The following is a 56173-nucleotide window of genomic DNA, read 5'->3' on the forward strand; positions in this document are numbered from 1 at the left end:
GCCGTCATCCGGTCTGTCGTGCACCGTGCCGTCGCCGACCACGGCGACGAGGTCATCGGTTTCCGCGACGGCTGGAAGGGCCTCCTGGAGTGCGACTACCTCAAGCTCGACCTCGACGCGGTCGGCGGCATCCTTTCCCGCGGCGGCACCATCCTCGGCTCCTCCCGGGTCCGCCCGGAGCATCTGCGGGGCGGCGTGGAGCGGGCCAAGGGCCATGTCCAGGACCTGGGACTGGATGCGATCATCCCGATCGGCGGCGAGGGCACCCTGAAGGCGGCCCGGCTGCTGTCGGACGCCGGCCTGCCGATCGTCGGTGTGCCCAAGACCATCGACAACGACATCGCCGCCACGGACGTCACCTTCGGCTTCGACACGGCCGTGACCGTCGCCACCGAGGCCCTGGACCGGCTGAAGACCACCGCCGAGTCGCACCAGCGGGTGCTGATCGTGGAGGTCATGGGCCGGCACACCGGCTGGATCGCGCTGCAGTCCGGGATGGCGGCCGGCGCGCACGCCGTGGTGGTGCCGGAGTGGCCCTTCGACATCGAGGAGCTGACGCGGAAGGTCGGCGAGCGGTTCGCGGCGGGCAAGCGGTTCGCCATCGTGGTGGCCGCCGAGGGTGCCAAGCCCAAGCCCGGCACGATGGACTTCGACGAGGGCGGCACGGACATCTACGGCCACGAGCGGTTCGCCGGTGTCGCCCGACAGCTCGCCGTGGAGCTGGAGCGGCGCCTGGGCAAGGAGGCGCGTCCGGTCATCCTCGGACACGTCCAGCGCGGCGGCACCCCGACGGCCTACGACCGGGTGCTGGCCACCCGTTTCGGCTGGCACGCCGTCGAGGCGGTGCACCGCGGCGAGTTCGGCCGGATGACGGCGCTGCGCGGCACCCACATCGTCACGGTGCCGCTGGCCGAGGCCGTTCAGACCCTCAAGACGGTGCCGGCAAAGCGCTACGCCGAAGCGGACTGCGTGCTGTAGGACACCCCGCGCCTCATCCCGCCCCCGGTCGCGGTCGCGGCCGGGGGCGCCTCTAATCTGGGTGCGGACGGACAGCTGCGGATGCCTCCAGCTGTGGTCGGAGAGCACATACCCCCACGAATCAGGAGCCGGCGGATGGATCACAGCGGGCACGGCATGATGGCGGATCTGCCGCCGTTCACGCTGGGACGTGGACTGCAGTGGTCCGCGGACCCGTTCTTCCTGGTGGCCTGCGTGCTCGCGCTCGTGCTGTACGGCTGGGGCGTGGTGCGGCTGCGGCGGCGCGGCGACGCCTGGCCGGTGGGCCGGACGGTGTCCTTCGTCGTCGGTGTGCTGACCGTGGGCCTGATGATGTGCACCGCGCTGAACGACTACGGCATGGTCATGTTCAGCGTGCACATGGTCCAGCACATGGTGATCAGCATGCTCTCGCCGATCCTCGTCCTCCTGGGCGCCCCGATCACCCTGGCGCTGCGGGCGCTGCCGCCGGCGGGCCGGGGCCGCAAGGGGCCGCGGGAGCTGCTGCTGGCGCTGCTGCACAGCCGGTACGTGCGGGTCGTCACCCACCCCGGGTTCACCATCCCGGTGTTCATCGCGAGCCTGTACGCGCTGTACTTCACCCCGCTGTTCGACTTCCTGATGGGCTCCAAGACGGGGCACATCGCGATGATGGTGCACTTCCTCGCGGTCGGTGTGGTGTTCTTCTGGCCGATCATGGGCGTGGACCCGGGCCCGCACCGCCCCGGGTACCTGATGCGGATGCTGGAGCTGTTCGCGGGCATGCCGTTCCACGCGTTCTTCGGCATCGCGCTGATGATGGGGTCCACGCCCATGGTGGACACCTTCCGGCACCCGCCCGCCTCCCTCGGCATCGAGGCCCTGTCCGACCAGAGCGCGGCCGGCGGCATCGCCTGGGCCTTCAGCGAGGTCCCGTCCGTGCTGGTGCTGCTGGCGCTGCTGTTCCAGTGGTACCGCTCCGAGCAGCGGCAGGCCAGGCGCAAGGACCGGGCCGCGGACCGGGACGGCGACAAGGAGCTGGAGGCGTACAACGCCTACCTCGCCTCGCTCCACGCCCGCGGCAACTGACGCCCGGGCCGGCCGCGGCACATCTTTCCTCGCGCGATTCCCCCGCACCGGCACCGCCCGGACGGGGGAATCGCGGCACCATGGAGTGGCTCGGCTCCCGCGGATCCACCCACGAGGAAGGTGCCTGCGATGCCCGGTTCGACGGACGGTGCCACGCGGACCATGGGGGCGCTCACGGTGGGCTCCCTGGTCGCGGTGACGGCGTACACGGTGGCGCTCGGCGGCAACGGCTGGCTGTGGTTCGGCTGGGTGGTGCTCGGACTGGTCACCCTGTGCCTGATGCTCCTCCACGGCAGATGACGCCCCGGGGAGGCGCGCTCCGCCCCGCCTCTCAGTCCTGGCCGAGCTGCCCGAGGTGCCCGGAGGAGTGCACGCCCGGCTGGTACTTCGGCAGCCGGACGGTGATCTTCATGCCGGCTCCGGGCGCGGTCTCGATGACCAGTCCGTGGTCGTCGCCGTAGACCTGCCGCAGCCGGTCGTCGGCGTTGGACAGCCCGATGCCGCCGGAGGGGCTCTCGTCCCCGGCGAGGATGCGGCGCAGCAGATCCGGGTCCATCCCGGCGCCGTCGTCCTCGATCACGACCAGCGCCTCGGCGCCGGCGTCCTGCGCGGTGATCTGGATGTGGCAGGTGCCGGCCCTGCCCTCCAGGCCGTGCTTGACGGCGTTCTCCACCAGCGGCTGAAGGCACAGGAACGGCAGGGTGACCGGGAGCACCTCGGGCGCGATCTGCAGGGTGACGGCGAGGCGGTCGCCGAAGCGGGCCCGGGCCAGGGAGAGGTACTGCTCGATGGCGTGCAGTTCGTCCGCCAGCGTGGTGAAGGTGCCGTGCCGGCGGAAGGAGTAGCGGGTGAACTCGGCGAACTCCAGCAGCAGCTCGCGGGCGCGTTCGGGATCGGTGCGCACGAACGAGGCGATCACCGAGAGCGAGTTGTAGACGAAGTGCGGGGAGATCTGCGCGCGCAGCGCCCTGATCTCGGCCTCGATGAGCCGGGTGCGGGAGCGGTCGAGCTCGGCGAGTTCCAGCTGGACGGAGACCCAGCGGGCGACCTCGGCCGCGGCCCGGGCCAGCACGGCGGACTCGCGGGGCGCGCAGGCGACCAGGGCGCCGTGCACGCGGTCGTCCACGGTCAGCGGGGCGACGACGGCCCAGCGCACCGGGCAGTCGGGGGCCCGGCAGGTGAGGCGGAAGACCTCCCCGCGGCCGGTGTCGAGCGGGCCGGCGATCCGCTTGATGATCTCGGTGCGGTGGTGGGCGCCCACGCCGTCCCAGACCAGGACGCGCGTGTTGTCGGTGAGGCACAGCGCGTCGGTGCCGAGCAGGGAGCGCAGCCGGCGGGCGGACTTGCGGGCGGTCTCCTCGGTCAGCCCGGCCCGCAGCGGCGGCGCGGCGAGCGAGGCGGTGTGCAGGGTCCGGAAGGTGGCGTGCTCGACGGGGGTGCCGAGGTCGCCCGGGCCGGGCGGGCGGGCGGTGCGCCGGCCCAGCCAGAAGCCGGCGGCGAGCAGCGGCAGCACGGCCGCGCACAGCCCGGCGGCGAACCCGCTCACGATGCGGCCTGGGTGCGCAGCTGCTCGGGCAGGTGCAGCCGGGCCAGGACGGCGGCCGTGCCGTCCGGGACGCGGCCCGGGGTGGCGAGGGAGACCAGCATCATGGTGAGGAAGCCCAGCGGCACCGACCACAGGGCGGGCCAGGCGAGCAGGGTGTGCAGTGGCCCGGGCCCGGTCAGGCCGGCCATGGTCGCGCCGGCCGCGAGCAGCGCTCCCCCGCCGCCGGCGAGCATCCCGGCGGCCGCGCCGGGCGGAGTGAGCCGCCGCCACCAGATGCCGAGGAGAAGCAGCGGGCAGAAGGAGGAGGCGGACACGGCGAAGGCCAGGCCGACCGCGTCGGCGACGGGCGGGCTGCCGGCCGGGACGCTCGCGACGAGGGGCACGGCGACGGCGAGCACCGTGCCGAGCCGGAAGCGGCGCACGGCGCGGGCGGGCAGGGCGCCGCGCCCGGGCAGCATGTCCTGGGTGAGGACGCCGGCCACGGCGATCGCCAGCCCGGAGGCGGTGGACAGGAACGCGGCGAAGGCGCCGCCCGCGACCAGCGCGCCGAGCAGGTCGCCGCCGGCGCCGCCGATCATCCGCTCGGGCAGCAGCAGCACGGCGGCGTCGGCCTTGCCGGTGAGGGCCAGCTCGGGGGTGTAGAGGCGGCCGAGGGCGCCGTACAGCGGGGGCAGCAGGTAGAAGGCTCCGGTCAGGGCGAGCACGGCCACGGTGGTGCGGCGGGCGGCGACACCGTGCGGGCTGGTGTAGAAGCGGACCACGACGTGCGGCAGCCCCATGGTGCCGAGGAAGGTGGCGAGGATCAGACCGTACGTCGCGTACAGCGGGCGCTGCTCGGCTCCCGCGGCCGGTGAGGCGGTGGCCGTGCCCGGACGGACGGGTTCTGCCTCGGGCACCTGTGCGCCCTCCGGGAAGGTGAGGCGGGTGCCGGCCGTCACGCGGTGCGGTCCGGCGGGCAGGGTGACCGTCCGGTCGTGGTGGGCGCGGCCGTCGACGGTGCCGTCGACGGTGACGGTGAGCGGAGCGTCCAGGCGCAGGTCCAGGGTGTCGTCGACGCGGACGGTGCGCTGGTCGCGGAAGGCGGCCGGTTCGGCGAAGGGGTGGCGGGGAGCGCCGTCGTGCTGCCAGGCGAGGAGCAGGAACAGGGCGGGGACGAGCAGCGCGGTCAGTTTCAGCCAGTACTGGAAGGCTTGTACGAAGGTGATGCTGCGCATGCCGCCGGCGGCGACCGTGGCCACCACGACCACGGCGACGATCACCGCGCCGAGCGCGTCCGGCGCCCCGGTGAGCACCGCCAGGGTCAGCCCGGCGCCCTGCAGCTGGGGCAGCAGGTACAGCCAGCCGACGCCGACGACGAAGACGCCGGCGAGCCTCCGCACACCCCGGGAGGCCAGGCGGGCCTCGGCGAAATCGGGCAGGGTGTAGGCGCCGGAGCGGCGCAGCGGGGCGGCGACGAACAGCAGCAGGACGAGGTATCCGGCGGTGTAGCCGACCGGGTACCACAGCATGTCCGGGCCCTGGAGCAGGACCAGTCCGGCGACGCCGAGGAAGGAGGCGGCGGAGAGGTACTCGCCGCTGATGGCGGCCGCGTTCAGACGCGGGCCGACGGTGCGGGAGGCGACGTAGAAGTCGGAGGTGGTGCGGGAGATGCGCAGGCCGAAGGCGCCGACGAAGGCGGTGGCCACGGCGACCAGGGCGACGGCGGGGACGGTGTAGGCGGAGTTCACTGCGGCGGTCCCAGGGGTCCTCGGCGGTGCTCGGCGCGGTCCTGTACGGTGCTCGGCGGGCCTCCAGCGGTCTTCTGGCGGTCTAGCGGTCCTCGACGAGCCGGACGAAGTCGTGTTCGTTGCGTTCGGCCCGGCGCACGTACCAGCGGGCGAGCAGCACCAGCGGGGCGTACAGGCCGAAGCCGAGGACCACGAAGGTGATCCGGCGGCCCTCGGCGGCCGCGAACACCAGCGGCAGCGGGCCCACCATCAGCACGAGCACCGCGAACACGGTGAGCGCGGTGCGCAGCTGGCTGCGCATCAGGGAGCGGACGTAGGTGTGGCCGAGGGCGGTCTGCTCGGCTATCTCGGTGCGCGGCCGGGCCTGGCCGGGGACCCGGCGGGTGCGGCGCGGGGGGCCGGTGACGACGACCCGGCGTCCGGTGGCGTCCTGCGGCATCGGGTGCCTTTCTAAAACAGATGGCGGGTGCCTTTCCTCAGCGGATGGACCGGCGCATCAGCAGCTGTTTCAGCTCGCGCGCGTGGCGCCGGCTCACCTGGAGTTCCTCGGTGCCGACCCGGACGCTCACCGACCCGGCGTCCAGGCGGAGTTCGGTGATGTGGCGCAGGGCGACGAGGTGGCGGCGGTGGATGCGGACGAAACCGCGGGCGCGCCAGCGTTCCTCCAGCGTGGACAGCGGGATGCGCACGAGATGGGAGCCGTGGGCGGTGTGCAGGCGGGCGTAGTCGCCCTGCGCCTCGACGTGGGTGATGTCGTCGACCGCGACGAAGCGGGTGACACCGCCGAGTCCGACGGGCAGCTGGTCGGGGTCGGGTTCGCTCACGGGGATGGGCGGGACCGCCTCGCGCAGCCGGGCGGCGCGGCGGACGGCTTCGGCGAGCCGCTCGGCGCGCACGGGTTTGAGGACGTAGTCGACGGCCTTGAGGTCGAACGCCTGCACGGCGAAGTCCTCGTGGGCGGTGACGAACACGATCAGCGGGGGCGCGGCGAACCCGGAGAGCAGCCGGGCCAGGTCCAGGCCGTCCAGGCCGGGCATCTGGATGTCGAGGAAGACGACGTCGAGGGCGTCGGGGCCGTCCGGGCCGGAGGCGATCGCCCGGTTGAGGCGGCGCAGCGCCTCGGTGGCGTCGCCGGCCCCCTCCACCGAGGCGATCCGTGGGTCGGCGTCGAGCAGATAGAGCAGTTCCTCCAGCGAGGGGCGTTCGTCGTCGACGGCGAGGGCGCGCAGCATGAACGTGGAGTGTAGGGGCGACGGGCGGCCGTGAACACGTGTCCGTCGGGGAGGTTCGTGGCGGATCGGGGCTGGATACAGTGCCCGCATGAACAGCAGGCCGGCACCGTTCGACGACCTCGACCGGAAGATCCTCACCGCGCTGATGGCGAACGCCCGCCGCAGTTTCGCCGAGATCGGCGCGGAGATCGGCCTGTCCGCGACGGCGGTCAAGCGCCGGGTGGACCGGCTGCGGGAGACGGGCGTGATCACCGGGTTCACGGCCACGGTGAAACCGTCGGCGCTCGGGTGGCGCACGGAGGCGTACGTGGAGGTGTACTGCGAGGGCGCGGCGCCGCCCCGGCGGCTGGCGCAGGTGGTGCGCAACCATCCGGAGATCACGGCGGCGATGACCGTGACCGGCGGTGCGGACGCGCTGCTGCATGTGCGGGCGCGGGACGTGGAGCACTTCGAGGAGGTGCTGGAGCGGATCCGCACCGAGCCGTTCATCCGCAAGACCATCAGTGTGATGGTGCTGTCCCATCTGCTGCCCGAGAGCCCGGAGGCCGGGGCCAGCCACGCAGCCCCCGACGACGCAGCAGAAGTGCGCTGAGCCGCGGAAAGTCGCAGCATCGCTGCACGGACACGCAGCTTTCGTTCCTTGTCGAGCGTATCGGTCGCTTTCTACCGTGGTCTCAACCCTGAGACGACCATGGAAGCGGAGGAACCCCTTCGTGTCCGACTCCCGTGTGCCGCGCCGACGGCGCTTTCTCGTCTGCGAACCCAGACACTTCGCCGTGCAGTACGCGATCAACCCGTGGATGCATCCGGAGCGTCCCGTGGACACCGGCCGGGCCCTGGCCCAGTGGAGGGCGCTGGTCGACGCCTACCGCGCGCACGGGCACACCGTGGAGACGGTGGAGCCGGTGCCGGGCCTGCCGGACATGGTCTTCGCCGCGAACGCGGCGGTGACCGTCGGCGGCCGGGTGTTCGGCTCTCTGTTCAAGGCGCCCGAGCGGCGCCCGGAGTCCCTCCCGTACGACACCTGGTTCAAGTCGGCGGGTTTCGACGTCTACCGGCCGGAGTCGGTGTGCGAGGGCGAGGGCGACTTCGTGCCGGCCGGCCGCTGGATCCTGGCCGGCACCGGCTTCCGCACCACCCGTGAGGCCCATCAGGAGGCGCAGGAGTACCTGGGCACGGCCGTGATCTCCCTGACACTGACGGACCCGTACTTCTACCACCTGGACACGGCCCTGTTCGTCCTGGACGACACCGCCGGCGCGGAGAACATCGCCTACTACCCGGAGGCGTTCTCCCCCGGCAGCCGCGAGGTGCTCGCCCGGCTCTACCCGGACGCGGTGACCGCGACCCGCGAGGACGCGATGGCCTTCGGGCTGAACTCCGTGTGCGACGGACGGCATGTCTTCGTCTCGCCCGGCGCCACCACCCTGATCGGCCGGCTCGCCGAGCGCGGCTACGTCCCCGTCCCCGTCGACCTGTCCGAGTTCCACAAGGCCGGCGGCGGCATCAAGTGCTGCACCCAGGAGATCCGCTCATGACCGCACCCGCTGACACCCGTACCTCGGACGAGCTGATCCGGGCCGAGGAGCCGGTCCTCGCGCACAACTACCATCCGCTGCCCGTCGTCGTCGCCCGGGCGGAGGGCGCCTGGGTGGAGGACGTGGAGGGCCGCCGCTACCTCGACATGCTGGCCGGCTATTCGGCCCTCAACTTCGGCCACCGGCACCCCGCGCTGATCGACGCCGCCCGTGCGCAGCTCGACCGGCTCACCCTGACCTCGCGCGCCTTCCACAACGACCGGCTCGCCGCGTTCGCCGAGCGGCTGGCGCGGCTGACCGGGCAGGACATGGTGCTGCCGATGAACACCGGCGCGGAGGCCGTGGAGAGCGGCATCAAGGTCGCCCGCAAGTGGGCGTACGAGGTCAAGGGCGTCCCCGCGGACCGGGCGACGATCGTGGTCGCCGAGGGCAACTTCCACGGGCGGACGACGACGATCGTCGGGTTCTCCACGGACGAGACGGCACGGGCGGGCTTCGGGCCGTTCACGCCGGGTTTCCGGATCGTCCCGTACAACGACCTGGCCGCGCTCGAGGCCGCGATCGACGACACCACGGCGGCGGTGCTGATCGAGCCGGTCCAGGGCGAGGCAGGCGTGATCGTCCCCGACGACGGTTATCTCACCGGGGTCCGGGAGCTGACCCGCCGGGCCGGGTGCCTGTTCGTGGCCGACGAGATCCAGTCCGGCCTGGGCCGCACCGGGCGCACCCTCGCCGTCGACCACGAGGGTGTGGTGCCGGACCTGGTGCTGCTCGGCAAGGCGCTGGGCGGCGGCATCGTGCCGGTGTCGGCGGTGGTGGGCCGCCGGGACGTGCTCGGGGTGCTGCGGCCGGGCGAGCACGGCTCGACGTTCGGCGGCAATCCGCTGGCCGCCGCGGTCGGCACGGCGGTGGTGGACCTGCTGGAGACGGGCGACTTCCAGCGCCGGGCCGCCGAGCTGGGCGTGGTGCTGCGCGAGGAGCTGCAGGCGCTGCTCGGACGGGGCGTGGTCGCCTTCCGGGCGCGCGGGCTGTGGGCGGGCGTGGACGTCGACCCGGCGCTCGGCACCGGCCGGGAGATCAGCGAACGGCTGCTGGCGGAGGGCATCCTCGTCAAGGACACCCACGGCTCCACGATCCGGCTGGCCCCGCCGCTGACCGTGACGGAGACCGAACTGCGCGAGGCCCTCGCCTCGCTGGCGAGGGTGCTGGCCGCCTGACGATGTGACGCGGACCCGGCCGGGACGCCCGGATCTCCGGCCGGGTCCGCGCCGTTCCCCGCGGCCCGGACCGCCGTTCCCCGCGGCCCGGACCGTGCCGCAGGCCGCCTCGTTGACCAGACGCGATGCGGGTACCCGGCGGTGCGACGGCACTGTCTGAGGAGATGACTGCGATGTTGCTTCTTGGCCTGCTCCTCCTCGCGGCCGCGGGCGCGTTCACCGGTCTCGCCATCGCCGGGAATCTGACGGGCGGACCCCAGTACACGGTGTCCATCCTGGGCAACGAGATCGTCACGCTGAACGCCCTCGCCATCTTCGCCTCCGGGCTCGCACTCGCCCTGATCTTCTGCCTGGGGCTGTCCCTGATGGCCGCCGCCGCGACGCACCGCCGGCACTCCCACCGGCTCGCGGCGCCCTACGGCCGTGCCGGAGGCGGCAGGCCGGGCCGGGACGACCGCGGCGTCCGCTGACGGTCCCGGGGCGTTCTGGGGCGGTGGCCTACGGCCGGTGGGCGCTGCGGGTTGCCCCTTCCCGCGCGGGCGGACGGGGACGGGAGCCGACGCGGCCCGTCGGCTCCTGTCTTCTGTGTGCGGCCGGGACACGGGCCGGCCCGTGAGGGGGGACAGTCCCGCGGACCGGCTCTTCTACTGGTCGCCCAGCAGCTTCTTCATCTCCGCGATCTCCGCCGTCTGCGTGGCGACGACGGACGCGGCCAGCGTGCGGGCCGGGGCGTAGGTGCCGTCGCTCTGTTCGGCGCGCGCCATGGTGAGCGCGCCCTCGTGGTGCTCGACCATCATCTGCAAAAACGCCCGGTCGAAGTCCGCGCCGGACAGCTTCTTGAGCTTCTCCATGTCGAAGTGGTCCATCACGCCGGGCATGGGCGAGGCGGGGTGGCCCGAGTGGTCCATGCCGGCCATGTCGTCCATGCCCGCCATGCCGTCGGCACCGTCGTCCTCCGGCACCTGCTCGCCCCAGGTCCTCAGCCAGCCGGACATGGTGGTGATCTCCGGGTCCTGCGCCTTCTTGATCTTTTCGGCGAGGTCCTTGACCTGCTGGGACCGCGCCCGGGCCGGGGCGAGCTCCGCCATGGCGACCGCCTGCCGGTGGTGCGGGATCATCTGCTGGGCGAACGTCACGTCGTGGGCGTCGTGGTCGCTCCGCGCGGTCGGCGCGGTCGCGCTCGCACTGTGGCCCGCGTGCGCGGAGGACGCGGTGTCGTCCCCGCCGCCGCAGGCGGTGAGGAACAGTGCGGCGGCCGCGAGGACAGCCACGGCGGTGGTCCGGCCGAGGCGGGTACGGCGAAGCGGGAGGGAACGGGTCTTCATGGTTGCTGCGACTCCTGAACGGCCCGCGTGCGGGCACACGGGAGGAACGGACCGGGAAACGGTGCGGAGCACCCGCCGCCGGGGCGGGTGCGGGCGTTCCTAGATCCGCAGCAGTTGCAGTTCGGCGAGGTCGGGCGGGGCCCGGCCGTCGGAGTGCCGTGGCTGTGGAGCCGTGCGGGGCGCCAGAGCGTGCCCTTCCTGGTCGGCCGGGCCGGCCGGCAGGGCGGGCGGCGCGTATCCGGTGGCGACCCCGGCGGCCGTGCAGGTGCCGCCGTCGTGCCGCATGGACGGGCCGCCGGAGTCCGGCGCGGTCGGTTGACGGCAGGAGTCGCCGGGCCGGTGCACGGGCGCGGCGCGGTGGCCGTTCTCGGGCGGCACCGCACGGTGGTGGCCCGCCATCACGGTCATGGCGGCGTGCTCCCCCACCGCGGGCATGCCGCCGGGCGACAGGGCGTGCATCCCGAGCAGTCCGGTCAGCACGGCCAGGACGAGCAGCGCCCAGCGGGCATGACCGGCCGCGCGGGGGATGCGGGCGCCGGACGACATGGGCCCCATCGTATGGTGATCATCTCGTGCGCTTCTCACCGGCCGCCGTGCCCGCGGTGGTGCCGCCGGGCGCGGGCGGGCGGGCGCGGGCGAGCCGGCTCAGGACCGCCGGCGCCGGCGGCGTCGTACGACGTGCCGGGTGATCAGGGCGGCGACGAGCACACCGAGCGCCGCCAGCACGTACTTCTCGTAGTGCTCGACGGCGGCGTAGACGGTGTCGATGTGCGAGCCCGCGACGTAGGCGAGCGTGACCCACAGGCCCACCCACAGGGCCGCGCCGAGCGCGTTGCAGGCGAGGAACCGCAGCCAGTGCATGCCGGTGGTGCCGGCGATGATGCCGTTGGCCTGGCGCAGTCCCTCGACGAAGCGGGCGACGGTGACGATCTTGCCGCCGTGCCGGAGGAAGAACCGCTCCGCTCGCTCGAACCGCTCCGGGGTGAGGAACACGTACCGGCCCCAGCGGTGGACGAAGGCGCGGCCGCCGAGGCGGCCGATGAGATAGCCGATGTTGTCGCCGAGGACGGCGGCGAGGAACCCGATCAGTGCCACGGCGACGACGTTCAGCTCGCCCGCCCCGGCGTACACTCCCGCCGCGATGAGGATGGTCTCGCCGGGCGCCGGGATCCCGAAGTCCTCCACGAGGACGACGCCGCCCACCGCCCAGTAGCCGTAGGAGGTGAGCAGCGGCGCCAGGTGCTCGAACGGGCCCGGCAGCGGAGGGGGCATGTCCCCCACCGTACGGCGTCGGCCTCGGGCCCGTCGTGACAGCGGCGCCGAGGGGAGGGCCGGGACGCCGTGAGGTTGGCGCCCGAGGGGCCGGTTCGTCAGGCGCGGACGCCGCCGCCCAGGGCGAGGGCCGCGAACGTCGCGAGCCAGTGGTCCGTGGTGAAGTCGCCCGAGGTGGTGGCGGGCAGTCCGGCCGCCAGATTGGCCGTGGCCGCGGCGGTGAGGACGGGGATGCGCGGATCGTCCTGCGGCAGCGCGCCGGCGAGGGCGCGCAGCGCGGCGGCGCGGCTGAGGCACAGGCCGAGCAGGTGTCCGATCTGCGGGTCCGCCGTGTCCGAGATCCGCGGGGGCGGCAGGAACTCGACGGGGTCCCGCAGTTCGGGCAGGAACCGGTCCAGCCAGTCGGCGAACTCCCGTGGGGGCAGCACGCGCCGCACCGCGTCGGCCTCGCACAGCAGCGGCGAGAGAAAGTCCTGCCCGGAGGGTTCCCAGCGGGTGGCGGCGCCCTGGTCGGTCAGGTACCAGGTGCGGATCCTGTCCGCTATCGGGGTCACCAGCTGCGGCTGTCCGGCCCGTTCGGCGCTGTCCAGGACCAGGCCGAGGGCGAAGGCGCTGTTGGCGTGGGTGCCGTGCCGGACCGGGTAGGTGGCCTTCGGCAGCCAGGCGAGCAGCAGCTCCGCGACGGTGGCGGCGGCGGGGACGAGTGCGGTGTGCCAGCGCCGGGCCGCGTCGCGGACGGAGTTCCGCACGGGGGCGTCGCGCCCCTCCTCACCGCTGAGCGCGGCGCTCTCGGCGGTGAGGGCCAGCAGCCACGCCCAGCCGTAGGGCCGCTCGAACCAGGGGTGGGCGCGCAGATAGGCGGCCTCCGCGGACAGGGACGCGGCGGTCAGATGGGAGTCCAGGGTGCGGACGGTCTCCTCCCGCAGGGCGGCCGACCGCTCCTGCTCGCCGCCGTCGTCCCAGGGCAGCCGCAGCAGACGCAGCAGCAGCCAGTGCATGTGGACGCTGGAGTGCCAGTCATAGGCGCCGTAGAAGGCGGGGTGCAGGGTGCGGGGCGGGACGAGTTCGTGCGGGCCGGCCAGCAGGTGGGCGGGCGCGTTGGGGTACTCGCGGGTGATGTTGGCCAGGGCCACCTCGGCGAAACGCGAGGCGCGGGCCGCAAGCCGCCGGTCCCCGTCGGGCGGGGTGTCCGGAGTGCCGCTGGGCGTGCTCAATGGGTGGCTCCTCCGGTGACGCGGATGTCGGTGGTGGTGCGGGCGGCGGTGGCGAGGATCGCGGACAGGCCCCGCACGGCATCCGGCACGGACAGCGACGGCGGGACGGGGCTGAGCGCCGCCGCCTGCTCGGGGCTGTAGGGGACGTGGACGAAGCCGCCGCGTATGCCGGGGCGCTCGGTGGCGAGCAGGTGGGCCAGCCCGTAGAAGACGTGGTTGCACACGAAGGTGCCCGCGGTCTGGGAGACGGAGGCGGGGACGCCGGCGGCACGGGCGGCGGCGACGCAGGCCTTCATCGGCAGGGTGCTGAAGTAGGCGGCGGGGCCGCCGGGCACGACGGGTTCGTCGACGGGCTGCCGGCCGGCGTTGTCGGGGATGCGGGCGTCGTCCACGTTGATCGCGACGCGTTCGACGGTCAGGTCGGGGCGTCCGCCGGCCTGGCCGAGGCTGACGACCAGTGCGAGGTCCTCTCCGGCGGCGTCGACGGCGGCGCGCAGTTCCTCCAGGGCGGTGCCGAAGACGCAGCTGAGGCGGACGGCGGTGACGTCGAGCCCGGCCGGCGGCTGGGCCGCGAGCTGTTCGGCGGCCTGCCAGGACGGGTTGATGCTCTCCCCGCCGAACGGTTCGAAGCCGGTGACCAGGACCTTGACGGTACCGCCGGGTGTGCCGGAGGCCGTGTTCTGCGGGGCGGGTGCGGTGGGGGTGGTGTCGGTCATGCGGGCGCCGCCTAGAGAGCGAAGAGGTAGATGATGAGGATGTTGCAGATCAACAGGATCCCGGCCGTGGGTATCTGCGCCTTGATGGGCCCGTACTGGTCCTTCAGCTCCAGCAGTGCGGCCGGGACGAGGTTGAAGTTGGCCGCCATGGGGGTGCACAGCGTGCCGCAGAACCCGGCGAGCATGCCCACCGCGAGGACGGCGGGCGGGTTGCCGTGCATCTGCTCGATCAGCACCGGCCAGCCGACGGCGGCGGTCATCACGGGGAAGGCCGCGAAGGCGTTGCCCATGATGACGGTGAAGACGAACATGCCCACGCAGTACAGGGCGACGGCGGCGAGCTTCTGACCGTCCGGCAGCACGGCTTCGGTGATCTTGCCGACCTGGGTGCCGACCCCGGCCGCCTGGAAGATGGCGCCCATCACGGTCAGCATCTGCGGCAGCACCAGGGCCCAGCCCATGGACTCCAGCAGGCCGCGTCCGGCGTGCAGCGGCACGCTGATCCGGCGCTCGCGCAGCACCCACATGCCCACGCCGAGCGCGACGACGGCGCCCACGCCCAGGCCGAGGATGGTCTCGCTGCCCTTCTCCAGCAGCGGATGGCCGCCGAAGTCGAACTTCGGCACCACGACCGCGCAGATCATGGCGACCAGCGGGATGGTCAGGGCGGGGATGAACAGCTTGTTCCCGAAGCGCCCGGCGAGCCGGACGCGTTCGCTCTCGCCGGTGGTGCGCGGTGTGCCCTTGCCGGTCAGGTTGAAGCCGCCGAGGCAGATCAGCACCAGGACGGCGACGCCGAGCGGTTCGGCCGGCAGGGACTTGTCGTTGACTCCGGTGCTGTAGAAGAAGCACAGGCCCAGCAGGCCCCAGAACGCGCTGGTGCCGAAGCGCTTGGGGTTGCTGCGGTCGAAGAACATCTGAACGGCCATCACCACGAAGACGAGGCCGACCAGCCAGAAGAACCATTCAGCCTTGATCACTTGACGGACCGCCCCTTCTCGGTGCCGCGGCTGTGCGCGTCCTCGTGCTCGACGGCCATCTGCGCGTTCACGGTGACCAGTTCACGTTCCAGCGTGCGGTCCAGGCGCAGCAGCCGTCCGCCGTGGACGAGGAAGGCGCACACGGCCGTGGGGATGGCCCACAGCGCGAGGTGCAGCGGTTCCAGGTGCGTGTGGTAGGTGCTGTTGACCAGTCCGGTGATCAGCAGGATGGAGCCGATGGCGAGGAAGCAGTCCTCGCCGAAGAAGACCCCGACGGTGTCGGCGCCCGCGGCGTGTGCGCGCACCTTCTCCCGGATCTTCTCGGGCAGCGGCTGTCCGTTGTTGCGGCGCTCGGCGGCTGCCTCCGCCATCGGCGCGATCATCGGCCGCACGCTCTGCGCGGGACCGCCGATGGTCTGCAGGCCGACGGCCGCGGTGAGCTGACGCACCAGCAGGTACAGCGTCAGGAAACGGCCGGTGGTCAGCTTGCTGCCGAGTTTGGCGATGAGCGTACGGGCCTGCTGCTGGAGGCCGTTGCGCTCCAGCAGGCCGATGACGGGCAGCGTGATGGCGAAGATCGTCACCGAGCGGCTGGAGGCGAAGCTCTCGCCGAACGTCCGCAGGATCTCCAGCGGGGAGAGTCTGCCCAGCAGCCCGGTGACGATCCCGGCCACGCCCACGACCAGCAGCGGGTTGCGGCGTGTCGCGAAGCCGAGGACCACCACGAGGACACCGAGGAGAACGATCATGCCGCCTCCTCCCTTCCGGGTTGGCTGAATTCCTCGGCAGGCTAGAGGCTTGTTGAACAATCCCACAAGGGTGACCAACCCCACTCTCACGATCCTTGACCAGGAGGGGGAGACGGTCCGCCGCAGGTGACACGGCGTCTTGCCCGGGAGAGAAGGGGGCCGCTCGGACTCCCGCTCGACCGACAAGCATCTTGCAGGATCGTTGAACGATCGCATACGTTGCGCGGAATGAACGCGACGATCGACCTCAACGCCGACCTCGGTGAGGGCTTCGGCCACTGGCGGCTCACCGACGACGAGGCTTTGCTCACCTCGGTCACCAGTGCCAACGTCGCCTGCGGCTTCCACGCCGGCGATCCCGCCACCATGCGCCGCGTGTGCGAGCTGGCCGCCGAACACGGGGTGCGCATCGGCGCCCAGGTCTCCTACCGGGACCTGGCCGGATTCGGTCGTCGCGCCATGGACGTGCCCGCCGCCGAGCTGACCGCCGAAGTGGCCTACCAGATAGGCGCGCTGGACGTCTTCGCGCGCGCCGCGGGCACCGCCGTGGCCTACGTCAAGCCGCACGGCGCCCTGTACAACCGCGCGGTGCACGACGCCGAGCAGGCCGCCGCGGTGGTCGCCGGGGTCCGGCTGGCCGGTGACGCCGCGGGCGGGGAGCCGCTGCCGGTGCTCGGACTGCCCGGCTCTCGGCTGCTGGCGGCGGCGGCCGAGGCCGGACTGCCCACCGTCGAGGAGGCGTTCGCCGACCGCGCCTACCGGCCGGACGGCACCCTGGTGCCGCGCGGCGAGCCGGGTGCCGTGCTCCACGACCCCGAGCAGGTGGTGGCCCGGTCGGTGCGGCTGGCCCGGGACGGGGAGATCGTGGCCGCCGACGGGCAGGTGCTGCGCTCCGGCGCCCGGTCGCTGTGCGTGCACGGCGACACCCCCGCGGCCGCGCTGCTGGCCCGCCGGGTGCGCGAGGAGCTGGAGTCGGCCGGCATCACGGTCAAGGCGTTCGCATGAGCACCCCCGCCGCACGAGCCGCCGCCGGCGCCCCGGCGGCCGTGTCCGCGCCCGCCGACGGTTCCGCGGCCGGCACGGCCACACAGATTCCGCACCAGGCGGCCGCCGCCCGTCTCACCGTACGACCCGTGGGCACCGACGGACTGCTGATCGAACTTGACACCACCGAACGGACGGAGGCGCTCCACGCCGAGCTGCTGCGCCGCCGCGCCGCCGGCACCCTGACGCCCGTCCGGGAGATCGTGCCGGGCGCCCGGACGGTCCTGCTCGACGGATTCGCCGCACCTCAGGCCGCCCGCCGGCTGGCCGCCGAGCTGCCCGGCTGGGAGGTGCCGCCGCTCACCGGCGGCGACACGGCCGTGGTCGAGATACCCGTCCGCTACGACGGCCCCGACCTGCCCGAGGTCGCCGCCCTGTGGGGGGTGCCCGAGGACGAGGTGGCCCGCATCCACGCGGCCACCGAATACCGTGTCGCCTTCTGCGGGTTCGCCCCCGGCTTCGGCTATCTCACCGGACTCGGCGAGCGCTACCACGTGCCGCGCCGGGCCACGCCCCGCACCCGGGTCCCGACCGGTGCCGTGGGGCTCGCCGGCGGCTACACCGGCATCTACCCGCGGTCCTCCCCGGGCGGCTGGCAGCTGATCGGCACGGCACCGGACACCGTGCTGTGGGACACCCGCCGCTGTCCCGCCGCGCTGCTGTCGCCGGGCACCCGGGTGCGGTTCGTGCCGCTCGACGGCGCCGAGAGCGCGGGGGGTGGCCATGGCGACTGAGGCCCTGCACGTCGTACGGGCCGGGGCGCTGACCACGGTGCAGGATCTCGGCCGTCCCGGGCACGCCCACCTCGGGGTGCCGCACTCCGGCGCCCTGGACCGGGCGGCGCACCGCCTCGCCAACCGGCTGCTCGGAAACCCGGAGACCGCCGCCACGCTGGAGACCACCCTCACCGGCTGCGCGGTGCGCGCGCTGCGTCCCGTGCTCGCCGTGGTCACCGGCGCGCCCTGCCGGGTCACGGTCGACGGGCGTCCGGCGGCCTGGGGCCAGCCGGTCCCGGTCCCGGCCGGTGCCGTGCTCGACGTCGGCGCGGCCACCCACGGGGTGCGCTCCTACGTGGGGTTCGCCGGCGGGGTGGAGGCCGAGGAGGTGCTCGGCAGCCGCGCCACCGACCTGCTCTCCGGGCTGGGCCCGGCCCCGCTGCGCGACGGCGACACCCTCGCGCTCGGTGCCGTCCCCCCGCGGGGACGTCCGGCCGCCGCGGACGCGGCGCCGTGGGTGGCGCCGCCGCGCGAACTGGTCCTGCCGGTGACGCTCGGCCCGCGGGACGACTGGTTCACCCCGCACGGGCTGCGCACGCTGTTCACCGGTGACTACCGGGTGTCCGCCGCCAGCAACCGCATCGGGCTGCGGCTGGAGGGGCCCGCGCTGGCCCGTGCCCGGGACGGGGAGCTGGCCAGTGAGGGCATGGTGCTGGGCGCGGTCCAGGTGCCCCCCGAGGGCCTCCCGGTGATCTTCCTGTCGGATCATCCGACGACCGGCGGCTATCCCGTCGTCGGTGTCGTCCACCCGTCCGCGCTGGACGCGATGGCCCAGGCCCGCCCGGGCACACCGGTCCGCTTCACTCCCATGGGCGGTACGCCCTCCGGCCGGTGAGGCACAGGCGGGCTGAGGAGCTGGGCGGGCATCCGCGGCGGCCGTGCTCTTCAGCCCCGCCGCGCGGCCGCCGGGCGGTCCCCCGCCCCGGTCGCCCGGCGCTCCACCGCCACCGCCGCCATCGTCAGCAGGCCCGGCAGGACGGGGATGAACCCGGGCACCTGAAGTGCGATCACGGCGACCACCACCAGGGCACCGGCCAGCAGCAGGGTGCCCCGCCAGTCGCGCGGCAGGCCGGCGGCCGCCTCGCCCAGCGCCTGCCGCCAGGGCAGTCCGGGCCGCCAGCGGGCCGCGCCGCGCAGGGCGGCCAGCACCACCAGGGCCAGCGCCGCCGCCACCAGCGGACCCATCACCCCGGCCCCGGGCGGCCCGGCGGCCAGCGCCAGCACGTCCAGCCCCACCACCGCGAGCACCACCACCGGTGCCAGCAGGGCCGACGGCTGCCGTACGGCGGCCGCCAGCACCGCCAGGAAGCGCCGCACGCTGGGGGTGCGCTCGTCCTCGACCCGTTCGCGCAGCAGCACCGCGCCCGCCCCCGCCGCGGCCAACGCGGTGACCACCGGCAGGGACGCCACGCAGACGAGGACGCCGATCAGCAGCACGTCGGCCGGCAGGTCCAGACGGTGCAGCGCGCCGGCGCCGGATGCCCGGGAGTCGTCGTGTGCGGTCATGTCCCCGCCCCTATCCCTTCAGGCCCGAGGTCGACACGCCCTCGACCAGGAAACGCTGAAAGGCCAGGAAGAACAGCCCGATCGGCACCAGCGCCAGCACCGACATGGCGAACATCGGGCCGTACGCGGACTGGCTGCTCTGGTCCACGAAGATCTGCAGCGCCAGCGGCAGCGTGAACTTCGACGGGTCGTTCAGGTAGATGAGCTGGGTGAAGAAGTCGTTCCAGGTCCAGATGAAGGTGAAGATGGACGTGGTGATGACCGCCGGCCGCAGCAGCGGCAGGATGACGTACCAGAAGGTGCGGAAGGGTCCGCAGCCGTCGACGGTGGCCGTCTCGTCCAGCTCGCGCGGCAGCCCGCGGACGAACTGGACCATCAGGAAGACGAAGAACGCGTCGGTGGCCAGGAACTTCGGCAGGATCAGCGGCCAGAAGGAGTTCACCAGGCCGAGCTTGTGAAAGATGATGTACTGCGGGATGAGGACGACGTGCTGCGGCAGCATGATGGTGGAGATCATGAAGCCGAACAGCGGGCCGCGCCCCCGGAAGTGCAGCCGGCCGAAGGCGTAGGCGGCCAGCGAGCAGGACAGCACATTGCCCGCCACCGCACCGGCCGAGACCGCCAGCGAGTTGCCGAGGTACTGCCAGATGCTGTAGCCGGCCACTCCGCCGAACACCTGACGGTAGTTGTCGCCCGTGGCGTGCTCCGGCAGCAGCGCCAGGCGGGACAGCACCTCGTCGGCGGGTTTGAAGGAGGTGCTGACCAGCCAGATCACCGGATACAGCAGCACCAGCACCACCACCGTCACGGCCACATGCCACAGCACGGACCGCACGGACCGCAGCCTGCGGACACCGGCCGCCGGCCGGACGGTCGCCTGGACGGTCATCGCCTGCCCTCCCCCAGATAGAACACCCACCGGTTGGCTCCTCGGAACAGCAGGACGGTGATCAGGCCGACCACCACGAGCAGCACCCAGGCCATCGCCGAGGCGTAGCCCATCCGGAAGTCGGTGAACCCGCGCTGGTACAGGTACAGCGTGTACAGCAGCGTCGAGTCGCTCGGGCCGCCCCGGCCGCTGCTGATGATGAAAGCGCTGGTGAACGACTGGAAGGCGTGGATGGTCTCCAGCACCAGGTTGAACAGCAGCACCGGGGAGAGCATCGGCAGCGTCACCGCGACGAAGCGGCGCACCGGCCCGGCACCGTCCAGTGCCGCCGCCTCGTACAGCTCCTTCGGCACCTGCTTCAGGCCGGCCAGGAAGATCACCATGGGCGCGCCGAACTGCCACACGGCCAGCGCGATCACGGTCAGCAGCGCATAGCGCGGCTGGTCCACCATGCTGCCCACGTCGATGCCGAACACACCGAGCACCCGGCCGGCCACGCCGCCGTCGCCGTACATCGCCCGCCACACCAGTGCCACGCTGACGCTGGCGCCCAGCAGGGAGGGCGCGTAGAAGGCGGAACGGTAAAGGCCGGTGCCGCGCCGGCCGCGGTTCAGCAGCATCGCCACCGCAAGGGCCAGGCCCAGCTTCAGCGGCACCGACACCACCACGTACTCCAGCGTGGCCGTCACCGCGTGCCAGTAACGGTCGTCCTCGGTGAACATCCGGACGTAGTTGTCCAGGCCCACCCACCGAGGAGAGTCGAACAGGTCGTAGTCGGTGAACGACAGATACAGCGAGGCCAGCATCGGACCCACCGTCAGCACCGTGGCCCCGACGATCCACGGCGACAGGAACACATACGCCGCGCCCTGGCCCCGGCGCCGTGACCTGCTGCGGGCCGCCGGCCGCGCGGTGACCTGCCGCGCGGGGCGGGTCAGTGCGGTGTTCGCCATCGGCTCATCCTTCCTTCGCCGCTCGGGCCGGGTGGTGCGCGGCCCGCCCGGGCGTCTGCCTGGTGCTCACTGCTCCAGGGCCTGCTGGGCGTTCTCGACGACCCGTTCGGCTCCGGCGGACACACTGGTCCGGCCGAAGATCACGTCGTCGTAGACCTGCTGGAAGTCCGTCTTGACGGCGGAGGAGCCGCTGGGCCACTGCCAGGTGTCGGCGGGACCCATCCGCTGCTGCACCCGCTGCTCGTAGTCGCACACCGCCTTGTCGTCGCCGGTGGCGGCGCCGCACACCTGCGCGCGGACCTCGGAGTTCGCCGGCACCCCGCGGGTGGCGCCGAGCACGGCGCCCGCCTCGGGGTCGTTGACCAGGAAGTCGAGCAGCTTCACCGCGGCGTCCTTGTGCGCGGAGTGCTGGGCGACACCGAAGTAGACGGGCGGCAGCGCGGCCATGCCCGAGTGCGCCGCGTCGTCGCCGGGCAGCGGCGCGGTCTTCAACGTACCCTTGTAGGAGGACAGGTAGGAGGTGAGGTTGGAGTCGTAGTTCATCTCCGACGCGGCCTGCTTGAGCACCAGCGCCGAGTTCTGGGTGGAGCCGTCCATCTTCGTGGTCGCCTCGGGGGCGCTGACACCCTTCTTGGTGCGCAGCGCGGCGGTGGTGTTCCAGAACTGCTCCAGGTCGGCGGCGGTGAAGCCGAGCTTGCCGTCGGCGGTGTAGAGCTGCTTGCCGCGCCCGTGCAGCCAGGAGTCGAACCAGTCCACGGCCCACCCGAAGTCGGTGGTGCCGGCGACACCGGTGGCGGCGCCGACCTTCTGCATGTCCTTCGCGAACTGCTCCCAGGTCCAGCCGTTCTCGGGCACGCGGACGCCGGCCTTGTCGAACAGGTCCTGGTCGTAGACCAGCATCTGCGTGGTCTGCCCGGCGGGGACCGCGTACTGCTTGCCGTCGGCCTTGCCCCCGGCGAGCAGGTTGGCGGGGATCTTGTCCACGCGCAGGGTGCTGCCGGTGTACCGGCTGAGGTCGGCCAGCACATGCCGGTGCTGATATTCGCCGAAGGTGGGACGGTCCAGCTGGATCAGGTCGGGGGCGGCGCCGCCGGCGACCTGGGTGGTCAGCTTCTGCACATAGGCCGCGTAGCCGCTGAACTCGGTCTGCACGCGGATGCCGGGATTTTTCTTCTCGAACAGGGCGACGGCCTTCGTCGTCGCGTCGGCCCGGTCCTGGTTGCCCCACCACACGAACCGCACGGTCTGTGTGCCGCCGCTGCCGGAGGACGATCCGCAGCCGCTCAGCACCCCTGCGAGGGCGACGGACACCACGCCCGCCAGGATGCGGGCGCCGCGGCGGGCCGTTCTGCTTGTCATGTCGAGTCTCCTTGTGCCGGACGGGCGTTGAGCAGGCGGGTGCAGACGACGGCGCGAGGAACCGTGCGCCGGGCGGGACTCTGAATCGATTCACGGCACCGTAAGGTGCGGACCCACGGCCGTCAAGAGGCTGGGAAAGCGCTATCTGCCTGGCTCACGAACGCTCGGCAACATCGCCCCGCCCCCTTGCCATCGCGCGCTCATCGGCTGTTGTCTGCACGGACACGGCGTGCGCCTCGGGTGCGCACCGACGCATCGTGACCCGCCGTTCAGACAGCGCTTTCCAACCGCGTGTCCCCACTCCTTGACAAGCGTTCAGAGCGGGCCCTTAGATCGATTCATCCGCGACCGGGCGCCGTGCGCCGGCTTCGCGGACCGCTTCACCCCGGCCCGCTGCCGTGACCCGGCCGCCCCGGCAGCCGGTGCCCTCCCCGCCGGCCCGACCCGCGCTCCACCCGTCTTCCGGCCGCCCTCCCCTGCCTGCCCGTGCACCGCCCTTCACCCCTGGAGGCTGCTCGATGCCCGCGCAACTCCCGTTGAACCGCCGCACCTTCCTCATCGGCGCCTCGGCGGCCACGGCCGTGATGGCCGCCGGTCCCGCCGGGCGGGCGGCAGCCGATGCCGCACCGCCCGGGGCGGCGTCCCGCGGTGCGGCCGAGGGCGTCGACCTGCACTGGCTGGACGGAGCGCCCACGGCGAGCACCGGGGCGGCCTGGGGGGTGCCGTGGCCGCGGGGCACGGTGGCCCGGGACACCACGTTCGCGCTGAGTTCCGGCGACGGCGAGCTGGTGCCGGTGCAGTCGTGGCCGCTGGCCTACTGGCCCGACGGCTCGCTCAAGTGGACCGGTCACGCCGTGAGTTCCGCGGTCCGCGCCGGCACGCTGCGCCTCGCGCCCGGCACTCCGGCCGCACCACGGCAGCCGGTGCGTGTGAGCCGGTCCGGCGACGAACTGCGGCTGACCAACGGCGTGCTGGACGTGCGCATCGCCCGCAGCGGACCCGTGGCCGTCCGCTCGATCCGCCGGGGCGGGCAGGTGACCGCGCACGACGGCCGCCTGATCCTCCTGCTGCAGGACAAGCCGGAGGACGACGGCACCCGCCGCACGTCGTGGACGGGCGTGGTGGAGTCGGCGGAGGTCACCCAGTCCGGTCCGGTGCGCGCGGTGGTGCGGCTGTCGGGCCACTACCGGCCGGACGACGCAGGCCGGCGCGGCCACGGCGGCCGCACCCTGCTGCCCTGGACCCTGCGGCTGTATCTGGGCGCGGGCGACGAGTCGCTGCGCCTGGTGCACCACTTCACCTGGGACGCCGACCCGCAGCACGACTTCGTCCGCGGCCTGGGCATGGAGTTCCGCGTGCCGATGCGGGACGAGGCGCACGACCGGCACATCCGGTTCGGCACCGCCTCCGGCGGGGTGTGGGGCGAGCCGGTGCGGGTGCTGACCGGTCTGCGCCGGGACCCGGGCCAGGCGGTGCGCACCGCGCAGACCGAGGGCACCGCCACCCCGCCCGTCTCCCAGTGGGCGCAGCAGGTGCGCGACGGTTACCGGCAGCTGGCCGTGTGGAACGACTTCACCCTCTTCCAGGGCTCCCCCGACCACTTCTCGGTGTGGAAACGCACCTCGTCCCACGGCAGCTGGCTCAAGCACGCCGGTCACGGCGACCGTGCCTCCGGGTTCGGGTACGCCGGCGGCGTCAGCGGCGGACTCGGCTTCGGCCTGCGGGACTTCTGGCAGCGCTTCCCCCGGGCGCTGGACGTCCGCGACGCGGGCGGCGACACCGCGACCGTCACCCTGTGGTCGTGGTCGCCGCTGGGCGGGGCCATGGACCTGCGCCCGTACGACACCGAGGCCCACGGCCTGGACCTGGCGTACGAGGACGTGCAGGAGGGCTTCGGCGTGCCCGAGGGCATGGTCCGCTCCACCGAGATGGTGCTGTGGGCGTTCGCGGCCACCCCGTCCCGCGACACGGTCACCGCCCTGTCCACCACGCTCACCGCGCCGCCGCAGCTCGTCGCCGAGCCCGCCCACTACCACCGCGCGGGTGTCTTCGGCCGCTGGAGCCTGCCCGACCGGAGCACCGAGGCCCGCGCCGCGCTGGAGGACGCCCTCGCCGCGGACGTCGCCTTCTACCGCAGGCAGGTCGACCAGCGGCAGTGGTACGGGTTCTGGCACTACGGCGACGTCATGCACACCTACGACGCCGACCGTCACACCTGGCGCTACGACGTCGGTGGTTACGCCTGGGACAACGCCGAACTCGGCACGGACGCCTTCCTCTGGTACGCCTTCCTGCGCTCCGGCGACCCGGACACCTTCCGTCTGGCCCGGGCCATGACGCAGCACGTGGCCGAGGCCGACACGCATCACACCGGCCGTTTCGCCGGCCTCGGCTCCCGGCACAACGTCGTGCACTGGGGCGACGGCGCCAAGGAGGCGCGGGTCTCGGAGTCCTGGACCAAGCGTTTCGCCTACTACCTGACCGCGGACGAGCTCCTCGGCGACCTCATCCGTTCCTCCCTCGAAGCCGACCGGACGCTGCTGGAGATCGACCCGCTGCGCGAGGTGCTGCCCCCGCAGACCGCCGCCCCGGCCCGCATCCGCATCGGGCCCGACTGGTACGCGCTGGTCGGCAACTGGCTGACCGAGTGGGAACGCACCGGCGACACCTCCTGGCGCGACCGCATCGTCACCGGCATGAAGGACATCGCCGGCTTCCCGGCGGGCCTGTACACCGGCGAGGCGGGCGGCGCCGTCGGCTTCGACCCGGCGACCGGGCACCTGACACGTTTCGGCACCGGCGACTTCGAGGGGGGCTACAACCTGGCGATGGCGTTCCTCGGCGAGCAGACCCTGTGGGAGGTGCTCGATCTGGTGGACGTGCCGGAGTTCCGCCGTACGCTGCTGGACTTCGCCCGCACCGTGCAGGCGCCGGCGGCGGAGAAGACCGCCGTGTACGGCCGGGACTTCGACCCTCAGGTGTTTCCGACGATCTATGCGCGGCTGACCGCGTGGGCGGGCGAACAGCTTCACGATCCCGCCCTGCGGCGGCGTGGCTGGCAGCAGTTCCTGTCCGACCCGGCGGGCAAGCCGTGGCCGGCGGCCGTGAAGGTGACCGGGAATGCGGTGCCGGGACCGGTGGAGGAGATACCGGGCGGCTGCGCCACCAACGACGCGGCCCAGCGCAACCTGGCGCTCATCGCCCTGCTGGCCGTCGCCCCGGACGAGGCGCCATGAACGGCGGGAGCAGTGCGACAGAACCGGAATGACAGAACCGGCGACGGGGCCGGGCGATGGAACCGGAGCGGCGGGACCGGGCGACCGGTCGGCGACACCGCGTCCGGCACCGCACGGTGCGGTGCGGCACACCGTTCGCCTGTCCCGCCGCCGGCAGCGCCCCGGTGCCGGGTGGCGGCCGGGATTCTTCGTGCCGCTCCCCGGCCTCGGCGCGGGTGGTGACGGCCCGTCGGGGCCTCAGGCGGTGACGCCGTCGTCGACCACGAGGTCGTGCCCGACGACGAGACTGGCCTCGTCCGACGCCAGCCACAGCACCGCGTTGACGATCTGGGGCGGCCGGACCGTCCGGCCGCCCCATGACAGGTGTGTGGTGGGTCAGGGCTGGGGCGTGGCGTGCGGGGCGCAGGTGACGTCCGTACGGTCCACCCGTCCGGTGAGCAGGTAGGTGTCCACCCGGTCGTTGATGCACGGGTTGACCAGGCCGGTGACACCGTGCGAGCCGGCGTTCTTCTCCGTGATCAGGCGGGAGCCCTTGAAGCGCTTGTGCAGCTCGACGGCGCCCTGGTAAGGCGTGGCGGCGTCCCGCGTGGACTGCACGATCAGCACGGGCGGCAGGCCCTTGCCGGTGCGGACCTCCACCGGGGTCTGCTGCTTGACCGGCCAGGTCGCGCACGGCAGGTTCATCCAGGCGTTCGACCAGGTGAGGAACGGGTACTTGGCGTTCAGGCGGGTGTTGTCCCGGTCCCAGGTGCGCCAGCTGGTGGGCCACTTGGCGTCGGTGCACTCCACGGCCGTGTAGACGGCGTTGCCGTTCTCCGCGGAGATGTTGCCCGCGATGTCGGACATGTCGGGGGCGGCGGCGTCGACGAGCGCCTGGGTGTCACCGGCGACATACTTGCTGAACACCGCGGCCACCGATGCCCACGAGGAGTCGTAATAGGGGGCGCTCTGGAAGAAGCCGAGCAGCTCGGCCGGGCCGACCACGCCGCCGATCGGATTGTTCTTGGCGGTGGCGCGCAGCGCGAGCCACTTGGCCTGGACGGCGTCGCGGGTGGTGCCCAGGTGGTACGTGGCGTCGTTCGCGGCGACCCAGTCCTCCCAGTCCTTCCAGCGGGTCTCGAACGCGATGTCCTGGTTGAGGTTGGCCTGGTACCAGATGTTGTCGCGGTCCGGGTTGACGACGCTGTCGACGACCATCCGGCGCACGTGGGACGGGAACAGCGTGCCGTAGACGGCGCCGAGATAGGTGCCGTAGGACACGCCGAGGTAGTTGAGCTTCTTCTCGCCGAGGGCGGCCCGGATCACGTCCAGGTCGCGGGCGGTGTTCGGCGTGGTCATCTGCTGGAGCATCGCGCGGCCGGTGCGCTCCAGGCAGCCGTCGGCGTACTCGCGGGCCAGCTTGCGCTGGGCGAGCTTGTCGGCCTCGGAGTCGGGAACCGGGTCCATCTTGGGCGCCTTGACGTACTCCTGCGGGTCCATGCAGGAGATGGGCGCCGAGTGGCCGACACCGCGCGGGTCGAAGCCGACGAAGTCGTATGCCGTGGCGACGTTCGCCCAGACCTTGTTGTTCGTGGTGACCCGGGTCGGGAAGCGCAGGCCGGAGCCGCCGGGGCCGCCCGGGTTGTAGATCAGCGCGCCCTGCCGCTCCCGCGGGGTGCCGGTGCTGCGGACACGGTCCACGGCGAGCTTGACCTGCTTGCCGTCGGGGTGTGCGTAGTCCAGCGGGACCGTGACCCAGCCGCACTGGATGGGCTTGTCCAGTCCCCAGTCCTCGGGGCAGTCCTGCCAGTCGATCCCGGCCTTGGCGGCGCGGGCGGCGGCGATCGCCACGCCGCGTGCCTCGCGGTCCTGACCGTGGCGGCTGTCGGCGCTGGCCGCGGGAGCCGCCACGGTGCCGGCTATCAGCGTGGCCGCCACCAGTGCGCCGGCCGAGCCCAGCGCCATGATCCGGCTCTTCGGTCCGTTGTCCCTCAAGTGGGCCCTCCCCGCACACGGTTCGATGTCGGTACGGGGATCCTTCCGGCTGTGAGGTGCCGGAGAACAGAGGGCGTCGGCCTTTCGTTGCCAATCCGATAACCGGCACGGCGGGTTCCGTTGAGCGGAGCTCCCGGGCACACGGCGCTCTCACGGCGCACTCCGACCGCTCAGCCGTTCGCTGTCCCGGCCGCACGTGCCACCGGTGCTCCCGCGCCCCCTTGCCGTCCGCAGCGAGGTGGGCCGCGGCAGCAAGCAGCCCCATACGGCGCACTGTTGACGGAACGTCAGATCGGCTCGGTCTGCCTGGTGGGTGTGCCACTGCCGGCGACGGCGGCGGAGGTCCCGGGGGCAAGGCGGTGCGCGACGGTGCTGCCGGTCACGGCGGCGCCCGGCGCGTCCGGCGGCACCCGGGAGCGGGCGGGCCGGAGAGCGTGTGCGGCGCTGCCGTGCGGCATCTCCATCCGGGCAGCGAAGGTGCCGGCAAAGGTCGGGTCGAGGGTGTCGGGTTCGGTGGGGGTCGCGACGATCAGGGTGTTGGCGGAGGCCTCGGGGGCGGACCCGGATCCCGGCGTCGAGCAGGAGGCGACCAGCAGCACGGCGGCGGCGCTCCCGGCGCCGGCGGCGAGGGCGCGTGAGCGCACCGTGTGCCGACGGGGACGCCGGGCCGTTGCGGGGTCCGTCGTCGCATCCGAATCCGCCCTTCGGTGGAGAAGCTGTTCTCGGCCGGAAGGTGCTGGTGCCGGGCCGGGTGCTGCGCGGCGGGGTGTGCGCTCGGGTCCCGGTTCCGTGGTGCTCGCTCGCGGTGCTCGCGGGGGTGTGCGGGGAGAGACGATGTGGACGCGGTGTCGGTCACGGTGCCGCCACGCCGGCGACGGCCCGCCGCCGGCGCCGGGCGGCGTGGTTCCGCTCCGGGGAACCGTTTCCGTAGCGTTCTGTACAACGAACAGTGCGAGGGTAGGACCCGCCCTCACAGCTGACAATGTTCATATCAAACACGGGAGGCGCACGGGGCACCGGCTTGTTCGATACAGCGAACATCGGCGCGGCGAACGCCGGCGCCGCCCCTGCGCAGCGGGCTCATGCTCGCGCCGGGCCGGTGGCAGGTCTCCGAGGAGCGGGGTGCCGCCGTGGGGGGCCCGGCCCGCCGTACCGCGCCGTGACGCCGAGGCGCCGCCGCCCCGGCGGAAGGACACCAGGCTCCGGACCGCACCGGTGGCGCGACGCACCGCGACGGCCCTGCCGCCGCCTCCACAGCACCGCCCTGGTGCCTACGACTGGCCCGCGGGCTCGTGCGCCGCGCGCCGGGCGAGCGCGCGCCGCAGCGCCTCCAGCTCGGTGTCGGGCAGGGCGCCGCCCTGGGCGAACTTCAGCACATGATCCGCGACGGTGCGCACCTTGATGTTGGTCCGCTGGGAGACCTCCCGCAGGACCAGCCAGGCGTCGTCGGGAGGCATCCGCCCGAAGGCCACGACCGCGCCGATGGCCTGGTCGATCACGGCATGCGAGGTGAGCGCGTGCTGGAGCTGGTCGATCTCCTCGTGCAGCCGCTCGTGCTCCAGCACCAGGTCGGTGACGGACAGCGGCTGGAGGGGATGCCGCCGGGACATCGCGAAGAACGCCATGGAGTTCCCCTGGGTCGTCGAGCGGCCGAGTTCCATCTCCAGCTTGCGTCAGGAGCACCCGGCGCACGACCGGAGGCCGGACGAGCGAACCTGTCCCCCGTTCGACGGGTACGTTCTTGCACGTTGTGTACACACCTGGCCGGGCGGTGGTGTGGCGTGAACGCACACCTTCCAGGTCACCATGCCACCCCTCCGCACACCACCGCCTCCCCGTGCGCCCCCTTGCGCCACCCCCGCTCGCACCGTCCGCGGACCGCGGACAGGCGGGTGTGCAAGGGCCTCGCGCCCGTCCGCGGATCACGGACAGGCGGGTGCGAGGGTCTCGCGCGACACCGCACAGAGCGCGAAACCCCGGATCGGACCAACCGGGATACGGCCTTTTGTGGGAGGCACGCCCCGGTGGGGCGCCGTGTTCCGGTTGCGCGCCGGGACCGTGCGGTCGCCGGTGCGGGCCGCTTCGGCGCTGGTCGCGGGGGCGTGCGCGCAGCCGCCGGGCAGGCTGACGCGCCGGACTTCACCCGAACGGGCGAATGGCCGGAAACGACACCAAACACCGGCACTGTTGGGATTTTCAGACCCCCGTAGGCCAAGATCCGTGTCTGACGACAAGCCCCCGCCACCGGCGGCGGGGCGGTCCGGGCGGACGCCGAGTCCTGCCGCCGCCCGGACGACCGGTCGACGCAGTGGATCGGCAGGAGTGGAGGACCCGAGCACGACGGGTCGCCGGAACGGTCACGCCATGACCGGGCCGGGCGGACCCTTGGGGTGAAGCCGCACACCGCGGCCGGGCTACTTCGCCAGCCCGAATCCGACAGGTCATCCTTCACAGGCGGCTGACGAAGGGTTGCGCATGACTGCGCTCAATCGTGTCCCGTCCTTTGTAGCCCGTGCAGGTACGGCCTCGGCCCTCACCCTCGCCGCCGTGGGCAGCTCGATCGCGATCCCCGGAGCGGCACCCGAGGCCTCGGCAGCGACTCTGGCGACGAAAGCCCTGAAGATCGCGGCGTCCAAGAAGGGCTCCCCCTACCAGTGGGGAGCGACGGGCCCGCGGAGATTCGACTGCTCCGGGCTCACCCTGTACTCCTTCAAGAAGGCGGGCAAGAAGCTGCCCCGCACCGCCGCACAGCAGTACAACAAGACCCGCCACATCTCCGCGCGCAGCCGCCGCGCCGGCGACCTGGTGTTCTTCCACCGGGGCTCGTACGTCTACCACGTCGGCATCTACGCGGGCCACGGCAAGATCTGGCACGCGCCGCGCACCGGAGCCGTGGTGCGGCTGGAGAAGATCTGGACCAAGAACGTCTGGTACGGCAGGGTCAGGTGACCGGGCCGGGTACCCGTCACCGCACCCGGCGCGCACCCCGTCCCGCGGGCCGCCCGGCTTCCGCCCGGGCCGTGTCCGCGGGGCGGTCGGGCAGGGTCCAGGGGAGTTCGACGCTGACCGTCTTGCCGCCCTCCCGGACGGGCCGCACGGTCATACGGCCGCCGCGCTCGGCGGTCAGCCACCGGATGATCACCAGACCCCGGCCGTTGTCCTGCTGGACAGCGGCCGGCAGTCGTCTGGGCAGGCGCGGATGGCTGTCGGTGACGCCGATGCGCAGCCGTTCGTCGCGATCGAGAACGATGTCCACCGTGAAGGTGGGGGACTGCCCGAAGGTGTGCTGGACGGCGTTGGTGGCGAGTTCGGAGACGATGAGCCGCACGGTGTCGGCGATGTCCGAGTCCGACGGCAGACCCCACTCCGCGAGAATGCCCACCGCATATGCGCGGGCAGCGGACACCGAGGCGGGATCGCTCGGCAGAGTGACGGATGCTTCCCAATGGTCTGCCATGGCGACGTCGTCCCTTTCCCACGGGGCCGCGTTCCGGCAAAAGCGGAGGTGCGCGTGCGGTCCCGGACCGGTGCTTGCCCGTCAGACTGCCATCACCGGGACGGTCACGGGTGGCGATCCACCAAGATATGCATATATCTGTCGCTCGAAGCGGTGAACTCTGCTACGGAAGAACGTATTTGACACCGGCCTGTGCAGCGGGCCATTGCCGCCGTCCCGATCCGCGGCGGACATTCCGAGAAGGCAAGGAGTTGCGATGCATCACGGTCCTGAGGTGCGCCGGCGCAAGCTGGGCGCGGAACTGCGCGCCCTGCGCACGGCAGCGGGTCTCACCAGCGGCGAGGCGGCCCGCAGGGTGGGCTGGCACCAGTCCAAGGTGAGCCGGATCGAGACCGGCACCAGCGGAGTGAAACCGGCCGACGTCCGGTTACTGCTCGACGCTTACGAGGTCGAGGACGCCCAACTGCGCGCATTGCTGCTGGCGTTGGCGGGCTCCGGTGACGCCGACGACCGTCACCCCTGGTGGCACGCCTACCGCGGGGTGCTGCCGCCGACCTACCGGGACTTCATCAGCCTGGAGTCCCAGGCCACCGGCATGCGCACCCTGGAGACCTCGGTCGTACCCGGGCTGCTGCAGACCCCCGAGTACGCCCGTGCGGTGACCCGGGCGGCCGTGGACGGGGTCGACGAGAAGCGGCTGGACACGCTGGTCCAAGTGCGGCTGACCCGGCAGGGCGTTCTGCGGGGCGACCCTCCGCTGCAGCTGAGCGCGGTGCTGGACGAGGCGGTGCTGCGCCGTCAGGTCGGCGGCCCGGAGGTGATGGCACGCCAGCTGGACCGCCTGATGGAGGCGGCCCGGCTTCCTCAAGTGACACTTCAGGTACTGCCCTTTTCCGCCGGTGCTCATATCGGCGTCACAGGCCCTTTCGTAATCTTCTCCTTTTCGAACACATCTGATCTCGACGTGGTAGTTCTCGACCATTTGACGAGTAGCCTCCATCTGGAGCGGAAAGAAGACCTGCAGGCCTACTCGGAGGCCTTCGACACCCTTCGGCTCCACGCGATGCCGGCCGAGGACTCGTCGGAATACATCGCCGAGATACGCCAGGACTGGTGATACGGCGAGCGACCGCGTAAGGAGGCACCATGTCTGCTCTGCCGCGGAACGTACGCTCCAGCAACGCACTGCACGGCGTGCGGTGGCTGCGCAGCAGCTACAGCACGGGCGCCAACAACTGCGTCGAGACGGCCCGGCCGGCCTCGGGGCCCTGCGCCGGGCTGCTCGCCGTCCGCGACTCGAAGGATCCCGCCGGGCCCGCGCTGCTGTTCTCCCCCGCCAGCTGGACCCGGTTCACCGCCGCGGTGCACCGCATGTGACCGCGGGCCGCCCCGGCCGCGTCCGGCACCGCACGGCCGTGCCGTGCCGGCTCATGGCCGCGTGTCGCCGATCACCCGGACCGCGTGGTCGATCTGCGCCGGGGTGAGGTCCGCGCGGGCGCTCACCCTCAGCCGTGACACGCCGTCGGGCACGGAGGGCGGCCGGAAGCATCCCACGGCCAGGCCGGCCCGGCGGCAGGCGGCCGCCCAGTCCACGGCCGCCTGCGCGGACGGTGCGCGCACGGAGACCACGGCGGCCTCCGGCCGCACCGCGTCGAGCCCCGCGGCGGTCAGACGCGCGTGCAGCTGTGCGGCCACCTCGCGGACCCGGTCCGCCCGCCACGGCTCGCGGCGCAGCAGCCGCAGCGCGGCCAGCGCCGCGCCCGCCGCGGCGGGCGCGAGGCCCGTGTCGAAGATGAACGTGCGGGCCGCGTTGACCAGATGAGCGACGACCCGGGCCGGGCCGAGTACGACACCGCCCTGGCTGCCGAGCGACTTCGACAGCGTGGCGGTCACCACCACGTCGTCGGCGCCCACGAGACCGGCCGCGTGTGCCGCGCCGCGGCCGCCGGCGCCGACGACGCCCAGCCCGTGGGCGTCGTCCACGATCAGCCCCGCGCCGTGCTCCCGGCAGGCGGCGGCGTACCCGGCCAGCGGGGCGAGATCGCCGTCGACCGAGAACACCGTGTCGGAGACCAGGACCGCCGGACCGTCATGCGCGCCGAGCGCCTTGCGCGCGCCCTCGGCATCGCCGTGCCCGACCACCTGCACGGTGCCGCGGGCCAGCCGGCAGCCGTCGATGAGCGAGGCGTGGTTGCCCGCGTCGGAGACGATCAGTGAGCCGTGCGGCGCCAGCGCGGTGACCGCGGCGAGGTTGGCGGCGTACCCGGAGGAGAACACCAGAGCGGCCTGTGCGCCGCAGAAGTCCGCCAGTTCGTGCTCCAGCGTGCTGTGCAGCTCGGTGGTCCCGGTGACCAGCCGGGAGCCGGTGGCACCGGCGCCCCAGGTGCGCGCGGCGGCCGCGGCGCCCTCGACGACCTCGGGGTGGCGGGCCAGCCCCAGGTAGTCGTTGCTCGCCAGATCCAGCAGCCGCGCCTGCGCGGGCCGCGGCCGGAGGGTCCGCAGCAGTCCGGCCCGGCGGCGCGCATCGGCCTGCTCGTCGATCCAGCCGAACGCCATCGCCCCTCCGGATGTTTGTAGGCAGTGCACAGACCCTAACGCCCCGAGGGCCCGCTCATCGTGTGGCAATGTCCACACCTCGCCTGGCATGTCGTTGTGGGAAGTCTCCTTGGCCGCGGGCGGTCCGGTAGGACAAGATCGGCTTCCATGGACCTGCTGAACACACTGGTGGACAAGGGGCTTCGGCGTGAGCTGCCGACCCGCGACGAAGCTCTGGCCGTACTGGCCACCTCCGACGACGACCTGCTCGACGTGGTGGCCGCGGCCGGGAAGGTGCGCCGCCACTGGTTCGGCCGGCGGGTGAAACTCAACTACCTGGTCAACCTCAAGTCCGGGCTGTGCCCCGAGGACTGCTCCTACTGCTCCCAGCGGCTCGGCTCGACGGCGGACATCCTCACCTACACCTGGCTCAAGCCCGAGGAGGCCGCCCAGGCCGCGGCGGCCGGGCTCGCCGGCGGGGCCAAGCGGGTGTGCCTGGTGGCCAGCGGACGCGGCCCGACCGACCGTGACGTGGACCGTGTCTCACGGACCATCAAGGCGATCAAGGAGGCCCACGAGGACGCCGAGGTGTGCGCCTGTCTCGGGCTGCTCTCCGAGGGCCAGGCCGAGCGGCTGCGCGCGGCCGGCGCCGACGCCTACAACCACAACCTCAACACCTCCGAGGCGACGTACGGCGACATCACCACCACGCACACCTACGCCGACCGGGTGGACACGGTGCGCAAGGCGCACGCGGCCGGGCTGTCCGCCTGCTCCGGGCTCATCGCCGGGATGGGCGAGAGCGACGAGGACCTGGTGGACGTGGTGTTCGCGCTGCGCGCGCTGGACCCGGACTCCGTCCCGGTGAACTTCCTCATCCCGTTCGAGGGCACGCCGCTCGCGAAGGAGTGGAACCTGACCCCGCAGCACTGCCTGCGGATCCTCGCCATGGTCCGGTTCGTCTGCCCGGACGTGGAGGTGCGCATCGCCGGCGGCCGCGAGGTGCATCTGCGCTCCCTGCAGCCGCTCGCCCTGCACCTGGCCAACTCGATCTTCCTCGGCGACTATCTGACCAGCGAGGGCCAGGCCGGCAAGGCCGACCTGGAGATGATCGCGGATGCCGGCTTCGAGGTGGAGGGCGCCGGGGAGGCGACGCTCCCGGAGCACCGGGTCTGCGGCGGCCGGCCCGAGGACGGCGCGTGCGGGTCGGGCACCGGCGCGCCGTGCGCTGCGTCCGCGTCCTCGGCGACGTCGCCGGCGGCCGGCGGTCCTCGCCCGGACCTGGTCGCGGTGCGCCGCCGGGGCGCCGGAACGGATCTCGCGCCCAATGCCTGAGGCGACCGGTCTGAGCGTGCCGGACCTGCTGGACCTGGACCGGCGCCACGTGTGGCACCCCTACGGTCCCATGCCCGGCCGGCAGGAACCGCTCGTCGTGGAGTCGGCGAGCGGGGTCCGGCTGAAGCTGGCCGGCGGCGCGGGCGAACTGGTCGACGGCATGTCCTCCTGGTGGTCGGCCGTCCACGGCTACAACCACCCGGTGCTCAACGAGGCCGTGCGGGCCCAGCTGGACCGGATGAGCCATGTGATGTTCGGCGGGCTCACCCACGAGCCCGCCGTCCGGCTGGTGAAACACCTTGTCGACGTCACACCGGAAGGCCTGGAGCACGTGTTCCTCGCCGACTCGGGTTCGGTCTCGGTCGAGGTCGCCGTCAAGATGTGCCTGCAGTACTGGCGTTCGCTGGGCCGCCCGGACAAACGGCGCCTGCTGACCTGGCGGGGCGGCTACCACGGGGACACCTGGCATCCGATGTCGGTGTGCGACCCCGAGGGCGGCATGCACGAGCTGTGGACCGGTGTGCTGCCGCGCCAGGTGTTCGCCGACGCCCCGCCCGCCGCGTACGACGAGGCGTACGCCGCCCACCTGTGGGAGATGATCGAACGGCACGCCGGGGCACTGGCCGCCGTGATCGTCGAGCCGGTGGTGCAGGGCGCGGGCGGGATGCGGTTCCACTCCCCCGCGTATCTGCGGGTGCTGCGCGAGGCGTGCGACGCGCACGACGTGCTGCTGGTGTTCGACGAGATCGCGACCGGGTTCGGCCGCACCGGCGCCCTGTTCGCGGCCGGGCACGCGGGAATCGCGCCGGATGTGATGTGCGTGGGCAAGGCCCTGACCGGCGGTTACATGACGCTGGCGGCGACGCTGTGCACGGCTCGGGTGGCCGACGGCATCTCGCGCGGCGAGGTGCCGGTGCTGGCGCACGGGCCGACGTTCATGGGCAATCCGCTGGCCGCGGCCGTGGCCTGCGCCTCGATCGAGCTGCTGCTCGGCCAGGACTGGCGCGCCGAGGTCGAGCGGCTGGAGAAGGGGCTGCGGGAGGGCCTGGCGCCGGCCGCCCGGCTGGACGGCGTGAAGGACGTCCGGGTTCTCGGTGCCATCGGCGTCGTCCAGCTCGACCACGAGGTGGACCTGGCGGCGGCGACCCGGGCCGCCGTGCGCGAGGGCGTGTGGCTGCGGCCGTTCCGGGACCTGGTGTACACGATGCCGCCCTACGTCACCGGGGACGAGGACCTGGCTCGGATCGCACGCGCGGTGTGCGCCGCGGCACGGGAGGGATGAGATGACGGTTGTGGTGATCACGGGCACGGGCACGGAGGTCGGCAAGACCGTCACCACGGCGGCCGTCGCCGCGGCGGCCCTGCGCGCCGGGCGGTCGGTGGCCGTGCTGAAGGCCGCGCAGACGGGCGTGGGCCCGGCAGAGCCCGGGGACGCGGCCGAGGTCGCGCGGCTGGCCGGTGCGGTGACCGCGAAGGAGGTGGCCCGCTATCCGGAAGCGCTCGCACCCGCGACCGCGGCCCGCCGCTCCGGCCGGGAGCCGGTGAGTCCGCGTCAGGTGGCCGAGGCCGCCGCCGCGCTGGCTGCCGAGCACGATCTGGTCCTGGTCGAAGGGGCGGGCGGCCTGCTCGTCCGGTTCGACGAGAAGGGCGGCACCCTGGCGGACGCGGCCGAGCGACTGGGGGCACCGGTCCTCGTCGTCGCTTCCGCCGGGCTCGGCACCCTGAACGCCACCGAGCTGACGGCCCGTGAACTGCGCTCGCGGGGGCTGGATCCGCTGGGCGTGGTGGTGGGCAGCTGGCCCGCCGAGCCCGGCCTCGCCTGCCGCTGCAACGTGGCCGACCTGCCTGAGGTGGCCGGCGCACCGCTGCTGGGCGCGCTGCCCGACGGTGCCGGGGCGCTGCCGCCCGCCGCCTTCCGGGCCGGGGCACCCGGGTGGCTGGCACCCGGCTTGCACGGCACCTGGGACGCGGAGGCGTTCACGGCCCGGCACGCCCCGGAGCCGGCGGCGTAGCCGGGCCGTCCGGGTGCACGGCACGGCCATCCGCCCGGCCGCCGGGCCGTTGGGGACGGTGCGCCGGACAGCCCGGTCGGCGGACGCGGGCGTGCGGTGCGGGCGGACGGGGGACACTCACCGTGGGCCGGTTCCCTCCACCCCGTGCGGCCCGGCCCGGTTCAGGAGGTCGTCATGCCGCTGCGGTTCCCCGGCTCCGGCAGGACGGCGCGGGACGCCGTCCACCATCCGCTGTTCGCCCGCCGGTACGCACGCTTCAGCACGGTCGCCGAGACCCGGCTGGGCCTCGCGGGCGTGCGCGAACGCCTGCTCGCCGAACTCACCGGCCGGGTCATCGAGATCGGCGCGGGCAACGGGCTGAACTTCGCGCACTACCCGGGCACCGTCGCGGAGGTCGTCGCCATCGAGCCGGAACGCCTGCTGCGGCACAGGGCGAGGGAGGCGGCACTGCGCGCCGAGGTCCCCGTCGACGTGGTGCCCGGCTGTGCCGAGGCGCTGCCGGTCAAGAGCGAGGCCTTCGACGCGGCCGTGCTGTCGCTGGTGCTGTGCAGTGTGCGGGATGTGCCGAGGGCGCTCGCTGAGGTGCGGCGGGTGCTGCGGCCGGGCGGCGAGGTTCGGTTCTTCGAGCACGGCGCCGGCGGTGGCCCGGCCATGCGTCTGGCCCAGCGCCTGCTGGACCGCACCGTGTGGCCGGCGCTGAACGGTGGCTGCCATCTCTCCCGCGACCCGGTCGCGGCGCTGTGTGACGCCGGGTTCGAGCTGGGCTGCTGCCGCCCGGTGCGCATCCCCGCGTCGGGACCCGTCCTGCCCCACTCCTACTGCTCGCTGGGCAGCGCCCGGCGTCCGGCACCGGCGCCGGACGAACCGCCCGGCGCGCGGTGAGGTGCCGGGCGCGGGCGGTGCCGCCGCCGGCGGCTCACAGGATCCACTGGCGCAGTTCCCGGGCGATGTCGTGCACGGTCGCCTCCCCGGTCTTGACCAGACGGGCCAGGTCCCGCACCTGCTCGGGCGAGGTGACGACCTTCAGGCCGCTGGCGACGAGGTAGGCGTAGGCGACCGCGGAGGCGAAGAGCACGTTGGAGCGCTCCAGGGCGGGCACGCGGACCAGCAGCTGCAGCAGCGCGGCGGCCCGCGTGTACGGGGTGTCGTAGACGGGGACGCCGAATATCTCGGCCTGGTGCCGCTCCACCGCGGCGACCAGGGCGCCCCAGTCGGTGACCTGGGGGTCTCCCGGCGTCATCCGTTCGGCCAGCATGAGCAGCCAGGCGAGGTCGATTCTGAGATCGTTCAAGGGTTCAGTGCCGGCCTTCGCTGCTGTGCCTGCGGCGGCCCTCCAGTTCGGCCCCGAACTCCTCGGCGAAGACGGATTCGTAGCTCTTCATGAAGTCGGCGGCGGCCTCCACGAACGTGCGGCCGGCCTCGCCGGTGTCCTGGAGGACGAGTTCCTCGATGTAACGGTTGACGCTGATTCCGCGGGCCAGGGCGCGTTCCCGGGCGGCACGGGCTGTGCCCTCGTCCACCCTCACGTTCAATTGCGTCTTCGCCATGCGTCGACGCTAGCGCCGCACCGCTAGCACCCACAAGTCCGGGACGGAGGCCGTCCCGGGCCACCGCTGCGCACGGCTCCCGCCCGTACCGGGACACCCCGGGCGTCTCCCGGCGCGATGCGGCTCGGCTCAACGGGGGATACCGGGTGTGCGGGCGGTCACATTAGGCTCGGCGGGGGACGAAGCAGTCAGGGCCGAGGACGTTCCGCTCGGCGCACCACCGAGGAGGCCGCCGTGTCCCCATCCGCCGTGGCGACTGCCGACGCCGTCGCGGCCCGTGCCCGTGGGCTGACCAAGGCGTACGGGTCGGGCGAGACCGCCGTGCTCGCGCTGGACTCGGTGGACGTCGACATCGCGCGCGGCCGCTTCACGGCGGTGATGGGCCCGTCCGGTTCGGGCAAGTCCACCCTGATGCACTGCCTGGCCGGGCTGGACAGCGTGTCGGCGGGGCGGGTGTGGATCGGGGACACCGAGATCACGGGGCTGAAGGACCGCGAGCTGACCCGGCTGCGGCGGGACCGGATCGGGTTCATGTTCCAGTCGTTCAACCTGGTGCCCACGCTGAACGCCCTGGAGAACATCACGCTGCCCCTGGACATCGCCGGACGCCGGCCGGACGAGCAGTGGCTGGACCGGATCGTCGACACCCTGGGGCTGCGGGACCGGCTCGGCCACCGGCCTGCCCAGCTGTCCGGCGGCCAGCAGCAGCGGGTGGCCTGCGCGCGGGCGCTGGCCTCCCGGCCCGAGCTGATCTTCGCCGACGAGCCGACGGGCAACCTCGACTCCCGGGCCGGCCAGGAGGTGCTCGGCTTTCTGCGGGAGGCGGTCGACGGTCTGGGGCAGACGGTGGTGATGGTGACCCACGACCCGGGGGCGGCGGCCCGCGCCGATCTGGTCCTCTATCTCGCGGACGGCCGGATCGTGGACCGGATGGAACACCCCACGGCACAGGCGGTGCTGGAGCGCATGCGCCTGTTCGCGCCGGGCCGCGGCGGCCGCCCCGGAGAGACGGACCGGGGGCCGGAGCACCCGGACCACCGGACGGACGCGCGCGGCACCGGCCCGCACCGGATCACGGCCGACCGGGTGCCGGAGCGCGGGCTCGCGCAGGAGCCGTGCGCCGCGGACGGGGCGTCACCCGGTGACGGCGACGCCGCGGCCGCCGAGGAGATGTGAGCGGCGTGCTCAAGGCGACGTTGCGCGGTTTCCTGGCCCACCGGGGCAGGCTGCTGATGTCGGCCCTGGCGGTGGTGCTGTCCGTGGCGTTCGTCGCGGGCAGTCTGGTCTTCTCCGACACCGTCTCCCGGACCTTCGACCGGCTGTTCGCCTCCACCTCCGCCGATGTGTCGGTCACCCCTCGGCAGGACCTGAGGAGCCCTGTGCCCACCGGTGTGGTGCGGACGCTTCCGGCGGACCTCGTGCGGCGCGTGGCCGAGGTGCCCGGCGTCGCGACGGTCCAGCTGGACGTCGTCGTGCGGAACGCGACGGTCGTCGACCGCCGCAACCGGCCGGTCGGCCCGGCCACCGGCAGCCCCATCACGGTGCGGAACTGGGAGGAGACCGGCCGCAGCCCGCTCCGGCTGGCCTCCGGCCGCACGCCGCGCGGCGACGGGGAGGCCGTGCTGGACGCGGACACCGCCAGGCGGCAGCAGGTACGCGTCGGCGATCCGCTGACGGTGCAGGCGCAGCCGGGCACGTTCCGGGTGCGGGTGGTCGGCATCGCCGCGTTCACCACGACCAATCCGGGCTCGGCGCTGGTCTGCCTCGACACCCCGGTCGCACAGCGGCGGCTGCTGGGCTCCACGGCCCGCGCGACCGGAATCTCCGCCGAGGCGGCGCCGGGAGTGAGCGACGCCCGGCTCAAGAGCCGGGTCGCCGCGGTGGTCGGGACGACGGCGTACGACGTGCGCACCGCCGGCGAGCAGGCCAAGTCGGCCGCGGCGAGCCTGGGCTCGTTCCTGAAGATCATCAAGTTTGTGATGCTGGGTTTCGCCGGGATCGCGGTGCTCGTCGGCGTCTTCCTGATCGTCAACACCTACTCGATGCTGGTCGCCCAGCGCACCCGTGAGCTGGGGCTGCTGCGGGCGCTGGGCGCCGACCGCGGGCAGGTGCGACGGTCGGTGCTGACCGAGGCGGTGCTGCTGGGGCTCGTCGCCTCCGCACTGGGCCTGGCGGCGGGCATCGGGCTGGCGGCCGGGCTGATCCGGCTGCTGAGCGTGTTCGGCATGAACCTGACGACGGCGGAGATGGCCGTCCGCTGGACCACGCCGGTGGCCGCCTGTGTGGTGGGCACCGGCGTGACGTTCGTGGCGGCCTGTCTGCCGGCCCGGCGGGCGGCGGCGATCTCCCCGATGGCCGCCCTGACCGACACCGAGACCGCCGGAGTGGGGCGGCCGCTGACGGTGCGGGCCGTGGCGGGTTCCGTGGTGGGCGCCGCGGGTGCCGCCGCGCTCGCGGGCTGCACACTGGTGTCCCGGACCGCGGCCGCCGTCTCACTGCTGGGCGTGGGCGTCGTGCTGACCCTGATCGCGACCGTGGTCGGCGGACCGCTGCTGGTGCGCCCGCTGATCCGGGTGCTGAGCGCGGCGTTCCCCGCGCTGTTCGGTCCGGTCGGGCGGATGAGCCGGCGCAACGCGCTGCGCAATCCGCGCCGCACCGGTGCCACCGCGGCCGCCCTGATGGTGGGCCTGGCGCTGGTCACCGGGATGTCGGTGGCCGGCGCCAGTGTGACCCGGTCCGTGGACCGCCAGATCGACCGGACGCTGGGCGCGGACTACATCGTGCAGAACCGCACCTTCCTGCCCTTCCCGCAGCAGGTCACCGACGCGGTGCGGGACACCCCGGGCGCGGGCACCGTGGTACGGCAGCGGCTGGCGCCGATCGCGGTACGGCTGCCGGACGGCAAGCGGGTCCAGACGGTCGCCTCGGCCTACGACCGGCAGCTCGACTCCGTCGCCCGTCTGCGGTACGCGGCCGGGGACACCGCGGCCGCGCTCGCCGACGGCCACCTGGCCATGGATGCCGGCTTCGCCCGCAGGCACGGTGTGCGGGCGGGCAGCGCGCTGCCGGCCGAGTTCCAGGGCGGGCGCCGCACCACGCTGACCGTGGCGGCGCTGACCGACCAGGACCAGGCCGAGGGCTTCGGGGTGCAGGGCGGGCTGTTCATGGGCATGGGCACCTTCACCGAGCAGGTGCCGGAGGCCGCGGACGCCGCCCTGTACGTGAACGCGGCACCGGGCACGAGCACCGAGCAGCTGCGCGCCGCGCTGGACAAGGCGCTGGCTCCCTACCCGAACGTGCAGGTCAGGGACCAGGCGGACTACAAGGAGCTGGTGCACGACCAGATCGCGGTGCTGCTGTACCTCGTGTACGCGATGCTCGGGCTCGCCATCGTGATCGCGGTGCTCGGGGTCGTCAACACGCTGGCGCTGTCGGTGGTGGAACGCACCCGGGAGATCGGGCTGCTGCGGGCCATCGGGCTGGCCAGGCGGCAGCTGCGCCGGATGGTGCGGCTGGAGTCGGTGGTGATCGCGGTGTTCGGGGCGGTGCTCGGGCTGGCGCTGGGACTGGTGTGGGGGGTATGCGCACAGCGGGTGCTCGCGCTGCAGGGCATCACGGCACTGGCGATCCCCTGGGGCACCGTCGTCGCGGTGATGGCCGGCTCGGCCGTGGTGGGCGTGGTGGCGGCCGTGGTGCCGGCGGCGCGCGCCTCCCGCATGAATGTACTGGCGGCGATCGCGCACGAGTGATGCAATCACGGCGGACGTCGAGGGAGACCGTCGAAGGGGAGAGATCATGCCGCGCCCGTTCCGCTTCGGAGTCAACCTGTTCCGGCAGGCACCCGCCGCCGAGTGGCGTGCCACGTGCCGCAGGGCCGAGGACCTCGGCTACGACGTGCTCCTCGTCCCCGACCACCTCGGCAGTGTCGCGCCGTTCCCGGCGCTGGTGGCCGCCGCCCGGGCGACGACCCGGCCCCGGGTGGGGACGTTCGTGCTGAACGCGGGGTTCTGGAACCCGGTGCTGCTCGCCCGGGAGGCGGCGACGGTGGACGCGCTGACCGACGGCCGCCTGGAACTGGGGCTGGGCACCGGGTACGTCCGTGAGGAGCACGAGCGGGCCGGGCTGCCCTTCGGCTCTCCGGGCGAGCGCGTGGACCGCCTGCGGCGCACGGTCGAGGAGCTGGACCGTCTGCTGGGTTCCGAGGAGCACCTGCCGCGGCCCGTGCAGCGCCGGGTGCCGTTGCTGATCGGGGCGAACGGTGACCGGATGCTGCGGCTGACCGCGCGACACGCGGACATCGCGGCGTTCACGGCCGCGCGCTCCGCGCCGGGCAGCGCCACGGGACTGCTGCCGCTGGACGCCGGGGAGCTGGACGAGCGGGTGGCGCTGTACCGCAAGCTCGCGGCGGACCGCGCCGAGGAGGCCGAGCTGAACCTGCTGCTGCAGATCGTGGCGGTCACCGACGATCCCGAGGCAGTGCTCCGGCCGCTGCTGGAGCATGTGCCGGGCCTGACGCTGGAGCAGGCGCTGGCGCTGCCGGCGGTCCTGGTGGGCCCGCTGGAGCAGCTCGTCGAGCAGGTACGGGGGCTGCGCGACCGGTACGGGTTCACCTATCTGACCGTGCTCGAGCCGTACATGGAGGTCTTCGCCGAGGTGATGGCGCGGCTGCGGGAGGCGTAGTCCGCGGGGTGTCGCGGGAGTCTCCGGTTCCGGCCCGCGCACGTTCCGGCCGGGGCGCCGTCGGCGCCGGGCGCGGGCCGCTCGCACGAGCGCCCCCTGGAACACCTCACACCCGCCCTTTACCCATTCTTTACCTGAGGTGGAGAACTCGAACCTCCATGAGAGGTAGCCGGTATCCGCTCACGGACGACCCGCCCGATGTCCGCCGCCGCGCACGCGCCCTGGTCCTGTCCGACGATGGGACGGGGGTGAGCCGATGACCGAGGTGCTCCTGCTGCTGGTGACGGTGGCGCTGTGCGTGGCCTGCGGCGGCTTCGTCGCGGCCGAGTTCTCGCTGACCACCGTGGAGCGCGGCGCCCTGGAGCGAGCGGCCCGGCACGGCGAGCGCGGTGCGGCCGGCGCCCTGAAGGCGGTACGGAACCTGACCTTTCAGCTGTCCGGCGCCCAGCTCGGGATCACCGCCACCAATCTGGTGGTCGGCATGCTCGCCGAGCCGTCGATCGCCGCCCTGATCGCCGGACCGCTGGAGCGGTTCGGCGTCTCCCGGTCCACGGCCGGCTCGGTGGCGCTGGTGCTGGGCACGGCGTTGTCCACGGTGTTCCTGATGGTGGTCGGCGAGCTGGTGCCGAAGAACTGGGCGATCTCCTCCCCGCTGGTGATGGCCCGCCGGGTGGGCACCGCGCTGCGCTGGTTCAGCGCGGCCTTCCGGCCGTTCATCACCCACCTGAACAACACCGCGAACCGTGTGGTGCGCCGGCTCGGGGTGGAGCCCGCCGAGGAGCTGGCCTCGGCGCGCGGCCCCCAGGAGCTGGCCGCGCTGGCCCGGTACTCCGCGCGCGCGGGCGCCCTGGAGCCGGACACCGCCGAGCTGTTCGTGCGGACCCTGAACCTGGCCGACCTGACCGCGGAGAACGTGATGACCCCGCGCGTCCAGGTGGTGGCCCTGGACGCGCAGGCCACGTGCGAGGACGTGGCCAACGCGACCCGGGCGACCGGCCTGTCCCGCTTCCCCGTCTACCGCGGCAGCCTGGACGCGGTGGTGGGCACCGCCCACATCAAGGACGTGCTGGCGGTGCCCGCCGGGCAGCGCACCCGGACGCCCGTGTCGCAGATCATGCGCGAGCCGCTGTTCGTGCCCGCGTCGCTGACCGTGGACCGGCTGCTGGACCGGCTGGGCGGACGGCGCACCATGGCGGTCGTCATCGACGAGTACGGCGGCACGGCGGGCGTGGCCACGCTGGAGGACATCGTCGAGGAGGTCGTCGGCGAGGTCCACGACGAGCACGACCTGCCCGAGACACCCGGCATCGTCCCGGCCGGCGCCGACGCCGCCGGACACGCCCTGTACTCCGCCGACGGCTCCGCCCGCGTGGACCAGCTGGCCCGTCTGGGGCTGCGGGCCCCCGAAGGCCCCTACGAGACCCTCGCCGGCCTGGTCGCCACCCGGCTGGGCCGGATACCGGTGACCGGTGACGTGCTGCAGGTCGCCGGGTGGCGGCTGAACGTGGTGGACGCGACCGGGCACCGGGCCGCCCGGGTGCTGCTGCACGCGCCGCTCGACGACGCCCACCCGCCGGCCGCCCGGCACCCTGAGCAGCGGGGCGAGCAGCAAGTGGGCGACGGGAAGGGGGCCGGCCCGTGACCGCCGTGCAGATCCTGATCGGTCTGGCGACCCTGGTCGTCAACGCCTTCTTCGTGGGCGCCGAGTTCGCGCTGATCTCGGTGCGCCGCAGCCAGGTCGAGCCGTACGCCGAGGCGGGCGACCGGCGGGCGCGCGGCGTGCTGTGGGGTCTGGAGCACGTCTCGGCGCTGCTGGCGGCCGCGCAGCTCGGGATCACCCTGTGCACCCTGGTGCTCGGCGTGGTCGCCGAACCGGCGATCGCGCACCTGCTCGAGCCCGTCTTCCACGCCCTGGGCGTGCCGGAGGGCGCCGGGCATGCGGTGTCCTTCGTGATCGCGCTGACTCTGGCCACGTATCTGCACATGCTGCTCGGGGAGATGGTGCCGAAGAACATCGCGCTGGCGGAGCCGGTGCGCAGCGCCCTGCTGCTCGGCCCGCCGCTGGTCGCGCTGTCCCGGGCCCTGCGGCCGGTGATCTTCACGGTGAACGCGTTCGCGAACGGACTGCTGAGGCTGCTGCGGGTGGAGGCGAGGAACGAGGTCCCGGCGACCTACACGGACACCGAGCTGGCGGACATCGTCAAGGACGCGAGCCAGGCCGGTCTCATCGACGACCGGGCCCAGGAGCGGCTGAGCGACGCGCTGGAGCTGGGGCGCCGGCCGGTGCGGGACGTGGTGCTGCCGCTGGAGCGGGTCGTCTACGCCCGTCTCGGCGTCACCCCGGAGCAGCTGGAGAAGCTGTCCGCCGACTCCGGATTCTCCCGGTTCCCCGTGGTCGACGAGGCCCGGCACATCATCGGCTATCTGCACGTCAAGGACGCCCTGGACACCTCGCCGCGCACCGAGCCGTTCCGGCTGCGGCACATGCGCCGCATCGCCCGGGTCAGAGAGAGCACGCCGCTGGACGACGTCCTCACCGCGATGCGGGCGGGCCGCACCCACCTCGCGGCGGTGCTCGGCGCGGACGGTCGCCTGGCCGGCCTGGTGACGATGGAGGACGTGCTGCGGCAGCTGTTCGGGCAGTCCGTGTGACATGGCGGCCGAGCCGCACGGTGAGCGGAAGCGGCCGGCGAAACGGGACCGGACCGACCGCTTGGTATGCGCTCGGGCGGGCCGGGATAGGATCGCCCCGCCATGCAGACGCTCCCCGCATCCCCCGCACACACCAGCCTGGTCGCGGTCGGCGACTCCTTCACCGAGGGCATGTCGGACCAGCTGCCGGACGGCTCCTACCGGGGCTGGGCCGACCTGCTGGCGGCCCGGATGGCCGCCCGCACGCCCGGTTTCCGGTACGCCAACCTCGCCGTGCGCGGCAAGCTGATCGGGCAGATCCTCCACGAGCAGGTCGACGTGGCGGCGGCCATGGGGGCCGACGTGGTGACGCTGGTCGGCGGGCTCAACGACGTGCTGCGGCCCCGGTGCGACATGGGCCGGGTGCGGGGCCTGCTGACGGAGGCGGTGGAGCGGCTGGCGCCGTCCTGCGAGCAGCTGGTGCTGATGCGCAGCCCCGGCCGGCGGGGCCCCGTCCTGGAGCGGGTCCGGCCGCGCATGGAGCAGCTGTACGCCTGCATCGACGACCTCGCCGCCCGGCACGGTGCCGTGGTCGTCGACCTGTACGGCGCCCCGTCGCTGGCCGACCCCCGGATGTGGGCCGTGGACCGGCTGCACCTGACCGCCGAGGGCCATCGCCGGGTCGCCGAGGCGGTGTGGCAGGCCCTCGGCTACGAGCCGGAGGACCCCGAGTGGCGCACCCCCTTGCCGCCGACCGCGCCGCCGGGCTGGGTCAGCCGCCGGATCTCCGACCTCCGTTTCACCCGCGAGCATCTGCTGCCCTGGATAGGCCGGCGCCTGACCGGCCGCTCCTCCGGCGACGGCCGCCCGCCCAAGCGGCCCGAGCTGCTCCCCTGCCCCGCGGCCGCGGCCCGCGCGGCGGACACGGCCGGGACGCGCCCGGCCTGACGGTGCTCTCGTAGCTTCCGACGAACACCCCCGTGGCGCTGGCCTGCACGAATCGCCAGTAGAATCCGTACACGTGACTTCTGCGCCCGCCAAGCCCCGTATCCCGAACGTCCTCGCCGGACGCTACGCCTCCGCCCAGCTCGCCACGCTGTGGTCGCCCGAGCACAAGGTGAAGCTGGAGCGCCGGCTCTGGCTCGCCGTACTGCGCGCCCAGAAGGACCTCGGGATCGAGGTGCCCGAGGAGGCGATCGCCGACTACGAGCGGGTGTCGGACCAGGTCGACCTGGCCTCCATCGCCGAGCGCGAGAAGGTCACGCGGCACGACGTGAAGGCCCGCATCGAGGAGTTCAACGCCCTGGCCGGGCACGAGCACGTGCACAAGGGCATGACCTCCCGCGATCTGACGGAGAACGTCGAGCAGCTGCAGATCCGCCTGTCGCTGGAGCTGATGCGCGACCGCACGGTCGCCGTCCTGGCCCGGCTCGGCAAGCTGGCCGCCGAGCACGGCGAGCTGGTCATGGCCGGCCGCTCGCACAACGTCGCCGCGCAGGCCACCACCCTGGGCAAGCGGTTCGCCACCGCCGCCGACGAGCTGCTGGTCGCCTACGAGCGTCTGGAGGCGCTGCTGGGCCGCTATCCGCTGCGCGGCATCAAAGGCCCGGTCGGCACCGCGCAGGACATGCTGGACCTGCTGGACGGCGACGCCGGAAAGCTGGCCGAGCTGGAGCGCCGGATCGCCGAGCACCTGGGCTTCTCGCAGGCCTTCACCTCCGTCGGGCAGGTCTACCCGCGCTCCCTGGACTACGAGGTCGTCACCACCCTGGTGCAGCTGGCGGCGGCGCCGTCGTCGCTGGCGAAGACGATCCGGCTGATGGCCGGGCACGAGCTGGTCACCGAGGGCTTCAAGCCGGGGCAGGTCGGCTCCTCGGCGATGCCGCACAAGATGAACACCCGCTCCTGCGAGCGCGTCAACGGCCTGATGGTGATCCTGCGCGGTTACGCGTCGATGACCGGGGAGCTGGCGGGCGACCAGTGGAACGAGGGCGACGTGTCCTGCTCGGTGGTGCGCCGGGTCGCGCTGCCGGACGCCTTCTTCGCCCTGGACGGCCTGCTGGAGACGTTTCTGACGGTCCTCGACGAGTTCGGCGCGTTCCCCGCCGTCATCTCCCGGGAGCTGGACCGTTACCTGCCGTTCCTGGCCACCACCAAGGTCCTCATGGGCGCGGTGCGGGCCGGGGTCGGCCGGGAGGTCGCGCACGAGGCGATCAAGGAGAACGCCGTCGCCACCGCACTCGCGATGCGCGAGCAGGGCGCCGAGCGCAACGACCTGCTCGACAAGCTCGCCGCCGACGAGCGCCTGCCGCTCGACCGTGAGCAGCTCGAGGCTCTCATGGCCGACAGGCTGTCCTTCACCGGTGCGGCGGCCGACCAGGTCGGCACGGTGGTCGCCCGGATCGAGAAGATCGTCGAGCAGCACCCTCAGGCCGCCGGCTACGTCCCGGGGGCGATCCTCTGACGCGCTTCACCCCGCAGGAACTCGAGGCTGCCCGCGGCCGGCGCGTGCCGGACGTGGTCGGCGAGGACCTGCGGGTGCTGTTCTGCGGCATCAACCCCAGCCTGATGACGGCCGCGACGGGGCATCACTTCGCGTGGCCGGGCAACCGGTTCTGGCCGGTGCTGCACCTGTCGGGGTTCACTCCGAGGCTGCTGAAGCCGTCCGAGCAGGGCGAGCTGCCGTCGTACGGGCTGGGCATCACCAACGTCGTGGCGCGTCCCACGGCACGGGCGGACGAGCTGACGCCGCAGGAGTACCGCGAGGGCGGGCGGCTGCTGGTGGAGAAGGTGGCCCGGCTGCGGCCCCGGTGGCTGGCCGTGGTCGGTGTGACCGCCTACCGGGCGGCCTTCGGGGAGCCGAAGGCGCAGGTGGGGGAACAGCCACGGACGATCGGCGGCACACGGGTGTGGGTACTGCCCAACCCCAGCGGCCTGAACGCACACTGGACGGCCGAGACGCTGGCGCAGGAGTTCGCCCGGCTGCGCGAAGCGGCACAGGCCGGCTGACGGAGAAGGCGGGGCACGCAGGTCGGCTGACGCCGTCGCGCGGCCGCCCGGCCGGGATGACGTCACGGCGGATCCTGGTCGGTGACCACGGCGAGCAGCTGGAACGGCAGTTCGGCGTCCCACTGGGAGATCCCCAGGCCCGTCCACCGGCCGGCTTCCTCGTGCCGCCACACCGTGAGGTCCACGACATGGCCGCTCAGCGAGGCCCACGGCTCGGCGAGCTCCTCCCCCTCCATGGTCCGTTCCAGGACGCTGTAGAGGCCGAACGTCTGCGGCGGCCCCCAGCGTTCCGCCAGCCGGGCCGCCAGCGCCTCCCGGTCGCACTCGACCTGCTCCCGCGCCTCCTCCCGCCGCGAGCAGTCCTCCCAGAAGTCCTCGCTGGTCTCAAGTTCGGCCACCTCCCAGCCCGGTCCGGCCGTGCCGGTGTCCGTCCGGGCGTGCTGCCGCGGCAGCGGTGCGGACCACAGCCGGTCGATCACGGCGAGAGCCTGCGCGATGTCCATGCGGTCCAGTAAAGCGTCCGGCACTGACAGTTGGCGGTGCGTCAGGTCCCACGGCGACGGCCGGTACCGGCGTTCGCCGCCGCGCTCCGCGCCGAGTACGATCCGCCCCACACGCGCTCGAGCTGGGAGGACGGACGGTGGGGCGGCTGACCGGCGGGGATCCCTCGCTGCTGCGGAGGATCAACTCCGCCGTGGTGCTGCACGCGCTGCGTGCGGCGGACCGCGCGACGCTCACGGAGATCGCCCGGGTGACCGGGCTGTCCCGGCCCACGGTGGAGGGCGTCGTGGAGGATCTGGCCGCCGCCGGGCTCGCCGTCGAGGCGGCACCCGAGGAGAACACGGCCCGGCGGCAGGGGCGGCCCGCCCGCCGGTTCCGTTTCCGCGCGGAGGCCGGGCACCTGCTGGGCCTGGAGATCGGCGCCCGCCGGGTCGCCGCGCTGCTGTCCGACCTGGACGGCCGGGTGCTCGGCGCGCAGGCCAGGGACGTGCCGGAGACGGCCCCGGCCGACGAACGGCTGGAGCGGCTGCGCACCGCGGTCGCGGAGCTGCTGCGCCGGGCCGGGGTGCCGCGCAGCTCGCTGCGGGCCGTCGGCGTCGGCACCCCCGGCATCGTGGAGGCGGACGGCACCGTGCGGCTGAGCACCGCGCTGCCGGGGTGGACGGGGCTGCGGCTGGGTGCGCGGCTGCGCCGCTCCTTCCGGTGCCCCGTGCTGGTGGAGAACGACGCCAACGTGGCGGCGGTCGCCGAGCATTGGAAGGGCGCCGCGACCGGCTGTGACGACGTCGTCTTCGTCCTGGCCGGGCTGAGCCCGGGGGCGGGTTCGCTGATCGGCGGCCGGCTGCACCGCGGGTTCGGCGGGGCCGCCGGGGAGATCGGCGCTCTGCATCTGCTGGGCCGGGGAGAGACCCCCGAGACCCTGCTGTCGACCACGGGCCGGCCGCTGCATCCGCTGGACGAGCAGGCGGTGACCGAGGTGTTCGCGCTGGCCCGCGAGGGCGACCCGCGGGCCCTGGCCGCGGTGGACCGGTTCGTGCAGCGGCTGGTGCAGGACGTGGCCGCGCTGGTGCTGGCCCTGGACCCGGAGCTGGTGGTGATCGGCGGCCTGGCGGCCGGCCTGGACGGCGTCCTGGAGCCGCTGCGCCGGGAACTCGCCCGCTGCTGCCTGCGCCCGCCGCAGGTGGCGCTGTCCTCGCTCGGCGAGGCGGTCGTGGCGACCGGCGCGCTGCGGCTGGCCCTGGACCATGCGGAGCAGCGGCTCTTCGCGGTCGAAGGCACGGTGACGGCCCGTCGCTGAACGCGGCCGGCCGCCGGGCTCCATGCGCGACCGCGGGCGGCCACGGGTGTGCCGCCGTCGGCCGCCCGGGGCGGCGGGGCCTGCGGTCAGTGCGGCCGGCAGGCCCCGCCCGCCGGCGAGGTCACGACGCCTGGCGCTCGGGATCGTGGTGGATCTCCACGGCGCCGGAGTCCGAGAAGGTCAGCCGGCAGGTGTCCGCGCGGTAGGTGGCCACGGCCAGCGCCGCGGTCCGCCCGCCGGACAGGAAACGGGTGGTGACGACGAGGACCGGCGCACCGGGCAGCCGGTCGAGTTCCCTCGCGTCGTCCGCGCGGGCGGAGCCCAGTTCGACGGCGCTCTCCCGGCCCTGCAGTTCCAGACGCTGCAGTTCACGCAGCACGGCACGCGCGCGTGCCGCTCCCGAGGGTGCGTCGATGGCGGTGAGGCCGGGCACCGACGACGCCGGGATGTACAGCAGCTCGGCCGCGACCGGCTGGCCGTCACTGGTGCGCAGACGGCGGACGGTGTGCACCTCGTCGGCGCGGCCCGTCCCCAGGGCGTCGGCGACGGCGGCCGGCGGGACCTTCAGGGAGCAGTCCACGGGCTCCCAGGCGTCCGAGGGGGCGCCCGGCCAGGTGTGCTGCTCGGTGCCCACGGCCACACCCACCCGCGGCGGTGCGACGGTCGTACCCACACCGCGGCGGCGCAGCAGCCGACCCTCCAGTTCCAGCTGCTCCAGCGCCTGGCGGAGCGTGGCGCGCGCCACTCCGAAGCGCGCGGCCAGCTCCCGCTCGTTCGGCAGGACCTCACCGACCGAGAAGTCGGAGTCCAGTGCCTCACTGAGCACGGTCTTCAGGTGCCAGTACTTCGGCTCCGGCACCGTTTCCAGCTGCGTGGTCCCCACCCTGATCCTCCGGAGTCCGCCCGCCGGAGTCCGCCGGCCGGCGGTGTTGGGGCGCCCCTGTTCACCAGGTGTTTCGACGCCCGCGTTTATGAAAGGTTGTTGCACTTTCCTGCGACCATAGAACCGCCCCCAGTCTTGGTCAAGACCAATCGTCCCGAAGAGTGCGGGTTCGCGCCGCCTGTGTCGTACGCGCTTCACGCACTGTTCGCACAGCACCGGCAGGTCGGGCAGGTCTGCGCACGTATAGCACTACCGGTCGGTAGTAATTGCTGACAAGCTGTCTACCCCCTCTGTCAGCGATGCACCGATTCGAGGAGCCCCCCATGCCCGCGATCGCCTCCTTCCCGGTCCCCTCCGTGCACGGCCCGCGGACCGTGAGCGTCTCCTATGCCCGCACGGGCCGCGGCGAGCCGCTGCTCCTGCTGCACGGCATCGGCCATCACCGGCAGGCCTGGGACCCGGTGATCCCCGTCCTGGCGGCCGAGCGGGACGTGATCAGCGTGGACCTGCCCGGCTTCGGCGACTCGCCGGCGCTGCCCGAGGGGCTGCGGCACGATCTGCCGACCACGACGGCCGTGCTGGGCGCCCTGTGCGAGGCACTGGAGATCGAACGTCCTCATGTGGCGGGCAATTCCCTGGGCGGCCTGCTGGCGCTGGAGCTGGGCCGGACACGGCTCGCGCGGTCCGTCACGGCGCTGTCGCCGGCCGGTTTCTGGACACGGGCCGAGCAGCGCTACGCCTTCACGGTGCTGCTGACGATGCGGGCGGCCGCCCGGCGGATGCCGGTGCCGGTGGTCGAACGGCTCTCCCGCACGGCCGCCGGCCGCGCCGCCCTGACCAGCACCGTCTACGCCCGCCCCGGCCGGCGCGCGCCGGAGGCGGTGGTCGCCGACACCCTCGCACTGGCCCGGGCCACCGGTTTCGAGCGGACCCTGCGCGCGGGCTCGGACGTCCTGTTCACGGACGACGTCCCCGGCATCCCGGTCACCGTGGCCTGGGGCAGCAAGGACCGCCTGCTGCTGCCGCGCCAGGGAGTGCGGGCCAAGCGGATCCTGCCCCACGCCCGGCTGGTGCGGCTGCCCGGCTGCGGACACGTGCCCATGAACGACGACCCGGCGCTGGTGGCCCGGGTGATCCTGGACGGCAGCCGCTGACCGCCGCCCCGGCCGCTTCCGCCGTGCGGCCTTCGCCGACCGCTTCCGCCGTGCGGCCCTCACCGGCTCCGCACACCGGGCCCGCCGTCAGGCGGGCCCGGCCGCCCGACGCCCGTCGTTCGTCGTCCGCTGTCCGGCTCGCCCCGCACCGGCCGGCGGGCGACGCGCCGGGCGGCCGCGTAACGGAGCAACTGCCGTGTTTCCCTTACCCTTTGAGCTGTGCCGCGCACCGGCGTCATCCCCCGGCGCGCGGCACACGTCACTCGGCCGCCGACCGTACGCCCGCACTGTGCCGCCGGCCCGGAAACCGGGCCCGGGACGCACACGCACGGTGAATGCGGCGTGGCTCCCGCCCCGGCGCGACGCGCGCCGCGAAACGGCGCCAAGCACGCGTACGCGGATGCTTCACCGCAGAGCGGGATTCTTCTCCCAACACGCCTTTACCCACACGTCACAGGGCGTTCGCGACCGGGCAACACGGTGCGTCCACAGTGACAGCATGACGCATGACGTGTCCGACGTGACTCACAGGAAGCACGGCCGGCCGGTCCACCACTGGCGGCGGGATCTGGTCGAGCTGGCCGCACTGTTCACGGCCGTCGCCGTCGCGGACGGGGTGGCCAACCTGATCGGGCACGGCCCCGACGGCCCGGCCCTGCTGCTGGTCTCCGCGGTGGTCCTGATCGCCACGGCCGCCTTCCACACCTGGTGGGCACGGCGCCACGGCCACGCGCCTCCCGCGGCGGAGGCCGGCGCCCGGCCTGCCGCCGGCCTCCGGCAGGCCCGGCCCCGCGCCGCCGGTCCGGCCGAGAGCCGGGAGGCGCCGGAGGACCGCGAGGAGGAGCCGGCCGCGCACACCCTGTGGCGGATGCGGACGACGGTGAAGGACCAGCCCGGTTCGCTGGCCGCGCTGTGCATGGCGCTGGCCGCCCGGCAGGCGGACATCCTCACCCTGCAGACGCACCCGCTGGCCGAGGGAACGGTGGACGAGTTCCTGCTGCGGGTCCCGGCCGGCATCGAGGCCGCGCAGCTCACCGAGGCGGCCGCGCTGGCCGGCGGCACCGACACCTGGATCGAGCGGGCCGACGTCCACGACCTGGTGGACGCGCCCACCCGCGTGCTGAACCTGGCCGCCCGCACCGCCCTCGACCCGGCCGAACTACCGCTGGCACTGCGTCAGTTGCTCGGCCGGTGCACCATCCGTTCACTGCCGGCCCACAAGGCGCCCGCGGAGGGGACGCTGGAGGGGACGGTGCTGCGCCTGCGGCAGCCGGACGGCGGGGTGATCAGCGTGGAGCGGCCGTATCTGCCGTTCACGCCCGCCGAGTTCGCGCGGGCCCGTGCGCTGGTGGACCTGGACGCCCGGCTCGGCCCGCGCCTGCCGCGCGGCCGGGAGATGCTGACCCTGCCCGAGGGCTCTTCGGTCACCGTGCGCAGGGCCGACACCCGTGACGTCGACGCGGCCCGGCAGATGCACCAGCGGTGCTCGGCCCGGACCCTCTCGATGCGCTACCACGGCCCCGTCCGCGACGCCGACCGCTATCTCGACCATCTGCTCAGCCCTCGCTTCGGCCGGACCCTCGCCGCGTGCACGGCCTCGGGGCGGATCGTCGGCCTGGGCCATCTGCTGTGGGACGGCGACGAGACGGAGGTCGCGCTGCTCGTCGAGGACGAGTGGCAGGGCCGCGGCATAGGCTCCGAACTGCTGGGCCGCCTGGTGGCGATGGCCGCCGAGGCGGGCTGCGCCACCGTGTACGCCGTGACGCAGGCGTCGAACACCGCCATGGTCGCCGCCATGCGCGGTCTGGGTCTGCCGCTGGACTACCAGGTCGAGGGCGGCACCCTGGTGATCACCGCCGGACTCGACGAACCGCCGGTGCCGGCGTGGCAGCCGTCCGAGGGCGCGGCGGAGGAGTCCGGCGGTCCGGCCCAGCGCGACTGACGGCCTGCGCCGGGTCGCGCGGCGAGCGGCGGCCCGGCACGCCTGAGGGAGCCGGGTGCGACAGCGCGGTCCACGCGTTGGCGCGCCCGCCTTCCGGCGTCAGTGCATGTCCCCGCGCGCGCAGCGCCTGTCCTGGCGTGCGTGCAGCAACGTGTCCATGTGGTGAATGACGTGCACACCTGACTCGCCCGACTGCACACGCCGCAACCCGAATGTCTCCTACGGACCAGGCCCGCTGCTTTTGACATGGGCACGGGTCGCCCCAGGCCCGGCGGCACAGGAAGACCAGGGCGACCTGACGCCACCGGGGCGCACCAGGTCCCAGCTCGTGTCCCCGCTGTCGTGGATGCCGTCGTGGCCCGGCTCGTCGGTGCGCTCACCGCGCGGCTCCGCCCACGGCAGCCAGGCAGCTCACGCCGCGCTGGGCCAGCTTGCGCACCAGCCGTGGATCGCACAGCTCGCCGGCGCTCTCCATGGGCACGGCCCAGTAGGCGCGCATCTGCGGGGCGTCCGGGAAGGGCGACGGCACGCCCAGGTAGCAGCCCCGGCCGAGCACGGCCAGCCCGCGCGGTCCCCTGTCTCTCAGGCTCCAGGCGGTGGAGGCCGGCGTCAGCGCGTAGTAGTGGTCGGCATACGGGTCCGCGATCACCGGGCCGCCCTCCAGGGCTCCCCGAACACAGGCGTCCATCTCGCCCGGGTCCCGCGTGCCCGCGGCGGCGCGCAGCAGATATCCGGGCAGCCGGATCGCGGCGAAGAGCCCGCCGCAGGCCAGGAGGGCCGCACCCCCTTCCCGCCAGCGCTGCTGGGCCGCCTCCACGTCCTCGGCGGCGGCGCACAGGAGCCAGTGCGCGACGGCGTGCGCGCGCTCCCTCGCGGTCACCAGCTGCGTGGGGGCCGTCACAGACCGCCCGCCGTCCGCGCCGTGCGCGGCTCCCGCTCGGCCGGCCTCCGTCACGACGCGGCCGCGGCGCGCCGAGGCGGTCACGGGCGTTGTGGCGCTCATGGAGAGATCGGCCAGCTCAAGACGCCGTTGCCGTTCCCCTGGAGTTCTCCGCATGGTCCATGTTCCTGCCGTTGGCTGGTGCTTGGGTGCCCAGGAAGGTACGGCAGGACAGGGACCCGTGACCACTAAGCGTGTTTGTCATTTCACCCTTGGTTATCGACGTGAGCGGTTAACCACGCTTGGTATTTCACTGATGTGCGTTCTGTGATCATCTCGCTGCGTCGCAGATCACCGGCGAACGGATCCGGAACTACCAAGCGCGGTGGTACGTCTGCGGGTCGGTCAGGCGTGCACGTCGAGATGTGCTGCCATCTCCCGCATCTCCTTGGTCAGGGTGCGCTTCCGGGTGCGCAGGATGTCCTCCATGACGTAGCGGGCCATCGGCTGGTGCCTGATCCACTCAGCGGTCGTCCTCTTGATGTGGACCAGCTCGTCCATGGCGTCCTGCGTGGAGCCCAGCTCCACGTGGGCTCGCGCCACATCGAGCCTGTGACGGTTGTAGTTGATGTCCGAGGGGCGGCCGATCTTCGTCATGGCGCTCGGCCGGAGAAGCCCATCGTCCGCTCGGCGCAGTACGGCGCGGTAGTCCCCGGTCAGACACAGGTCTTCGACCGCTTTCAGCTCCGCGGTCACCGGGCCGAACCGCGCCCAGTGAGCACGGTTGTCGGCGTGTTCCGTGCCGATGGCCGATGCCGCGGTGGCCGCCATCCTGCGCGCCTCCCTCGCCTCGTCCGGCTTGTTGTTCCGGATGGCGGCGGCCGCGACACGCAGGTGGAGTTCTCCCCACGCGGCCAGCTGACCGTGAGAGGCGCGGTGGACAGTTTCGGCTCGATGGCCTCTGCCGTGGCGGCCGCGAGGTGTGCGCACTCG

General features: G+C 73.3%; 56 protein-coding genes and 1 riboswitch (1 of these 57 only partly in view). Of the genes, 29 read left to right on the plus strand and 27 right to left on the minus strand.

All coding sequences use genetic code 11. From position 1 onward, the window contains the following. The 3 genes from IE286_RS01490 to IE286_RS01500 form a co-directional block, all read left to right on the plus strand. A protein-coding gene (locus tag IE286_RS01490) for a 6-phosphofructokinase (protein WP_189794699.1) crosses the window boundary here: on the plus strand, positions 1–978 show its 3' portion. 48 nt of this gene lie to the left of the window's left edge; 978 of the gene's 1026 nt are visible here — the last part of the coding sequence; its start codon lies off the left edge, out of view; its stop codon occupies positions 976–978. A gap of 135 nt (positions 979–1113) precedes the next feature. Next, entirely contained in the window at positions 1114–2064 is a 951-nt protein-coding gene (locus IE286_RS01495) for a cytochrome c oxidase assembly protein (RefSeq protein ID WP_189794700.1), read from the plus strand. Positions 2065–2193: 129 nt separating this feature from the next. Beyond that, on the plus strand, positions 2194–2364 hold the full coding sequence (locus tag IE286_RS01500) for a hypothetical protein (protein ID WP_189794701.1): 171 nt from the start codon (positions 2194–2196) through the stop codon (positions 2362–2364). A gap of 31 nt (positions 2365–2395) precedes the next feature. Here the strand turns inward: IE286_RS01500 and IE286_RS01505 are convergent, their stop codons facing one another. The 4 genes from IE286_RS01505 to IE286_RS01520 all read right to left on the minus strand — a co-directional run bounded on the left by IE286_RS01505 (position 2396) and on the right by IE286_RS01520 (position 6569). Further along, positions 2396–3610, minus strand: a complete 1215-nt coding sequence (locus IE286_RS01505) for a sensor histidine kinase (RefSeq protein ID WP_189794702.1) — start codon at positions 3608–3610, stop codon at positions 2396–2398. Continuing rightward, positions 3607–5337 (minus strand): sodium/solute symporter, encoded by a 1731-nt coding sequence (locus IE286_RS01510; RefSeq protein WP_189794703.1) that lies wholly within the window; start codon positions 5335–5337, stop codon positions 3607–3609. Before IE286_RS01510 ends, IE286_RS01505 begins: the two co-directional genes overlap by 4 nt. Positions 5338–5419: 82 nt before the next feature. Further along, positions 5420–5776, minus strand: coding sequence for a hypothetical protein (locus IE286_RS01515; RefSeq protein ID WP_189794704.1), 357 nt, complete (start codon positions 5774–5776; stop codon positions 5420–5422). A 37-nt stretch (positions 5777–5813) separates the two neighbouring features. Further along, positions 5814–6569 carry a LytR/AlgR family response regulator transcription factor gene (locus IE286_RS01520; protein ID WP_189794705.1) on the minus strand — a complete coding sequence of 252 codons (756 nt, stop codon included), beginning with the start codon at positions 6567–6569 and terminating at the stop codon, positions 5814–5816. Between the two features lie 88 nt (positions 6570–6657). Here IE286_RS01520 and IE286_RS01525 point away from each other — a divergent pair, with 88 nt between their 5' ends. The 4 genes from IE286_RS01525 to IE286_RS01540 all read left to right on the plus strand — a co-directional run bounded on the left by IE286_RS01525 (position 6658) and on the right by IE286_RS01540 (position 9794). Beyond that, positions 6658–7161 carry an Lrp/AsnC family transcriptional regulator gene (locus IE286_RS01525; RefSeq protein WP_189794706.1) on the plus strand — a complete coding sequence of 168 codons (504 nt, stop codon included), beginning with the start codon at positions 6658–6660 and terminating at the stop codon, positions 7159–7161. Positions 7162–7282: 121 nt separating this feature from the next. After that, on the plus strand, positions 7283–8107 hold the full coding sequence (gene ddaH / locus IE286_RS01530; RefSeq protein WP_189794707.1) for a dimethylargininase: 825 nt from the start codon (positions 7283–7285) through the stop codon (positions 8105–8107). Beyond that, complete coding sequence (gene rocD / locus IE286_RS01535) at positions 8104–9324, plus strand: ornithine--oxo-acid transaminase (RefSeq protein WP_189794708.1); 1221 nt, start codon at positions 8104–8106, stop codon at positions 9322–9324. The genes ddaH and rocD overlap by 4 nt, the downstream gene beginning before the upstream one ends. Before the next feature lie 173 nt (positions 9325–9497). Beyond that, positions 9498–9794 (plus strand): hypothetical protein, encoded by a 297-nt coding sequence (locus IE286_RS01540; protein ID WP_189794709.1) that lies wholly within the window; start codon positions 9498–9500, stop codon positions 9792–9794. A gap of 174 nt (positions 9795–9968) precedes the next feature. Here IE286_RS01540 and IE286_RS01545 read toward each other — a convergent pair whose 3' ends face one another. From IE286_RS01545 to IE286_RS01575, 7 genes are all read right to left on the minus strand, one after another. Then, positions 9969–10649, minus strand: a complete 681-nt coding sequence (locus tag IE286_RS01545; protein ID WP_189794710.1) for a DUF305 domain-containing protein — start codon at positions 10647–10649, stop codon at positions 9969–9971. A 99-nt stretch (positions 10650–10748) separates the two neighbouring features. Further along, positions 10749–11195, minus strand: coding sequence for a DUF6153 family protein (locus IE286_RS01550; protein ID WP_189794711.1), 447 nt, complete (start codon positions 11193–11195; stop codon positions 10749–10751). A 99-nt stretch (positions 11196–11294) separates the two neighbouring features. Continuing rightward, positions 11295–11921 (minus strand): DedA family protein, encoded by a 627-nt coding sequence (locus tag IE286_RS01555; RefSeq protein ID WP_189794712.1) that lies wholly within the window; start codon positions 11919–11921, stop codon positions 11295–11297. A gap of 98 nt (positions 11922–12019) precedes the next feature. Continuing rightward, positions 12020–13135 carry a DUF2891 family protein gene (locus IE286_RS01560; protein WP_189794713.1) on the minus strand — a complete coding sequence of 372 codons (1116 nt, stop codon included), beginning with the start codon at positions 13133–13135 and terminating at the stop codon, positions 12020–12022. After that, positions 13132–13851 carry a pyroglutamyl-peptidase I gene (gene pcp / locus IE286_RS01565; RefSeq protein WP_189794714.1) on the minus strand — a complete coding sequence of 240 codons (720 nt, stop codon included), beginning with the start codon at positions 13849–13851 and terminating at the stop codon, positions 13132–13134. Before pcp ends, IE286_RS01560 begins: the two co-directional genes overlap by 4 nt. Before the next feature lie 11 nt (positions 13852–13862). Next, on the minus strand, positions 13863–14831 hold the full coding sequence (locus tag IE286_RS01570; protein ID WP_189794715.1) for a DUF979 domain-containing protein: 969 nt from the start codon (positions 14829–14831) through the stop codon (positions 13863–13865). Next, entirely contained in the window at positions 14828–15580 is a 753-nt protein-coding gene (locus tag IE286_RS01575) for a DUF969 domain-containing protein (protein WP_189794716.1), read from the minus strand. Before IE286_RS01575 ends, IE286_RS01570 begins: the two co-directional genes overlap by 4 nt. 228 nt (positions 15581–15808) lie before the next feature. Between IE286_RS01575 and IE286_RS01580 the strand changes: the two genes are divergently transcribed. The 3 genes from IE286_RS01580 to IE286_RS01590 are packed head-to-tail and all read left to right on the plus strand — an operon-like array spanning position 15809 to position 18235. Beyond that, complete coding sequence (locus tag IE286_RS01580) at positions 15809–16585, plus strand: LamB/YcsF family protein (protein WP_189794717.1); 777 nt, start codon at positions 15809–15811, stop codon at positions 16583–16585. After that, entirely contained in the window at positions 16582–17358 is a 777-nt protein-coding gene (locus IE286_RS01585; RefSeq protein ID WP_189794718.1) for a 5-oxoprolinase subunit B family protein, read from the plus strand. Before IE286_RS01580 ends, IE286_RS01585 begins: the two co-directional genes overlap by 4 nt. After that, positions 17348–18235, plus strand: a complete 888-nt coding sequence (locus tag IE286_RS01590; protein ID WP_189794719.1) for a 5-oxoprolinase subunit C family protein — start codon at positions 17348–17350, stop codon at positions 18233–18235. The genes IE286_RS01585 and IE286_RS01590 overlap by 11 nt, the downstream gene beginning before the upstream one ends. 50 nt (positions 18236–18285) lie before the next feature. Here the strand turns inward: IE286_RS01590 and IE286_RS01595 are convergent, their stop codons facing one another. The 4 genes from IE286_RS01595 to IE286_RS01610 form a co-directional block, all read right to left on the minus strand. Next, positions 18286–18906, minus strand: coding sequence for a hypothetical protein (locus IE286_RS01595; RefSeq protein WP_189794720.1), 621 nt, complete (start codon positions 18904–18906; stop codon positions 18286–18288). A 10-nt stretch (positions 18907–18916) separates the two neighbouring features. Further along, positions 18917–19795, minus strand: a complete 879-nt coding sequence (locus IE286_RS01600; RefSeq protein WP_189794721.1) for a carbohydrate ABC transporter permease — start codon at positions 19793–19795, stop codon at positions 18917–18919. After that, positions 19792–20748, minus strand: a complete 957-nt coding sequence (locus IE286_RS01605) for a carbohydrate ABC transporter permease (RefSeq protein ID WP_189794722.1) — start codon at positions 20746–20748, stop codon at positions 19792–19794. Before IE286_RS01605 ends, IE286_RS01600 begins: the two co-directional genes overlap by 4 nt. A 66-nt stretch (positions 20749–20814) precedes the next feature. After that, on the minus strand, positions 20815–22107 hold the full coding sequence (locus IE286_RS01610) for an ABC transporter substrate-binding protein (protein ID WP_189794723.1): 1293 nt from the start codon (positions 22105–22107) through the stop codon (positions 20815–20817). Positions 22108–22625: 518 nt separating this feature from the next. On the opposite strand from IE286_RS01610, the gene IE286_RS01615 reads away from it, so the two are divergent. Continuing rightward, positions 22626–25343: an exo-rhamnogalacturonan lyase family protein gene (locus tag IE286_RS01615; RefSeq protein ID WP_189794724.1), complete on the plus strand. Its 2718-nt coding sequence runs from the start codon at positions 22626–22628 to the stop codon at positions 25341–25343. Positions 25344–25580: 237 nt separating this feature from the next. On the opposite strand, the gene IE286_RS27545 is transcribed toward IE286_RS01615, so the two are convergent. The 4 genes from IE286_RS27545 to IE286_RS01635 all read right to left on the minus strand — a co-directional run bounded on the left by IE286_RS27545 (position 25581) and on the right by IE286_RS01635 (position 28978). Beyond that, positions 25581–25706, minus strand: coding sequence for an SDR family oxidoreductase (locus tag IE286_RS27545; protein WP_267969644.1), 126 nt, complete (start codon positions 25704–25706; stop codon positions 25581–25583). A gap of 12 nt (positions 25707–25718) precedes the next feature. Beyond that, complete coding sequence (locus tag IE286_RS01625) at positions 25719–27287, minus strand: alpha/beta hydrolase (RefSeq protein WP_189794815.1); 1569 nt, start codon at positions 27285–27287, stop codon at positions 25719–25721. Between the two features lie 317 nt (positions 27288–27604). Then, positions 27605–27961: a hypothetical protein gene (locus IE286_RS01630; RefSeq protein ID WP_189794725.1), complete on the minus strand. Its 357-nt coding sequence runs from the start codon at positions 27959–27961 to the stop codon at positions 27605–27607. A gap of 627 nt (positions 27962–28588) precedes the next feature. After that, a complete protein-coding gene (locus IE286_RS01635) occupies positions 28589–28978 on the minus strand; it encodes an ANTAR domain-containing protein (protein WP_308437386.1) in 390 nt (129 codons plus the stop codon). 689 nt (positions 28979–29667) lie between these two features. Then, positions 29668–29789: riboswitch (cyclic di-AMP (ydaO/yuaA leader) on the plus strand. Between the two features lie 3 nt (positions 29790–29792). Between IE286_RS01635 and IE286_RS01640 the strand changes: the two genes are divergently transcribed. Further along, the gene (locus tag IE286_RS01640; protein ID WP_189794726.1) at positions 29793–30266 is read left to right on the plus strand and encodes a C40 family peptidase; all 474 of its coding nucleotides are present in this window, start codon (positions 29793–29795) and stop codon (positions 30264–30266) included. A gap of 16 nt (positions 30267–30282) precedes the next feature. Here the strand turns inward: IE286_RS01640 and IE286_RS01645 are convergent, their stop codons facing one another. Next, positions 30283–30774 carry an ATP-binding protein gene (locus tag IE286_RS01645; protein ID WP_189794727.1) on the minus strand — a complete coding sequence of 164 codons (492 nt, stop codon included), beginning with the start codon at positions 30772–30774 and terminating at the stop codon, positions 30283–30285. A gap of 256 nt (positions 30775–31030) precedes the next feature. Here IE286_RS01645 and IE286_RS01650 point away from each other — a divergent pair, with 256 nt between their 5' ends. After that, entirely contained in the window at positions 31031–31891 is an 861-nt protein-coding gene (locus IE286_RS01650; RefSeq protein WP_189794728.1) for a helix-turn-helix domain-containing protein, read from the plus strand. Between the two features lie 29 nt (positions 31892–31920). Continuing rightward, positions 31921–32151, plus strand: a complete 231-nt coding sequence (locus IE286_RS01655; RefSeq protein WP_189794729.1) for a DUF397 domain-containing protein — start codon at positions 31921–31923, stop codon at positions 32149–32151. A gap of 51 nt (positions 32152–32202) precedes the next feature. On the opposite strand, the gene IE286_RS01660 is transcribed toward IE286_RS01655, so the two are convergent. Beyond that, complete coding sequence (locus tag IE286_RS01660) at positions 32203–33330, minus strand: 8-amino-7-oxononanoate synthase (RefSeq protein WP_189794730.1); 1128 nt, start codon at positions 33328–33330, stop codon at positions 32203–32205. 147 nt (positions 33331–33477) lie between these two features. On the opposite strand from IE286_RS01660, the gene bioB reads away from it, so the two are divergent. From bioB to IE286_RS01680, 4 genes are all read left to right on the plus strand, one after another. Next, positions 33478–34644, plus strand: coding sequence for a biotin synthase BioB (bioB, locus tag IE286_RS01665; RefSeq protein WP_189794731.1), 1167 nt, complete (start codon positions 33478–33480; stop codon positions 34642–34644). Further along, entirely contained in the window at positions 34637–35926 is a 1290-nt protein-coding gene (locus IE286_RS01670) for an adenosylmethionine--8-amino-7-oxononanoate transaminase (protein ID WP_189794732.1), read from the plus strand. The genes bioB and IE286_RS01670 overlap by 8 nt, the downstream gene beginning before the upstream one ends. Position 35927: 1 nt before the next feature. Beyond that, a complete protein-coding gene (gene bioD / locus IE286_RS01675; RefSeq protein ID WP_189794733.1) occupies positions 35928–36656 on the plus strand; it encodes a dethiobiotin synthase in 729 nt (242 codons plus the stop codon). A 174-nt stretch (positions 36657–36830) separates the two neighbouring features. After that, the gene (locus IE286_RS01680; RefSeq protein ID WP_189794734.1) at positions 36831–37538 is read left to right on the plus strand and encodes a class I SAM-dependent methyltransferase; all 708 of its coding nucleotides are present in this window, start codon (positions 36831–36833) and stop codon (positions 37536–37538) included. Positions 37539–37572: 34 nt separating this feature from the next. Here IE286_RS01680 and IE286_RS01685 read toward each other — a convergent pair whose 3' ends face one another. After that, on the minus strand, positions 37573–37947 hold the full coding sequence (locus IE286_RS01685) for a fic family toxin-antitoxin system, toxin component (protein ID WP_189794735.1): 375 nt from the start codon (positions 37945–37947) through the stop codon (positions 37573–37575). Positions 37948–37951: 4 nt separating this feature from the next. Then, positions 37952–38203 (minus strand): antitoxin, encoded by a 252-nt coding sequence (locus tag IE286_RS01690; protein ID WP_189794736.1) that lies wholly within the window; start codon positions 38201–38203, stop codon positions 37952–37954. Positions 38204–38437: 234 nt separating this feature from the next. Here IE286_RS01690 and IE286_RS01695 point away from each other — a divergent pair, with 234 nt between their 5' ends. From IE286_RS01695 to mug, 8 genes are all read left to right on the plus strand, one after another. Beyond that, on the plus strand, positions 38438–39379 hold the full coding sequence (locus tag IE286_RS01695) for an ABC transporter ATP-binding protein (RefSeq protein ID WP_229861909.1): 942 nt from the start codon (positions 38438–38440) through the stop codon (positions 39377–39379). A gap of 5 nt (positions 39380–39384) precedes the next feature. Beyond that, positions 39385–41952 (plus strand): ABC transporter permease, encoded by a 2568-nt coding sequence (locus tag IE286_RS01700; protein ID WP_189794737.1) that lies wholly within the window; start codon positions 39385–39387, stop codon positions 41950–41952. A gap of 46 nt (positions 41953–41998) precedes the next feature. Further along, positions 41999–42883, plus strand: coding sequence for an LLM class F420-dependent oxidoreductase (locus IE286_RS01705; RefSeq protein ID WP_189794738.1), 885 nt, complete (start codon positions 41999–42001; stop codon positions 42881–42883). 256 nt (positions 42884–43139) lie between these two features. Beyond that, positions 43140–44525 (plus strand): hemolysin family protein, encoded by a 1386-nt coding sequence (locus tag IE286_RS01710; RefSeq protein ID WP_189794739.1) that lies wholly within the window; start codon positions 43140–43142, stop codon positions 44523–44525. Next, a complete protein-coding gene (locus IE286_RS01715) occupies positions 44522–45535 on the plus strand; it encodes a hemolysin family protein (RefSeq protein WP_189794740.1) in 1014 nt (337 codons plus the stop codon). Before IE286_RS01710 ends, IE286_RS01715 begins: the two co-directional genes overlap by 4 nt. Before the next feature lie 102 nt (positions 45536–45637). After that, positions 45638–46462 carry an SGNH/GDSL hydrolase family protein gene (locus IE286_RS01720; protein WP_189794741.1) on the plus strand — a complete coding sequence of 275 codons (825 nt, stop codon included), beginning with the start codon at positions 45638–45640 and terminating at the stop codon, positions 46460–46462. Positions 46463–46535: 73 nt separating this feature from the next. Next, on the plus strand, positions 46536–47978 hold the full coding sequence (gene purB / locus IE286_RS01725) for an adenylosuccinate lyase (RefSeq protein ID WP_189794742.1): 1443 nt from the start codon (positions 46536–46538) through the stop codon (positions 47976–47978). Continuing rightward, positions 47975–48523, plus strand: coding sequence for a G/U mismatch-specific DNA glycosylase (gene mug / locus IE286_RS01730; RefSeq protein ID WP_189794817.1), 549 nt, complete (start codon positions 47975–47977; stop codon positions 48521–48523). The genes purB and mug overlap by 4 nt, the downstream gene beginning before the upstream one ends. A 62-nt stretch (positions 48524–48585) precedes the next feature. Here the strand turns inward: mug and IE286_RS01735 are convergent, their stop codons facing one another. After that, a complete protein-coding gene (locus IE286_RS01735) occupies positions 48586–49026 on the minus strand; it encodes a hypothetical protein (RefSeq protein WP_189794743.1) in 441 nt (146 codons plus the stop codon). Positions 49027–49163: 137 nt separating this feature from the next. On the opposite strand from IE286_RS01735, the gene IE286_RS01740 reads away from it, so the two are divergent. Beyond that, positions 49164–50321, plus strand: a complete 1158-nt coding sequence (locus tag IE286_RS01740; RefSeq protein ID WP_189794744.1) for an ROK family protein — start codon at positions 49164–49166, stop codon at positions 50319–50321. 121 nt (positions 50322–50442) lie between these two features. Here the strand turns inward: IE286_RS01740 and IE286_RS01745 are convergent, their stop codons facing one another. After that, positions 50443–51204 carry a GntR family transcriptional regulator gene (locus IE286_RS01745; RefSeq protein ID WP_189794745.1) on the minus strand — a complete coding sequence of 254 codons (762 nt, stop codon included), beginning with the start codon at positions 51202–51204 and terminating at the stop codon, positions 50443–50445. Between the two features lie 323 nt (positions 51205–51527). Between IE286_RS01745 and IE286_RS01750 the strand changes: the two genes are divergently transcribed. Continuing rightward, positions 51528–52358 carry an alpha/beta fold hydrolase gene (locus IE286_RS01750; RefSeq protein ID WP_189794746.1) on the plus strand — a complete coding sequence of 277 codons (831 nt, stop codon included), beginning with the start codon at positions 51528–51530 and terminating at the stop codon, positions 52356–52358. A 499-nt stretch (positions 52359–52857) separates the two neighbouring features. Further along, positions 52858–54300 carry a GNAT family N-acetyltransferase gene (locus IE286_RS01755; protein ID WP_189794747.1) on the plus strand — a complete coding sequence of 481 codons (1443 nt, stop codon included), beginning with the start codon at positions 52858–52860 and terminating at the stop codon, positions 54298–54300. Between the two features lie 376 nt (positions 54301–54676). On the opposite strand, the gene IE286_RS01760 is transcribed toward IE286_RS01755, so the two are convergent. Both IE286_RS01760 and IE286_RS01765 read right to left on the minus strand, forming a co-directional pair. Then, the gene (locus IE286_RS01760) at positions 54677–55303 is read right to left on the minus strand and encodes a hypothetical protein (RefSeq protein WP_189794748.1); all 627 of its coding nucleotides are present in this window, start codon (positions 55301–55303) and stop codon (positions 54677–54679) included. 282 nt (positions 55304–55585) lie between these two features. Further along, positions 55586–56011 carry a hypothetical protein gene (locus IE286_RS01765; protein ID WP_189794749.1) on the minus strand — a complete coding sequence of 142 codons (426 nt, stop codon included), beginning with the start codon at positions 56009–56011 and terminating at the stop codon, positions 55586–55588. Positions 56012–56173: the final 162 nt, after the last annotated feature.

Origin of the sequence: Streptomyces thermodiastaticus (assembly GCF_014656135.1) — a bacterium.
Lineage (GTDB): Bacteria > Actinomycetota > Actinomycetes > Streptomycetales > Streptomycetaceae > Streptomyces > Streptomyces thermodiastaticus.

Coding starts and splice junctions, on each gene's coding strand:
- IE286_RS01495 (WP_189794700.1), top strand. CDS start 1,114: ATGGATCACAGCGGGCACGGCATGATGGCGGATCTGCCGCCGTTCACG.
- IE286_RS01500 (WP_189794701.1), top strand. CDS start 2,194: ATGCCCGGTTCGACGGACGGTGCCACGCGGACCATGGGGGCGCTCACG.
- IE286_RS01515 (WP_189794704.1), bottom strand. CDS start 5,776: ATGCCGCAGGACGCCACCGGACGCCGGGTCGTCGTCACCGGCCCCCCG.
- IE286_RS01520 (WP_189794705.1), bottom strand. CDS start 6,569: ATGCTGCGCGCCCTCGCCGTCGACGACGAACGCCCCTCGCTGGAGGAA.
- IE286_RS01525 (WP_189794706.1), top strand. CDS start 6,658: ATGAACAGCAGGCCGGCACCGTTCGACGACCTCGACCGGAAGATCCTC.
- rocD (WP_189794708.1), top strand. CDS start 8,104: ATGACCGCACCCGCTGACACCCGTACCTCGGACGAGCTGATCCGGGCC.
- IE286_RS01540 (WP_189794709.1), top strand. CDS start 9,498: ATGTTGCTTCTTGGCCTGCTCCTCCTCGCGGCCGCGGGCGCGTTCACC.
- IE286_RS01545 (WP_189794710.1), bottom strand. CDS start 10,649: ATGAAGACCCGTTCCCTCCCGCTTCGCCGTACCCGCCTCGGCCGGACC.
- IE286_RS01550 (WP_189794711.1), bottom strand. CDS start 11,195: ATGTCGTCCGGCGCCCGCATCCCCCGCGCGGCCGGTCATGCCCGCTGG.
- IE286_RS01555 (WP_189794712.1), bottom strand. CDS start 11,921: ATGCCCCCTCCGCTGCCGGGCCCGTTCGAGCACCTGGCGCCGCTGCTC.
- pcp (WP_189794714.1), bottom strand. CDS start 13,851: ATGACCGACACCACCCCCACCGCACCCGCCCCGCAGAACACGGCCTCC.
- IE286_RS01575 (WP_189794716.1), bottom strand. CDS start 15,580: ATGATCGTTCTCCTCGGTGTCCTCGTGGTGGTCCTCGGCTTCGCGACA.
- IE286_RS01580 (WP_189794717.1), top strand. CDS start 15,809: ATGAACGCGACGATCGACCTCAACGCCGACCTCGGTGAGGGCTTCGGC.
- IE286_RS01585 (WP_189794718.1), top strand. CDS start 16,582: ATGAGCACCCCCGCCGCACGAGCCGCCGCCGGCGCCCCGGCGGCCGTG.
- IE286_RS01590 (WP_189794719.1), top strand. CDS start 17,348: ATGGCGACTGAGGCCCTGCACGTCGTACGGGCCGGGGCGCTGACCACG.
- IE286_RS01595 (WP_189794720.1), bottom strand. CDS start 18,906: ATGACCGCACACGACGACTCCCGGGCATCCGGCGCCGGCGCGCTGCAC.
- IE286_RS01600 (WP_189794721.1), bottom strand. CDS start 19,795: ATGACCGTCCAGGCGACCGTCCGGCCGGCGGCCGGTGTCCGCAGGCTG.
- IE286_RS01605 (WP_189794722.1), bottom strand. CDS start 20,748: ATGGCGAACACCGCACTGACCCGCCCCGCGCGGCAGGTCACCGCGCGG.
- IE286_RS01610 (WP_189794723.1), bottom strand. CDS start 22,107: ATGACAAGCAGAACGGCCCGCCGCGGCGCCCGCATCCTGGCGGGCGTG.
- IE286_RS01615 (WP_189794724.1), top strand. CDS start 22,626: ATGCCCGCGCAACTCCCGTTGAACCGCCGCACCTTCCTCATCGGCGCC.
- IE286_RS01625 (WP_189794815.1), bottom strand. CDS start 27,287: ATGGCGCTGGGCTCGGCCGGCGCACTGGTGGCGGCCACGCTGATAGCC.
- IE286_RS01635 (WP_308437386.1), bottom strand. CDS start 28,978: ATGGAACTCGGCCGCTCGACGACCCAGGGGAACTCCATGGCGTTCTTC.
- IE286_RS01640 (WP_189794726.1), top strand. CDS start 29,793: ATGACTGCGCTCAATCGTGTCCCGTCCTTTGTAGCCCGTGCAGGTACG.
- IE286_RS01645 (WP_189794727.1), bottom strand. CDS start 30,774: ATGGCAGACCATTGGGAAGCATCCGTCACTCTGCCGAGCGATCCCGCC.
- IE286_RS01650 (WP_189794728.1), top strand. CDS start 31,031: ATGCATCACGGTCCTGAGGTGCGCCGGCGCAAGCTGGGCGCGGAACTG.
- IE286_RS01655 (WP_189794729.1), top strand. CDS start 31,921: ATGTCTGCTCTGCCGCGGAACGTACGCTCCAGCAACGCACTGCACGGC.
- IE286_RS01660 (WP_189794730.1), bottom strand. CDS start 33,330: ATGGCGTTCGGCTGGATCGACGAGCAGGCCGATGCGCGCCGCCGGGCC.
- bioB (WP_189794731.1), top strand. CDS start 33,478: ATGGACCTGCTGAACACACTGGTGGACAAGGGGCTTCGGCGTGAGCTG.
- IE286_RS01670 (WP_189794732.1), top strand. CDS start 34,637: ATGCCTGAGGCGACCGGTCTGAGCGTGCCGGACCTGCTGGACCTGGAC.
- bioD (WP_189794733.1), top strand. CDS start 35,928: ATGACGGTTGTGGTGATCACGGGCACGGGCACGGAGGTCGGCAAGACC.
- IE286_RS01680 (WP_189794734.1), top strand. CDS start 36,831: ATGCCGCTGCGGTTCCCCGGCTCCGGCAGGACGGCGCGGGACGCCGTC.
- IE286_RS01690 (WP_189794736.1), bottom strand. CDS start 38,203: ATGGCGAAGACGCAATTGAACGTGAGGGTGGACGAGGGCACAGCCCGT.
- IE286_RS01705 (WP_189794738.1), top strand. CDS start 41,999: ATGCCGCGCCCGTTCCGCTTCGGAGTCAACCTGTTCCGGCAGGCACCC.
- IE286_RS01710 (WP_189794739.1), top strand. CDS start 43,140: ATGACCGAGGTGCTCCTGCTGCTGGTGACGGTGGCGCTGTGCGTGGCC.
- IE286_RS01720 (WP_189794741.1), top strand. CDS start 45,638: ATGCAGACGCTCCCCGCATCCCCCGCACACACCAGCCTGGTCGCGGTC.
- IE286_RS01735 (WP_189794743.1), bottom strand. CDS start 49,026: ATGGACATCGCGCAGGCTCTCGCCGTGATCGACCGGCTGTGGTCCGCA.
- IE286_RS01750 (WP_189794746.1), top strand. CDS start 51,528: ATGCCCGCGATCGCCTCCTTCCCGGTCCCCTCCGTGCACGGCCCGCGG.
- IE286_RS01755 (WP_189794747.1), top strand. CDS start 52,858: ATGACGCATGACGTGTCCGACGTGACTCACAGGAAGCACGGCCGGCCG.
- IE286_RS01760 (WP_189794748.1), bottom strand. CDS start 55,303: ATGAGCGCCACAACGCCCGTGACCGCCTCGGCGCGCCGCGGCCGCGTC.
- IE286_RS01765 (WP_189794749.1), bottom strand. CDS start 56,011: ATGGCGGCCACCGCGGCATCGGCCATCGGCACGGAACACGCCGACAAC.